This is a genomic window from Duganella sp. BJB1802 (assembly GCF_013369445.1).
GTDB lineage: Bacteria > Pseudomonadota > Gammaproteobacteria > Burkholderiales > Burkholderiaceae_D > Rugamonas > Rugamonas vulcania_A.
Genome location: NZ_JABWEF010000013.1, coordinates 168,034 through 223,977, shown reverse-complemented (window position 1 = coordinate 223,977; position 55,944 = coordinate 168,034). Strand labels below are relative to the sequence as shown.

51 protein-coding genes are annotated in these 55,944 nt (G+C 65.0%); 27 read left to right on the top strand and 24 right to left on the bottom strand.

Annotation, left to right across the window (positions count from 1 at the left end; all coding sequences use genetic code 11):
• Positions 1–141: 141 nt before the first annotated feature.
• From HUX88_RS20915 to HUX88_RS20900, 4 genes are all read right to left on the bottom strand, one after another.
• The gene (locus tag HUX88_RS20915) at positions 142–549 is read right to left on the bottom strand and encodes a DoxX family protein (RefSeq protein ID WP_117011557.1); all 408 of its coding nucleotides are present in this window, start codon (positions 547–549) and stop codon (positions 142–144) included.
• Positions 550–620: 71 nt separating this feature from the next.
• Positions 621–1,595: a sensor domain-containing diguanylate cyclase gene (locus tag HUX88_RS20910; protein WP_176363003.1), complete on the bottom strand. Its 975-nt coding sequence runs from the start codon at positions 1,593–1,595 to the stop codon at positions 621–623.
• Entirely contained in the window at positions 1,592–2,221 is a 630-nt protein-coding gene (locus HUX88_RS20905) for a chemotaxis protein CheX (RefSeq protein ID WP_117011555.1), read from the bottom strand. The genes HUX88_RS20910 and HUX88_RS20905 overlap by 4 nt, the downstream gene beginning before the upstream one ends.
• Before the next feature lie 2 nt (positions 2,222–2,223).
• Positions 2,224–2,595 carry a response regulator gene (locus HUX88_RS20900; protein ID WP_117011554.1) on the bottom strand — a complete coding sequence of 124 codons (372 nt, stop codon included), beginning with the start codon at positions 2,593–2,595 and terminating at the stop codon, positions 2,224–2,226.
• 224 nt (positions 2,596–2,819) lie between these two features.
• On the opposite strand from HUX88_RS20900, the gene rpiA reads away from it, so the two are divergent.
• A complete protein-coding gene (gene rpiA / locus HUX88_RS20895) occupies positions 2,820–3,497 on the top strand; it encodes a ribose-5-phosphate isomerase RpiA (RefSeq protein ID WP_176363002.1) in 678 nt (225 codons plus the stop codon).
• Positions 3,497–3,874, top strand: coding sequence for a hypothetical protein (locus tag HUX88_RS20890; RefSeq protein WP_229219439.1), 378 nt, complete (start codon positions 3,497–3,499; stop codon positions 3,872–3,874). Before rpiA ends, HUX88_RS20890 begins: the two co-directional genes overlap by 1 nt.
• 37 nt (positions 3,875–3,911) lie before the next feature.
• On the opposite strand, the gene HUX88_RS20885 is transcribed toward HUX88_RS20890, so the two are convergent.
• Both HUX88_RS20885 and argA read right to left on the bottom strand, forming a co-directional pair.
• Positions 3,912–4,184 carry an oxidative damage protection protein gene (locus tag HUX88_RS20885; RefSeq protein WP_117011551.1) on the bottom strand — a complete coding sequence of 91 codons (273 nt, stop codon included), beginning with the start codon at positions 4,182–4,184 and terminating at the stop codon, positions 3,912–3,914.
• A gap of 34 nt (positions 4,185–4,218) precedes the next feature.
• Complete coding sequence (gene argA / locus HUX88_RS20880) at positions 4,219–5,529, bottom strand: amino-acid N-acetyltransferase (protein ID WP_117011549.1); 1,311 nt, start codon at positions 5,527–5,529, stop codon at positions 4,219–4,221.
• Between the two features lie 55 nt (positions 5,530–5,584).
• Between argA and hrpA the strand changes: the two genes are divergently transcribed.
• Together hrpA and HUX88_RS20870 are read left to right on the top strand one after the other, a co-directional pair.
• Positions 5,585–10,000: an ATP-dependent RNA helicase HrpA gene (gene hrpA, locus HUX88_RS20875; protein ID WP_176363001.1), complete on the top strand. Its 4,416-nt coding sequence runs from the start codon at positions 5,585–5,587 to the stop codon at positions 9,998–10,000.
• A gap of 77 nt (positions 10,001–10,077) precedes the next feature.
• A complete protein-coding gene (locus HUX88_RS20870) occupies positions 10,078–11,286 on the top strand; it encodes a PHB depolymerase family esterase (protein ID WP_176363000.1) in 1,209 nt (402 codons plus the stop codon).
• A gap of 3 nt (positions 11,287–11,289) precedes the next feature.
• On the opposite strand, the gene HUX88_RS20865 is transcribed toward HUX88_RS20870, so the two are convergent.
• Entirely contained in the window at positions 11,290–12,543 is a 1,254-nt protein-coding gene (locus HUX88_RS20865; protein ID WP_176362999.1) for a putative Na+/H+ antiporter, read from the bottom strand.
• A gap of 138 nt (positions 12,544–12,681) precedes the next feature.
• Here HUX88_RS20865 and imuA point away from each other — a divergent pair, with 138 nt between their 5' ends.
• From imuA to HUX88_RS20850, 3 genes are read left to right on the top strand one after another with little or no spacing between them, the layout of a single operon-like run.
• Positions 12,682–13,401, top strand: coding sequence for a translesion DNA synthesis-associated protein ImuA (imuA, locus tag HUX88_RS20860; RefSeq protein ID WP_176362998.1), 720 nt, complete (start codon positions 12,682–12,684; stop codon positions 13,399–13,401).
• Complete coding sequence (locus tag HUX88_RS20855; protein ID WP_176362997.1) at positions 13,331–14,809, top strand: DNA polymerase Y family protein; 1,479 nt, start codon at positions 13,331–13,333, stop codon at positions 14,807–14,809. Before imuA ends, HUX88_RS20855 begins: the two co-directional genes overlap by 71 nt.
• 31 nt (positions 14,810–14,840) lie before the next feature.
• Positions 14,841–15,596, top strand: a complete 756-nt coding sequence (locus tag HUX88_RS20850) for a S9 family peptidase (RefSeq protein WP_176362996.1) — start codon at positions 14,841–14,843, stop codon at positions 15,594–15,596.
• A gap of 12 nt (positions 15,597–15,608) precedes the next feature.
• On the opposite strand, the gene HUX88_RS20845 is transcribed toward HUX88_RS20850, so the two are convergent.
• From HUX88_RS20845 to HUX88_RS20835, 3 genes are all read right to left on the bottom strand, one after another.
• Entirely contained in the window at positions 15,609–15,956 is a 348-nt protein-coding gene (locus tag HUX88_RS20845; RefSeq protein ID WP_161089992.1) for a hypothetical protein, read from the bottom strand.
• A 43-nt stretch (positions 15,957–15,999) separates the two neighbouring features.
• Positions 16,000–16,926: a sensor domain-containing diguanylate cyclase gene (locus HUX88_RS20840; protein WP_176362995.1), complete on the bottom strand. Its 927-nt coding sequence runs from the start codon at positions 16,924–16,926 to the stop codon at positions 16,000–16,002.
• A 63-nt stretch (positions 16,927–16,989) separates the two neighbouring features.
• The gene (locus HUX88_RS20835; RefSeq protein ID WP_176362994.1) at positions 16,990–18,870 is read right to left on the bottom strand and encodes a M61 family metallopeptidase; all 1,881 of its coding nucleotides are present in this window, start codon (positions 18,868–18,870) and stop codon (positions 16,990–16,992) included.
• A 69-nt stretch (positions 18,871–18,939) separates the two neighbouring features.
• Here HUX88_RS20835 and HUX88_RS31880 point away from each other — a divergent pair, with 69 nt between their 5' ends.
• The 7 genes from HUX88_RS31880 (at position 18,940) to HUX88_RS20805 (ending at position 26,340) form a co-directional block, all read left to right on the top strand.
• A complete protein-coding gene (locus HUX88_RS31880; protein ID WP_217916386.1) occupies positions 18,940–19,107 on the top strand; it encodes a hypothetical protein in 168 nt (55 codons plus the stop codon).
• A 14-nt stretch (positions 19,108–19,121) separates the two neighbouring features.
• Positions 19,122–19,580 carry an Hsp20 family protein gene (locus HUX88_RS20830; protein ID WP_117011535.1) on the top strand — a complete coding sequence of 153 codons (459 nt, stop codon included), beginning with the start codon at positions 19,122–19,124 and terminating at the stop codon, positions 19,578–19,580.
• A 167-nt stretch (positions 19,581–19,747) separates the two neighbouring features.
• Complete coding sequence (locus HUX88_RS20825; protein ID WP_176362993.1) at positions 19,748–21,253, top strand: DegQ family serine endoprotease; 1,506 nt, start codon at positions 19,748–19,750, stop codon at positions 21,251–21,253.
• 51 nt (positions 21,254–21,304) lie between these two features.
• Positions 21,305–21,964 (top strand): response regulator transcription factor, encoded by a 660-nt coding sequence (locus HUX88_RS20820; RefSeq protein ID WP_117011532.1) that lies wholly within the window; start codon positions 21,305–21,307, stop codon positions 21,962–21,964.
• Positions 21,965–21,969: 5 nt separating this feature from the next.
• Positions 21,970–23,361 carry an ATP-binding protein gene (locus HUX88_RS20815; RefSeq protein ID WP_176363011.1) on the top strand — a complete coding sequence of 464 codons (1,392 nt, stop codon included), beginning with the start codon at positions 21,970–21,972 and terminating at the stop codon, positions 23,359–23,361.
• A gap of 14 nt (positions 23,362–23,375) precedes the next feature.
• Positions 23,376–24,542: a pantetheine-phosphate adenylyltransferase gene (gene coaD, locus HUX88_RS20810; protein ID WP_308937136.1), complete on the top strand. Its 1,167-nt coding sequence runs from the start codon at positions 23,376–23,378 to the stop codon at positions 24,540–24,542.
• Positions 24,543–24,675: 133 nt separating this feature from the next.
• A complete protein-coding gene (locus tag HUX88_RS20805) occupies positions 24,676–26,340 on the top strand; it encodes a phospholipase D-like domain-containing protein (protein ID WP_176362991.1) in 1,665 nt (554 codons plus the stop codon).
• Positions 26,341–26,344: 4 nt separating this feature from the next.
• Here the strand turns inward: HUX88_RS20805 and HUX88_RS20800 are convergent, their stop codons facing one another.
• From HUX88_RS20800 to HUX88_RS20740, 13 genes are all read right to left on the bottom strand, one after another.
• Positions 26,345–26,851 (bottom strand): hemerythrin domain-containing protein, encoded by a 507-nt coding sequence (locus HUX88_RS20800; RefSeq protein WP_176362990.1) that lies wholly within the window; start codon positions 26,849–26,851, stop codon positions 26,345–26,347.
• 79 nt (positions 26,852–26,930) lie between these two features.
• Positions 26,931–27,233 carry a CopG family transcriptional regulator gene (locus tag HUX88_RS20795; protein ID WP_176362989.1) on the bottom strand — a complete coding sequence of 101 codons (303 nt, stop codon included), beginning with the start codon at positions 27,231–27,233 and terminating at the stop codon, positions 26,931–26,933.
• Between the two features lie 73 nt (positions 27,234–27,306).
• Positions 27,307–28,050, bottom strand: coding sequence for a tetratricopeptide repeat protein (locus tag HUX88_RS20790; RefSeq protein ID WP_176362988.1), 744 nt, complete (start codon positions 28,048–28,050; stop codon positions 27,307–27,309).
• 52 nt (positions 28,051–28,102) lie between these two features.
• A complete protein-coding gene (locus HUX88_RS20785) occupies positions 28,103–30,199 on the bottom strand; it encodes a bifunctional 2',3'-cyclic-nucleotide 2'-phosphodiesterase/3'-nucleotidase (protein ID WP_176362987.1) in 2,097 nt (698 codons plus the stop codon).
• A 77-nt stretch (positions 30,200–30,276) separates the two neighbouring features.
• Positions 30,277–31,941 carry a DUF3443 domain-containing protein gene (locus HUX88_RS20780; RefSeq protein WP_176362986.1) on the bottom strand — a complete coding sequence of 555 codons (1,665 nt, stop codon included), beginning with the start codon at positions 31,939–31,941 and terminating at the stop codon, positions 30,277–30,279.
• 122 nt (positions 31,942–32,063) lie between these two features.
• Positions 32,064–32,504, bottom strand: coding sequence for a DUF2844 domain-containing protein (locus HUX88_RS20775; protein WP_229219437.1), 441 nt, complete (start codon positions 32,502–32,504; stop codon positions 32,064–32,066).
• A 130-nt stretch (positions 32,505–32,634) separates the two neighbouring features.
• Complete coding sequence (gene gudD / locus HUX88_RS20770; protein WP_161095404.1) at positions 32,635–33,975, bottom strand: glucarate dehydratase; 1,341 nt, start codon at positions 33,973–33,975, stop codon at positions 32,635–32,637.
• 9 nt (positions 33,976–33,984) lie between these two features.
• Entirely contained in the window at positions 33,985–35,283 is a 1,299-nt protein-coding gene (locus tag HUX88_RS20765) for an MFS transporter (protein WP_176363010.1), read from the bottom strand.
• An 84-nt stretch (positions 35,284–35,367) separates the two neighbouring features.
• A complete protein-coding gene (locus tag HUX88_RS20760; protein ID WP_176362984.1) occupies positions 35,368–36,441 on the bottom strand; it encodes a porin in 1,074 nt (357 codons plus the stop codon).
• 121 nt (positions 36,442–36,562) lie between these two features.
• Positions 36,563–37,447: a LysR substrate-binding domain-containing protein gene (locus HUX88_RS20755; RefSeq protein WP_117011519.1), complete on the bottom strand. Its 885-nt coding sequence runs from the start codon at positions 37,445–37,447 to the stop codon at positions 36,563–36,565.
• A 95-nt stretch (positions 37,448–37,542) separates the two neighbouring features.
• Positions 37,543–39,945 (bottom strand): TonB-dependent siderophore receptor, encoded by a 2,403-nt coding sequence (locus HUX88_RS20750; RefSeq protein WP_176362983.1) that lies wholly within the window; start codon positions 39,943–39,945, stop codon positions 37,543–37,545.
• 154 nt (positions 39,946–40,099) lie between these two features.
• Positions 40,100–40,645 carry an RES family NAD+ phosphorylase gene (locus tag HUX88_RS20745; protein ID WP_176362982.1) on the bottom strand — a complete coding sequence of 182 codons (546 nt, stop codon included), beginning with the start codon at positions 40,643–40,645 and terminating at the stop codon, positions 40,100–40,102.
• A 69-nt stretch (positions 40,646–40,714) separates the two neighbouring features.
• Complete coding sequence (locus HUX88_RS20740) at positions 40,715–41,410, bottom strand: hypothetical protein (RefSeq protein ID WP_147330509.1); 696 nt, start codon at positions 41,408–41,410, stop codon at positions 40,715–40,717.
• Between the two features lie 131 nt (positions 41,411–41,541).
• Between HUX88_RS20740 and HUX88_RS20735 the strand changes: the two genes are divergently transcribed.
• Complete coding sequence (locus HUX88_RS20735; protein ID WP_176362981.1) at positions 41,542–44,694, top strand: error-prone DNA polymerase; 3,153 nt, start codon at positions 41,542–41,544, stop codon at positions 44,692–44,694.
• Here HUX88_RS20735 and HUX88_RS20730 read toward each other — a convergent pair whose 3' ends face one another.
• Positions 44,695–45,117 (bottom strand): PRC-barrel domain-containing protein, encoded by a 423-nt coding sequence (locus HUX88_RS20730; RefSeq protein ID WP_176362980.1) that lies wholly within the window; start codon positions 45,115–45,117, stop codon positions 44,695–44,697.
• 203 nt (positions 45,118–45,320) lie between these two features.
• On the opposite strand from HUX88_RS20730, the gene HUX88_RS20725 reads away from it, so the two are divergent.
• The 12 genes from HUX88_RS20725 (at position 45,321) to HUX88_RS20665 (ending at position 55,473) form a co-directional block, all read left to right on the top strand.
• Entirely contained in the window at positions 45,321–47,009 is a 1,689-nt protein-coding gene (locus HUX88_RS20725) for a CTP synthase (protein ID WP_176362979.1), read from the top strand.
• Positions 47,006–47,860 carry a 3-deoxy-8-phosphooctulonate synthase gene (gene kdsA / locus HUX88_RS20720; RefSeq protein WP_176362978.1) on the top strand — a complete coding sequence of 285 codons (855 nt, stop codon included), beginning with the start codon at positions 47,006–47,008 and terminating at the stop codon, positions 47,858–47,860. Before HUX88_RS20725 ends, kdsA begins: the two co-directional genes overlap by 4 nt.
• Before the next feature lie 129 nt (positions 47,861–47,989).
• The gene (gene eno, locus HUX88_RS20715) at positions 47,990–49,273 is read left to right on the top strand and encodes a phosphopyruvate hydratase (RefSeq protein ID WP_008451142.1); all 1,284 of its coding nucleotides are present in this window, start codon (positions 47,990–47,992) and stop codon (positions 49,271–49,273) included.
• Positions 49,274–49,316: 43 nt separating this feature from the next.
• Positions 49,317–49,637 (top strand): cell division protein FtsB, encoded by a 321-nt coding sequence (gene ftsB / locus HUX88_RS20710; protein WP_117014784.1) that lies wholly within the window; start codon positions 49,317–49,319, stop codon positions 49,635–49,637.
• A 6-nt stretch (positions 49,638–49,643) separates the two neighbouring features.
• A complete protein-coding gene (locus HUX88_RS20705) occupies positions 49,644–50,444 on the top strand; it encodes an ABC transporter substrate-binding protein (protein ID WP_176362977.1) in 801 nt (266 codons plus the stop codon).
• The gene (locus HUX88_RS20700) at positions 50,441–50,836 is read left to right on the top strand and encodes a VOC family protein (protein ID WP_176362976.1); all 396 of its coding nucleotides are present in this window, start codon (positions 50,441–50,443) and stop codon (positions 50,834–50,836) included. The genes HUX88_RS20705 and HUX88_RS20700 overlap by 4 nt, the downstream gene beginning before the upstream one ends.
• 1 nt (position 50,837) lies before the next feature.
• A complete protein-coding gene (locus HUX88_RS20695) occupies positions 50,838–51,218 on the top strand; it encodes a VOC family protein (protein ID WP_176362975.1) in 381 nt (126 codons plus the stop codon).
• The gene (locus HUX88_RS20690; protein WP_176362974.1) at positions 51,215–51,736 is read left to right on the top strand and encodes a hypothetical protein; all 522 of its coding nucleotides are present in this window, start codon (positions 51,215–51,217) and stop codon (positions 51,734–51,736) included. Before HUX88_RS20695 ends, HUX88_RS20690 begins: the two co-directional genes overlap by 4 nt.
• Before the next feature lie 64 nt (positions 51,737–51,800).
• Positions 51,801–52,715, top strand: coding sequence for a L,D-transpeptidase (locus HUX88_RS20685; RefSeq protein WP_176362973.1), 915 nt, complete (start codon positions 51,801–51,803; stop codon positions 52,713–52,715).
• A 77-nt stretch (positions 52,716–52,792) separates the two neighbouring features.
• Positions 52,793–53,104, top strand: a complete 312-nt coding sequence (locus HUX88_RS20680) for a DUF4124 domain-containing protein (RefSeq protein WP_161095417.1) — start codon at positions 52,793–52,795, stop codon at positions 53,102–53,104.
• 590 nt (positions 53,105–53,694) lie between these two features.
• Entirely contained in the window at positions 53,695–54,000 is a 306-nt protein-coding gene (locus HUX88_RS20670) for a hypothetical protein (RefSeq protein ID WP_176362971.1), read from the top strand.
• 441 nt (positions 54,001–54,441) lie between these two features.
• Positions 54,442–55,473 (top strand): IS110 family transposase, encoded by a 1,032-nt coding sequence (locus tag HUX88_RS20665; RefSeq protein ID WP_117015635.1) that lies wholly within the window; start codon positions 54,442–54,444, stop codon positions 55,471–55,473.
• Positions 55,474–55,944: the final 471 nt, after the last annotated feature.

Here is a 55,944-nt window from a genome sequence, read left to right as displayed (position 1 = left end):
GCCGTTCGCTGAAGCCGAACGCCTCGCACAGCCATTGCGCCGCCACCGCCACATCCTGGTAGTGCAGCACGGGGATCACCATCACATCCTGGATCGAACGGTTCGGGGCCAACTGCGTCATGGTGCGCCTCCAGCGGATGGTTAGCGTGCGGGGATCTTCTGCTTGAGCTCTTCCCAGGCGGTCACCAGCAGGCAGGTGATCAGCAGCACGCTGTACTCCCAGCCGCCGGTGCCCGGCCCGACCACGAAAAAGCCGTTGTGGCGGTGGAACAGGATGATGCCGGTGGTGTAGATGATGGTCAGCGCCGCGCACACCGGCAAGGTCAGCCAGCGCAGGGCCAGCAGCATGGTGCCCACCGTCTCGGTCAGGTTGACGGCGTACGCCAGCCAGGTGCCGCTGCCGTGCGGGAAGCCTTGCTCCTCCAGGATCTGGCCGAGGATGGGACTGCTTCCCTCGTAGAAGCGGTAGGCCCCGTGGGTGAACAGGATGGCGCATAAGACCAGCCGCAGCAGGTCGGTGCCGGCGCTGGCGCGTGCAAAGATTTTCATGACTCTCCCGAAACATGGTTATTTTGGCATGACTACCCCGGCACTCTAGCACAGGCGCGCCGCGCCGGACCTCAGGCCGGCAGCAGGGCCTCGGTGCGGTCGCGGCCGTTGCGCTTGGCCAGGTAGAGCGCGCGGTCTGCCGCGCCGATCAGGGCCTCGATCTCGACCGGCGCCTCGACCCGCTGCGTGGCGATGCCGATGCTGACCGTGACGCGCTGGGCGGCGTCGTTGTTGCGCTCGTGCGGGATGGACAGCTCCTGGGTGCGCGCGCGGATCGCCTCGGCCATCAGGGTGGCCTGCTCGACGTCGGTCTCGGGCAGGATCATGGCGAACTCCTCGCCGCCGTAGCGCGCCATCAGGTCGCACGGCCGCTTGAGCATGGCCGCCAGCGCGGCCGCCACCTGGATCAGGCACTGGTCGCCCTTCTGGTGGCCGTAGTGGTCGTTGTAGGCCTTGAAGTGGTCGATGTCGATCATCAGCAGCGACAGCGGCGTGCCGCCGCGCTTGGCGCGCCGGTGTTCCTTTTCGATGGCGACGTCGAAGTGGCGGCGGTTGGCGATGCCGGTCAGGCCGTCGGCGAAGGTCTGGGTGCGCAGCACCATGGCCTGCTCGCGCAGCAGCTTCTCGCGCCCGACCGCGATGCTGACGTCATTGATCTGGATCAGGCAGTGGCGCGCCGCGCCCTCGACCGCGATCGGCGTCACCTCCACCGCCTGCTGGATGCGCTCGTTGCGGGCGGCCGCCACCGGGCTGGCGTACAGCGCGAACGGCGCCTTGTTGAGCGTCTGCGACAGCAGCGACGGGAAGTTGTTGTACAGCGCCTGCTGGATCGCCGACTCGACCCGGCCGCCGCGCAGGCCCGGGCAGACGGCGAAGAAGTCGGCGCCGATCACCTTGTCGTGGCCCAGGCCGGAATGCTTGATCATCCACGCGTTCCACAGCACCACGCGGCGGTCGCCGTCGAGCACGATGGCGCCCAGGTTCACCGCGCACAGCACGCTGTGCAGCAGGTGCAGGCGGTGCGCGTCGGTGAGCTTGCTCATCATGCCTGGCCCATCGCGCGGGCGATGTAGAGGTTGATCTGTTCCTTGAGGTCGTGCAGCGCCGAGATGTCGAGCACGAAGGCGACGTAGCCGTGGATCTGGTGCTTCTCCAGCAGGAAGTCGATGTGCAGCATCAGCACCACGGTGTCGGGCTGGCTGCCGGAGGCGATCAGGATCTCGTCGCTGGTGCCGACGTGGTACTGCGGCAGCGAGCCCTGCAGCTCGCGCTGGAAGATGTTGGCCAGCGTGCCCACGCAGGAGTTGAGGATGATGTTGCCGATCTCGCACATGGCCTCCTGCTCCATCTCGGTGAGCTCCTTCTGCGACACCGCCTCGCCCACCATCAGGCGCACGATCTCCAGGCTCTTATCCTCGGGGAACATGAGGATGGCCTCGGTCGAGAACGCGCCCTCGTAGTGCTGGCTGACGCCGCAGATGGCGCCGGCGGGCTCGGCCGATTTGCCGTCGAGCAGGCGCGCGGCCTCGGCGCGGTTGATGAAGCTCACCGACGGCACCGACATGTGCACCGCCTCGTTGACGATGGCGCTCATCGACGCCGCCGCCTGGCCGACGCCGATGTTGAAGATCTCGATCAGCGCGTCGTTCTCCAGCTCGGACAGGGAGAACATGATCAGGCCGCTTCCAGCGTGGACAGCAGTTGCGCGATGCGGGCCTCGGTGATCGGCTTTTCCATGAAGCCGATGCCCAGCAGGGTGGCGCGCTCGCGCGTGGCGGCCTGGACATTGGCGGTCAGCAGCGAGATCGGGATGGCGGGCAGTTCCTGGCGCAGTTGCTCGGCGGCGGCGATGCCGCCCATGCCGGGCATGTTGACGTCCATCAGGACCAGGTCCGGCCCGACGGCGCGCGCCTTGACCAGCGCCTCCTCGCCGGTGGCCGCCTCCTCGACGATCCAGTCGGCGTGCAGGGCGCCGATGTACTGGCGCGCCATCAGGCGCGACACGCGGCTGTCGTCGACAATCAAGACTGTTTTCGTAGGCGTCATGTCTCATCCCCCGCGATCATTGTTGGGCGCTGCGTTGTGATCATTCTCGCATATCCGGCCCCGTCGCTGGCAACCAACGTTGCGAGTCCGCTGCGCTTGTGCCAGTCTGCGACACCGGCGCCCGCCGTGTGTTGTCCATGCGCAATTTTTGGCGGAAAAGCGGGGCGGTCGGGGGCGATCCGTTAAAATAGCGGGATTGAATTCCCCTCTCTTATAGAAACATCATGACCCAAGACGAACTGAAACAAGCCGTAGCCCGCGCCGCCATCGATTATGTGGTGGACAACGAGATCATCGGCGTCGGCACCGGCTCCACCGCCAACTTCTTCATCGACGAGCTGGCCAAGATCAAGCACCGCATCAAGGGCACGGTGGCCTCGTCCGAGGCGACCGCGGCGCGCCTGCGCGGCCACGGCATCGAGGTGTTCGACCTGAACGACGTCGCCGAAATCGCCGTCTACATCGACGGCGCCGACGAGATCACCAAGGCCGGCGCCATGATCAAGGGCGGCGGCGCGGCGCTCACGCGCGAGAAGATCGTGGCCTCGGTGTCGAAGCAGTTCGTCTGCATCGCCGACGGCTCCAAGCTGGTCGACGTGATGGGCAAGTTCCCGCTGCCGGTGGAAGTGCTGCCGATGGCGCGCGCCTCGGTCACCCGCGCGCTGGCCAAGCTGGGCGGCACGCCCAAGCTGCGCCTCAAGCCGGGCACCGACGAGGCTTTCATCACCGACAACGGCGGCGTGATCGTCGACGTGGCCGGCCTGTCCATCACCGATCCGGTGGCGCTGGAACAGCAGATCAACCAGATCGTCGGCGTGATCGCGGTCGGCCTGTTCGCCGCGCGCGGCGCCGACGTCTGCCTGCTGGGCACGGCGGACGGCGTCAAGACGCTGACCTTCTGATGAACCGCCGCCGGCCGGTGCTGTGGATGGGTGGCGCGCTGCTGGGCGCCATGCTGCTCAGTTCCTGCGCGTGGGTGCCGTCGCTGGGCAAGCCCCGCGACGAAGCGCCCGCGCCGCGCCAGCCGGCGCCGCGCACCACGGCCGACGACGGCACGCCGCTGGCCTATGTGGACGGCGTGGAAATCCAGAAAGTGCCATTCCGCGCCGGCGTCTCGTCGGCGACGGTGGAGAAGCTGGGCAAGCAGCAGGGCTGCACGGGCGGCTGGGGCGCGGGATTGGTGAGCGAACCGGGACCTGTCGAGGTGTACCGCATGACTTGCGAAAACGGCAAAGTTTTCATGGCAAGATGCGAACTGAAGCAGTGTAAAGCGATGTGAATCCATGCCGGCGGCGGGCGCCGCCGGCGTTCCAACCTTATTCGGCCGGCGGCACGTAGCCTTGGGCCGCGTCGGCGCCGTCGCCGAAGAAGTGTTTCTCCATCTGCGTGGCCAGGTATTTGCGGGCGCGCTGGTCGGCCAGATTCAGGCGGTTCTCGTTGACCAGCATGGTCTGGTGCTTCAGCCAGGCCGCCCAGGCTTCCTTGGAAACCGATTCATAGATCTTCTTACCCAGTTCACCCGGATACGGTGGAAAGTCCAAACCCTCGGCTTCCTTGTTGAGTTTGATGCATTGAACGGTGCGGGCCATCTGTGTTGCTCCTAAAGCGGTAGGTAAAACGTGATTATAAGGTTTTAATCAAAACCTGGGATTTGCGCTGCCAGTTATACATGCGCTGGCGGTCCTTCGGCAGGGCGTCCACCGTGGCCGGCACGAAGCCGCGCTTCTGGAACCAGTGCGAGGTGCGGGTGGTCAGCACGAACAGCTTCTGGATGCCGATGGCGCGCGCGCGGTTCTCCATGTGCTTGAGGATGCGCTCGCCGTCGCCCTGGGCCTGCACCTCGGGGTTGACGGTCAGGCAGGCCATTTCCGCCATTTTTTGTTCCGGGAACGGGTACAGCGCGGCGCAGCCGAAGATCACTCCGTCGTGGTCGATGACGGAGAAGTAGTCGATCTCGCGCTCGATCAGCTCGCGGCCGCGCTTGACCAGCGTGCCGTCCGCCTCCAGCGGCTCGATCAGCTTGATGATGCCGCCGACGTCCTCGATGGTGGCCTGGCGCAGCGACTCCAGGTTCTCGTGCGAGATCATGGTGCCCACGCCGTCGTGGGTGAACAGCTCCAGCAGCGCCGAGCCGTCCATGTCGAACGAGACGATGTGCGAGCGCTCGACGCCGTTGTTGCAGGCCTTGACGCAGTGCTTCAGGTAGAAGGCGGTGGAATCCGGCAGGAAGCCGGCCTGCAGCACGGCCTCGGCCTGGTGCGAGGACAGCTCGCGGATCTCGGCGCCGCCGGCGTCGGTCATCATGCCGGTCTCGGTGATGAAGATCAGCTTGTCGGCGTGCAGGGCGATGGCGGTGCTGCAGGCCACGTCCTCCATGGTCAGGTTGAAGGCCTCGCCGGTGGGCGAGAAGCCCAGCGGCGATAGCAGCACCAGGCCGTCCGAGCCGAGGATGGAGTGGATGGTCTCGGCGTCGACCTTGCGGGTGATGCCGGTCAGCTCCAGGTCGACGCCGTCGATCACGCCCAGCGGACGGGCGGTGATGAAGTTGCCGGAAATGATGCGGATCGCCGCGTGCGACATCGGCGTGTTGGGCAGGCCCTGGCTGAAGGCGGCCTCGATGTCCAGGCGCAGCTCGCCGGCGGCCTCCTTGGCGCACTCCATGGCGGCGGTGTCGGTGATGCGCAGGCCGTTGTGGAAGCGGCCCTCGACGTTGCGCAGGGCCAGCTGCTCGGCCACCTGCGGGCGCGAGCCGTAGACCACGGTGACGTTGATGTCGAGCGCGTGCAGCAGCGACAAATCGTGCGCCAGCACCTGCAGCGCGCCGGCGCTGACGAGTTCACCAGGGAAGGCGACCACGAAGGTCTTGCCACGGAAGGCGTGGATGTACGGCGCGACTGAGCGCAGCCATTGGACGAATTGGGTAGGGTTTTCCATTAGGCGCATTATAATTCGGTGCGCGACTTCCGCGCCAAAACCTTTGTAAAAAACAATGTCAGAAGCCAGCAACAAGTCCAAAGGCGCGTCCGGCGCGCCCGCCAGCACGCAGAACGCCCCCTCCCGCGCACCACAAGCGCCCAACGCCCGCCCGGGGCAGGGCCAGCCACGCCCGCAAGGGGAGGGGCGCCCGCGCAGCAGCGAACCGCGTGCGGCCGGTGCGCCGGCGCAGCCAGGCCGTGGCCCGCGCCCGGCCGGCGAGTCGTCGCGTGCTCCGCGCGCCGATGGGCAGCCGTCGCAGCCAGGCCGTGGTCCGCGTCCCGCTGGCGAACAGCCACGCCAGGCCCGCGCCGACGGCCAGCCGCATCAGCCGCGCCCACCGCGTGCCGACGGTGCGCCGTCGCAGCCGGGCCGTGGTCCGCGCCCCGCTGGCGAACAACCACGCCAGGCCCGCGCGCCGCTGCCCGATGGCGAGGGCGGACTGATTGCGCCGCCGCGCCGCGAGCCCCGGCCGCGCCTGACGCCCGAGGAGCAGGCCGCCCGCGACGCCGAACGCGCCTTCCGCAACCCGCTGCCGCCGATCACCTATCCTGAAGACCTGCCGGTCTCCGGCCGCCGCCACGAGATCGCCGAAGCGCTGCAAGGCCACCAGGTCATCATCGTCTCCGGCGAGACCGGCTCCGGCAAGACCACCCAGTTGCCGAAGATCTGCCTGGAACTGGGCCGAGGCCAGAAAGGCCTGATCGGCCACACGCAACCGCGCCGCATCGCCGCCTCGTCCACCGCCAAGCGCATCGCGCAGGAGCTGGGCACGCCGCTGGGCGTCACGGTCGGCTTCAAGGTCCGCTTCGCCGACACCCTGACCAAGGGCGCCTCGGTCAAGCTGATGACCGACGGTATCCTGCTGGCCGAAACGCAAACCGACCCGCTGCTGAAGAACTACGACACCATCATCATCGATGAAGCGCACGAGCGCAGCCTGAACATCGACTTCCTGCTCGGCTACCTGAAGCAGCTGCTGCCGCGCCGCCCGGACCTGAAGGTGATCATCACCTCCGCGACCATCGACGCCGAGCGTTTCTCGCGCCACTTCGGCACGCCGGAGAAGCCGGCGCCGGTGATCGAAGTGTCGGGCCGCCTGTACAAGGTGGAAGTGCGTTACCGCCCGATCGAAAGCGATGTGCAGAATCCGGCAGTGGCCAACGCCGAAGGCAAGGGCCAGCGCACCGCCGCCGCCCGCGAAAAGCGCGACCTGATGGATGCCGTGGTCGACGGCGTCGACGAGCTGTCGCGCCTCGGCTCGGGCGACGTGCTGGTGTTCCTGCCCGGCGAGCGCGAAATCCGCGACGCCGCCGAAGCTCTGCGCAAGCACCATCCGCCGCACGTGGAGATCCTGCCGCTGTTCGCCCGCCTGTCGGCCGAGGAGCAGGAACGCGTGTTCAAGCTGACCAACGCGCGCCGCATCGTCCTGGCCACCAACGTCGCCGAAACCTCGCTGACCGTGCCGGGCATCCGCTACGTGGTGGACGCCGGTCTGGCGCGCGTGAAGCGCTACAGCTACCGCAACAAGGTCGAGCAGCTGCAGATCGAACCGATCGCGCAATCGGCCGCCAACCAGCGCGCCGGCCGATGCGGCCGCGTGGCCGACGGCGTCTGCATCCGCCTGTACGAAGAGCAGGATTTCCTGCAACGGCCCAAGTTCACCGAGCCGGAAATCCTGCGCTCGTCGCTGGCGTCGGTCATCCTGCGCATGAAGTCCCTGCACCTGACGGACGTGGAGACCTTCCCGTTTATCGAACCGCCGCTGGCGCGCGCCATCGCCGACGGCTACCAGCTGCTGCAAGAACTGGGCGCGGTCGACGAATACAATCAGCTTACGCCGCTGGGCAAGAAGCTCGCCAAGCTGCCGCTGGACCCGCGCGTGGGCCGCATGATTTTGGCCGCACTGGACAACGTCTGCCTGGACGAGATGCTGATCATCGCCTCCGCGCTGTCGGTGCAGGACCCGCGCGACCGGCCGATGGAGCACCAGCAGGCCGCCGACGAAGCGCACAAGAAGTTCGCCGACGAGAAGTCGGAGTTCCTCAGTTATATCAAGATCTGGAAGTGGTTCGAAAACGCGATTGAGCACAAGAAGACCAATCGCCAGCTGATGGACAACTGCCGCACCAACTTCCTGTCGCAACTGCGGCTGCGCGAGTGGCGCGACGTGCACTCGCAGCTGCTGACCATCGTCAAGGAGCAGGGCTGGCGCATCAACGACACGCCGGCCACGTATGAGAATCTGCACCTGGCGCTGCTCACCGGCCTGCTGGGCAACATCGGCTTCAAGAGCGAGGACGAACCGGGCGCCGGCTACCTGGGCGCGCGCGGCATCAAGTTCAACATCTGGCCGGGTTCCTCGCTGCTGAAGAAACCGGGCAAGTGGATCATGGCGGCGGAACTGGTCGACACCACGCGTCTGTACGCGCGCTGCGTGGCGCAGATCCAGCCGGAGTGGCTGGAGAAGGTCGGCGGCCACCTGCTGAAGAAATCGTGGGGCGAACCGCGCTGGGAAAAGAAATCGGCGCAGGTGACCGCGTCCGAACGCGCCACCTTGTATGGACTGGTGGTGTACAGCCAGCGCCGCATCAACTACGGCTTGTTCAACCCGGTGGAGGCGCGCGAGATCTTCATCCGCGACGCGCTAGTCGGCGGCGACTACGAAACGCGCGCGCCGTTCTTCGCGCACAACCATAAGCTGATCAAGGAAATCGAAAACCTTGAGCACAAGTCTCGCCGCCTCGACGTGCTGGTGGACGATGAACTGATCGCCGCCTTCTACGACAAGCTGATACCGGCCGACGTGGTCAACGGCGCCGGCTTCGAGAAGTGGCACAAGGATGCGACGGCCGCCGAGCCCAAGCTGCTGTACCTGAACCGCGACGAATTGATGCGCCACGAAGCGGCCGGCGTGACCACGGACCTGTTCCCGAAGATGATGTCGGTGACGGGGCTGGAGATGCAGCTGACCTATCACTTCGAACCTGGCAGCGTGCGCGATGGCGTGACCATGGCCGTGCCGCTGTACGCCCTGAACCAGCTGCCGCGCGAGCGTTGCGAGTGGCTTGTGCCGGGCATGTTGAAGGAGAAGGTGCACCTGCTGCTCAAATCCCTGCCGCAGAAGCTGCGCCGCCATTGCGTGCCACTGCCGGACTACGCCGCCAAGTTCTGCGAGCGTGTGCACGAAGCGGGCGTGTTCGGGCGGGGCGATTTGATCGACGCGATCATCGCCGACATCCGCGCGCAGATCACGATCTCGGTGCTGACCAGCGACTTCAAGCCGGAGACGCTGCCGGCCCACCACTTCATGAACTTCAAGGTGATCGACGAGCACGGACGCCAGTTGGAGATGGGCCGCAACCTGGCCACATTGCAGGCGGAATTCGGCACGCAGGCGCGCGAGAGCTTCCAGAAGATGGCCGAGTCGTCGGGCGGGCAGGGCGTGAGCATGCGCGCGCTGGGAACGAGCGGCAGCGCGGTGCCGTCCGCGTCGGCGAAAGCCGGTGCGCCAACTGCGGCGCAAGGCAAGGGCGCGCCAGCGGCAGCTGCCGCAACGCCGACGGCCACCAGCGGCATCACGCTGACCGGCCTGACCTCGTGGACCTTCGGCGAGTTGCCGGAGCTGCTGGAAATCGCGCAAGGCAAGCTGACGCTGATCGGCTTCCCGGCGTTGGTGGACAAAGGCACGCACTGCGACCTGGAAGTGTTCGACGATCCGACCGTGGCGGCGCGCACGCACCGCATCGGCCTGCGCCGCCTGTTCGCGTTGCAGATGAAGGACCAGATCAAGTTCATCGAAAAGAGCATCCCCGGCCTGCAGCAGATGGGCATGCAGTTCATGAGCATGGGCACGCAGGAAGAGCTGCGCGAACAGATCATCAACAAGGCCCTGGACATCGCCTGCCTGCAGGATCCGTTGCCGATCGACGCGGCCAGTTTCGCCAAGCGCAAGGACGAAGGCAAATCGCGCCTGGTGCTGCTGGTGAACGAGATCGCGCGCCTGCTGTCGCAAGTGCTGACCGAGTTCCACGGCCTGCCCAAGCGCCTGCAAGGGCTGCCCGCGCAGGCGGCGGCCGACATGCAATCGCAGTTGCAGGGATTGGTCAACAAGCGCTTCCTGTCGGAGAACGAGTACAGCCAGCTGTCGCACTTCCCGCGCTACCTGAAGGCGATGAATGTGCGTATTGAGAAGTTGCGCGGCGACCCGGCGCGCGACGCCAAGCTGATGGCCGAATGGCAGCAGGCCGCGATGCTGTACCAGCGCGCCAACAAGGATAAATCGGCCGGCAAGAACACCGATCCGAAGATGGTGGAATTCCGCTGGATGCTGGAGGAATTGCGCGTGTCCCTGTTCGCGCAGGAGCTTCGCACGCCGATGCCGGTATCGGCTAAGCGGCTGCAAAAAGTGTGGGAGTCGATGCAGCGCTAAGCGTCTGCTATGCGCGCTGGCGCACGCAGGCTGGAACGGGTTTCAAGTAGACTTTATCGCAACAGGAGAACACCGCGATGAAGAGATCCGCCAGCAGTTTGTTGCGCGGCCTGGTCCGCTCTGGGACGCGTCAAAGCCGCTCCGTCAGCAAGATCGTGACGGCGCTGTTCGCCGCCCCCGCAGCCGCCAAGCCCAAACGAAAACGCAAGCCCGCCGCCAAGGTGGCCAAACCCGCCAAGCCGGCGGCCAAGCCGGCCGCGCCGCGCGTGCGCGCCGCCACGTCCGCTGCACCGGGCGCCACGGGCCGCCGCAGCACCGTTTCGCCCGCCGCGTCCGGCCCGGCGCTCCGCCGCAGCACCGTTCCACCCGCCGCCGCGCACGTCCCGCCGTCGCCGGGCAAGTGGCTGGCATCGCACTACGCCACGCCGACGCGCCGCATGAGCTATTGGCTCTACCTGCCAAACAATCCGCCTGAAGACACGCAACGCAAAGGCCTGCCCCTGCTGGTGATGCTGCACGGCTGCCACCAGACCGCGACCCAATTCGCACAAGGCACGCGCATGAACCAGTGGGCCGAGCAGATGGGCTACGCCGTGCTCTATCCGCAGCAGCTGGTCAGCGTGCAGGCGCAGCGCTGCTGGAAGTGGTACGACCGCGCCACGCAGGAGGGCGGCGGCGACGTCCCCACCATCGTAGGCATGATCGGCAAGGTGATGACGCAATACGCCATCGACCGCTCGCGCGTTTACATCGCCGGCATCTCGGCCGGTGCCGGCATGGCCAACATCGTCGCGCTGAACCACCCGCAACTGTTCGCCGCCGTTGGGCTGCATTCGGGGCCGGTCTTTGGCGCGGGGCACAACACCATCGGCGCGCTGGGCGTGATGCAGCACGGCGCCGCCACGCGGATGGACAGCGCCGCGCACGAAGTGCTGATGCGCCATCCCCAATTCCCCGGCATGCCTGCGATCCTGATCCAGGGCGAGGGCGACCAGGTGGTACGTCCGATCAACCAGCTCCAGCTGACGCGCCAAAGCCGGCTGCTGAACCGCCTGTCCGAGGCGCCGAAGATCACCCACAAGCCACAAGGGCGCGGCGGCCGCCACAATGCCCACCAGCTGCACGATTTCTACGAAGGGAGAAAACTGCTGCTGCGCGTCGCCCGGATCGCCGACCTGGAGCACGCCTGGAGCGGCGGCGACCCGGCACTCGCCTTCAACGCCAAGGCCGGCCCGGACGCCAGCAAAATGATGCTGGAATTTTTCTCACGCCACCGGCGCGTGTAGGCGCTACAGCAGAAACGCCAGCGCAGCCACAGTCGTCGGCGCCAGCGCGCCGGCCAGCAGGCCGATAGCGCCTATCGATTCATCCTGGAAGCCGCGCCGCAGCAGCGACACGCCGGCCGGATTGGGCGCGTTGGCGATCACCGTCAGCCCGCCGCCGGCCACCGCGCCGGCCACCAGCATGTATTGCGATTGCGCCGAAATTCCCTGGATCAGCGAACCGAGATAGGTCAGCGCCGCGTTGTCGGTGATCGCCGTCAGGCCGAGCGCGCTGAAGAACAGCGCCACCGGCGGCAGGCTCTCGACGATGGGCTGTAACCACCATTGCTGCATGCCGCCCAACACCACCAGCCCGGCCAGGAAGAAGCCCACCAGCAAGCCCTCCTTGATGATCAGCGGATTCTGGTAGCGCTGGTAAGCCTGCGTGAAGCCCAGGAACAGCATGAAGATGCCGAGGAACAGCACCGGATGATGGCCCAGCAGCACCACCGCCGCCAGGAAGGCCAGGTGGATGGCGGTGACCGCCAGCGGCACCGCCGGCGCCGCAGCGACTTCGGCCGACGGCGCGGCCGGCGCCCGCAGATGCTTGCGCAGGATGAACGTGATCGCGGTCGCGTTGATCATCACCGCGATGGCCGCCTTCCAGCCGAAATGCGTGGCCATGAAGGCGCTGTCCCATTGCCAGGTGCCAGCCACCATCAACACCGGCGGCGCGGCGTAGGCGGTCAGCGTGCCGCCGATCGAGACGTTGACGAACAACACGCCCAGCGCGCCGTACTTCAGCCATTCTGGCATGCCGTCGCGGAACACCAGCGGCGCCAGCATCAGCGCGGCCAGCGTCATCGCGGCCGGCTCCGTGATCAGCGAGCCGGTCAGCGGCACCAGCGCCAGTCCGAACCACACCAGCGCCAGTTCGACGCGCATCGGCAGCAGCTTGGCCAGCACCAGCAGCAGGCGCTCCATGATGTCCAGCACCGGCCGCGACGCGGCCACCACCATTACGGTGAACACGAACAGTGGCTCGGTGTACTGGCGCGACTCGGCGTAATGGATGGCCGACTCGCCGCCGCTCAGCAGCGCGATGGCGGCGATCAGGATGAAGGCCCAGAAGCCGAACACCACCTCCACCTCGCCCAGCAGGTGGAACAGGCCCGCGTGGCGCGGGTGGCGGTGCGACAGGATTTCAAAGGATTTGGCCGCGAAGGTGTGCAGCAGCGCCAGTCCGAACAGGATGGCGCCGACCAGTTGAATGGTTTGCAAAGGATGTCCTTATTGTTAGGTTGCCTGAACCACATGGTACAGCATGGGGCGCACGATACAGAGATCGGCCTTGCCAAAAACGGCCGCAAATAGTACTGTGTATTTGTACAGTATTTGCGGTAGAATCCCATCCACACCATGAGCCGATCCGCCACCTCTTCCGCCACACTGGCGCCCGAAGCCGTCCACCCATCGTTATGGCTGGCGTCGCAACTGGCGCACAGCGCCACCCGCTGCGCCGACACCGGCTTTGCCGCCTTGTCGGCCCAGCTGCCGGGCGGCGGCTGGCCGCTGGGCGTGCTGGTCGACCTGCTGGTGCAGCAGCACGGCATCGGCGAGCTGCGGCTGCTGCGGCCGGCGTTGCTGGGACTGGGCAAGCGGCCCATCGTGCTGCTGCAGCCGCCGCACGCGCCGCAGGCGCTGGCGCTGGCCGCGCTGGGGCTGGAGCCGTCGCAACTGGTGTGGATACGCAGCGGCGCCAAGAGCGGCGACGCTTTATGGGCGGCCGAACAAGTGCTGCGCAGCGGCTGCTGCGGCGCGCTGCTGCTGTGGCAAAACCACGCGCGCGGCGAAACGCTGCGCCGCCTGCACCTGGCGGCGCAAAGCGGGGACACGCTGTTCTGCATGCTGCGCCCGCTGGCCGCCGCGCAGGATGCCTCGCCGGCGCCGCTGCGGCTGTCGTTGCACACGGCGCCGGGCGGCGTCAACATCGGCTTCGTCAAGCGACGAGGACCGCAGCGCGACACGCCCTTGTTCTTGCCCTTAACCCCATCGCTCTTACAACGTCATGCGCCTCTGGATCGGACTACACCTGCCACGGCTCCCGCTCGAAGTATTCTGCCCGCGCTGGTCGGCTGACCGCTGCACCGTGGTGCTGGAGCAGGAGCGGGTGGTGGCCATGTCGGCGCTGGCGCGGCAGGCCGGCGTCGAGGCCGGCATGCGGCGCGGCGGCGCGCTGATGCTGGCGCCGCAATCGCAGTTCCAGCAGCGCGCGCCGCAGCTGGAGGCGGACGCGCAACACGCGGTGGCGATGGCGCTGCTGCAGTTCACGCCGCAGCTGGCGCAGGCGGAGGAGGGCACGCTGCTGCTCGACATCGGCGCCAGCCTGCGCCTGTTCGGCGGCATCCGCGCGCTGTGCCGGCTGGTGGCCGCCAGCATGGAGGCGCTTGGTTTCACGGCCTGGCTCAGCTGCGCGCCCACCGCGCGCGGCGCCTGGCTGCTGGCCCGCAGCAACGCCGGGCGGGCCTTGACGATGGACGCGTTAGTGCGGCGCATGGACCGCTTGCCCGGCAGCCTGCTGCCTCCGGCTCGGCCCTACTTGAGCTGGTTGGAAGGCATCGGGTGCTTGACGCTGGGCGAGATGCGCCGCCTACCGCGTCCCGGCTTGCAGCGCCGCTGCGGCCGGGCTTTGATCGACATGCTGGACGACGCCCACGGCGAGCGCGCCGAGATGCACCAATGGCTGGAGGCGCCGGCCAGCTTCCGCGCCAAGCTCGAATTATTCGACCGCGTGGAAAACGCCGAGGCGCTGCTGTTCGGCGCGCGCCGCCTGTTGCAACAGCTGACCGGCTGGCTCAGCGCGCGCCAGTTCGCGGTCGAGCGCATCCGCCTGCTGCTGGAGCATGAGCGCGGCAAGGTGGCCGGCCCGCCGACCGTGATCGACATCGTGCTGGCCGAGCCGACCTGGCGCGACGAGCACCTGGTGCGGCTGCTCAAGGAACGCCTGGCCAAGCAGGTGCTGGACGCTCCGGTGATCGGCCTGTGCCTGGAGGCGCCGCAGGTGCGGCCGATGGCGCCGCCGAGCGACTCGCTGTTCCCCGAGCCGGGCGGCAGCAAGGAGGACTGGCAGCGCCTGCTGGAACTGCTGACCGCGCGGCTGGGGCCGGAGAACGTGCTGCAGGCGGCCCCGCGCGCCGACTACCGCCCCGAGCAGGCCAATGCCTGGGTCAGCGTGCAGGAAAAAATCCGTCCCGCCGACGCCCGCGCCCAGCTGCCACCGGACATGCCCAGCCTGCCGCGTCCCGCGTGGCTGCTGGCCAAGCCCATCCCTTTGCTGATGCGCGACCACCGGCCCTACTACGGCTCGCCGCTGAAGATCATGTCGACCGGCGAGCGCATCGAGGCCGGCTGGTGGGGCGCGATGCAAACCCGCGACTACTTCATGGCCGAGGGCGAGGACCACGCCCACTACTGGCTGTACCGCGAGCGCACCGGCCACGAGGGCGGGCAGTCGGCGCGCTGGTATCTGCACGGTTTGTTTGGTTAAATAGCGTCTGCCATCAACCACGGGACAGCGCATGCGATCACATCGACAGGAATTCCACGGCGCCGACGGCCAGAAGCTGGCCGCGCGGCTGGACGCGCCGGACGGCGCCATCCGCGCATACGCCTTGTTCGCCCACTGCTTCACCTGCGGCAAGGACGCGATTGCCGCCAGCCGCATCGCGCAGGCGCTCACCGAGCATGGCTTCGCCGTGCTGCGCTTCGACTTCACCGGCCTGGGCGCCAGCGAGGGCGAGTTCGCCAACACCAATTTTTCCTCGAATCTGGCGGACCTGCTGGCCGCCGCCGCCTACCTGCGCGCCAGCCACAAGGCGCCCAGCCTGCTGATCGGCCACAGCCTGGGCGGGTCGGCGGTGCTGGCGGTGGCCGGGGATGTGCCGGAGGCCAAGGCGGTGGTGACGCTGGCCGCGCCCAGCCATCCGGTGCGCGTGACGGGTTTGTTCAGCCAGCACCTCGATCAGATCGCCGCCGAGGGCGAGGCGCAGGTGCAACTGGCGGGCAGGCCTTTCCGCATCCGGCAACAGTTTGTCGAGGATGCGGGCGGGCATAATTTGAAGGTGAAGATCGCGGCCCTGAAGCGGGCCTTGCTGGTGATGCACGCGCCGGGCGACGATACGGTCGACATCGGCAACGCGATGGAGATTTTCACCGCCGCCAAGCATCCGAAAAGCTTCATCTCGCTCGACAGCGCGGACCACCTGCTGACCGACCGCGACGACGCCGTCTACGTGGCCAACCTGATCGCGGCCTGGAGCGACCGCTACATCTGACGCCGGCGGCGTTTATTCGTCGCCGAATTCCTCGGCCAGGTCTTTCCAGCCCTTGCCGGCGGCGAAGGTGTTGAATTCGTCCGGCGCTTCCAGCACCAGCAGCTTGCTTTCCTGGAGCACGGAATCGCCGGCGGTCAGGGCCGGGCCCTTGTAGCCGACGGTGCGTAGTTGCGCGACCACGGCGTCGATCAGCGATTTGTCCTTGTGCAGGCCGCTGATCGAACCGGAAAAGTCCACATACACGTCGATCGCGCCGTAACCTTCGTCGAAGATACGGATCGCCTTGGCGTCGTGGGCACGGCCGGAGCCGTCGGAGGCCTTGAAGGGGCCGCTGAGTTGGATGTCGGTGTCTTTGTTCATGCCATCAGGATACACCAAAATCGGCAAACGCCAAGGCGCCAGACTAGCGCGAGACGGTGTCGCGCCCCAGATGTTTGGCCCGGTACAGGGCCTGGTCGGCCTGTTCGTAGACCTCGTCCTGGCTCGGCGCCGCGTCCGGCACGACGAAGGCCAGGCCCAGCGACAAGGTCACATGGCCGCTCGGCGCGTTGCCCTGGTGCGGAATGCGGCGCGCCGCCACGTCGGCGCGGATGCGCTCGGCCAGCGCCACGCTGTCGTCGGCGCTGTTGCTGGCGAACAGACAGGCGAACTCGTCGCCGCCGATGCGGAAGCACAAATCGCCCGGACGGTTGAGCGCGCGGCGCATGGCGTCGGCCACCGCCTTCAACACCTGGTCGCCCTGCGGGTGGCCGTAGCTGTCGTTGTATTCCTTGAAGCGGTCGACATCGATCAGCAACAGCGTCAGCAGGCGCTGGTCGCGGCGGGCGCGCTTCTGCTCCTCGCCGAAGCGGATGTTGAGGTAGCGGCGGTTCTTCAGCCCGGTCAACTCGTCGGTCACGCTGTCGATCTGCGCGGCCTTGGTGTCCGTGATGTCGGTGGAGACGGCGCAGGTGGCGTAGACCCGGCCGTCGTCGTCGAGCAGCGGGAACTTCACGGTCATGTAGGTGTGCAGCGTCTTGTCGCGGTGGTAGACCGTTTCCTCCTCCTGGACCGCGCGCTGTTCCAGCGCCGCCGTGCGGTCGTTGCGCCACAGCTGCTCGGCGATCTCGCGCGGGAACAGCTCGAACACGTTGGCGCCGACAAAGTTGGCGGGGTCGTAGCCGTCGAGGATGTCGAAATGGCGGTTGGCCATCGTGATATTGCCCTGCAAATCCTTGGTCGATATCAGGATGGGGGCGTTGTCGAGCAGGGCGTGGAAAATGCGGTCGGACACGCGCAGCTGGTCTAGCTCGGTGCGCGGTGGAGGGCGGGGATCGGTCCGGTCTGGCATGGGACCAGTATAACCCGGCGGGGCGCCGCCACAAGCGGCCGGCGCCCCGTCGAAACGACAATCTTACTTCAGCGGTTGCAGAATTGCATCAAGGCGGTCCGGCGTGCCCTCGATGCGTTCCAGGCGCGGATACTTCAGGCCTTCGTGGTAGTCGAGCGCATAGGTCTGGTACAAGCTGCCCTTCTTGACCAGCAGGGTGATCGGCTCCTTGCCGGTCTTGGCGGCCGTGACGGCGGCGCGCAGCACCTCGGCCTTGTAGGCGCGGCCGTTGACGGCCAGCAGCGTGCTGCCGCCCGACAGGCCGGCCTTGAAGCCCACGCCTTCCCACACGAAGCCTTCCAGCTTGCCATCCGATCCCACCGAGAAGCCCAGCGAGTACTGGAAGTTGGCCGACTTGCTTTGGTCTTCCCTGGCTTTCAGGAAGTCGGTCGGCTTGTCGGTGTAGACCAGCTTCCAGCCGGCGCGCGCCAGGCCGTCCAGCGGCGCGCCGGGGCCGTGGCCGTCCAGGCGGGTGCGCAGGAAGCCGGCCCAGTCGTACGGCTGCACCGCGTTGAGCGCCTTGACCACGTCGTCGAAGGTGTAGTGCCTGGCCACGTTGACGCCGTCGTCGACGCCGAAGAAGCTGCGGGCGAAGTCGTTGAGCGAACGCTTGTCGCCGGATTTCTCGCGGATCAGCGTGTCGGCGTCCAGCCAGATCAACTCGCCTTCCGAGTAGTAGTCCTCGGCGCGCTGCCAGTTGTTCCAGCCTTGCGGGCGGCGGGCGTTGACGATCGGGTCGTTGGTGGTGTCCTGCACCGCGCGCCATTCGCGGCCGCGGGTGTTGTCGTAGCGGGCGGCGGTGGCGGCCAGCAGGTCGCGCGTGTGCTCGGGCTTGATCAGGCCCGAGCGCGCCGCGATCACCGCGCCCCAGTACTGGGTCTGGCCCTCGTACACCCACAGCAGCGAGTTCTGCAGCGGCGTGTTGAAGTTGGGGACGTTCTGGTCGGCCGGGCGGCGGAACTTGCCGTTCCACGAGTGCGTGAATTCATGCGGCAGCAGTTCGCGTCCGGCCTCGTTCTTGGTCCAGTCGGTGAAGTAGCCCGTCTTGACGCCGTTCTCGCTCGACTGGTGATGCTCGCGGCCGATGCCGCCGAACTCGTCGCTGATGGCGAACAGGAAGTCGTAGTGCTGGTAGTGCTGCGAGTTGAACAGCTTGTAGGCCTGCTGCACCATGGCGCGGTGCGGAGCGATCTGCTCCGGCGTCGCTTCCAGCTGTTCGGGCGTGTCGGCCACCACGTTCAGGTGCACCGGCACCTTGGCGCCCGGATCGAGGTCGATGCGGCGGAAGTAACGGCCGGCGAACAGCGGCGAATCCATCATCGCCTCCAGGTCCAGCGGCTTGAAGGCGATCTCGTCGCCGGTGCGCGAGGCCGTCTCCAGCGCGGTGCCGTATTGCCAGCCCGCCGGCAGCGTCAGGTTGGGCTGCATGGCGATGCGGCGGCTGTTGTAGCCGGCCGGGTACAGCGTCACCGATTGCCACTGCACGCCGAGGATGTCGTTGGTCATCGTGTTGCGGCCCTGGTTGGCCTCGGTCGGCGACAGGTACTGGAATTCCACGTCCACCGACGACGCGTCCCTGGGCACCTCGATGTGGAAGGCGTAGACGTTGACCGTGTCGCGCTTCCACTCCAGCGGCTTGCCGTTGGCGCTGACCTTGAGGCCGGCGAACTGGCTGATCGCGCCGCTGGGACCGTGGTTGCCGACCACCCACTGCGGATACAGCAGGGTCAGCTTGCCGGGCTTGGCGGGGATGGTTTCGCGCACGCGGAAGATTTGCTGCGCCGTGTTGGTGGCGTCCACTTTCAAGACGATGGTGCCTGGGTAAGGCTGTTCGGAGATGGCTTCTGCCTGGGCGCTGAAGGCGGTGGCCAACAGGACGGTGAGGGCGGCACGGGACATGGACATGTGGTCGATAACGAGGTTGGACAAGAAGGCGAGTGTAGCATGCAGGCAACTTGCAAATCTTGCAAAAGCATGGCGCGCCGCAGCGAAAATATTTTTAAAATTTTTGCGGCGCTGGGGATCTTGAGGCCGTTTTTCAAGGCCTTGAAAGGCCCGAAAACCATCCTTATATCGGACTCAGTGGTTGCCCAGATGGGGACCACCGAGGGGAATCTTCCCCGCCCATATCGCTTAACTTGAAAAGGATATTCACCATGCGTACTTTTGACCTGACCCCACTGTATCGTTCCGCCATCGGCTTCGACCGCCTGGCCCAAATGCTCAACGACGCCCAGCGCGGCGATTCGACCCCGAGCTACCCACCGTACAACATCGAACTCGTTTCGGAAGACAAGTACCGCATCGTCATGGCGCTGGCCGGCTTCGACCGCTCGGAAATCGACATCACCTTCGAGCGCGATTCGCTGCACGTCGTCGGCCGCAAGCAGAAGGACACCACCGAGCGCACCTATCTGCACCGCGGCATCGCGGCGCGCGATTTCGAGCAGCGCTTCCAGCTGGCCAACCACGTCAAGGTGACCGGCGCCACGTTCGACAACGGCATGCTCAACATCGAGCTGGTGCGTGAAGTGCCCGAGGCGCTCAAGCCACGCAAGATCGTCATCGACGGCAGCGACAACGTCACCGCCCTGGAGCAGCGCCAGGCCGCCTGATCTTCCGTAGTTGAGTAGTCCCGACTGGCCGGTATATCCGGCCAGTTTTGCGTAAACTTTTACGGAAACTCGGGTGCTTGTAAGCAATTGTATTGTTAAGACGGGTCTAAGTTTTTACCTTCATATTGGATACATCTACAAACCCTATTCAATTCAGGAGTGCAGCTATGTCCGAATCTACTCTCAAACGTGCAGCCCTCGCCGTGGCAGTGCTGGGCGTGATAGGCGTGGGTGGCGCCGCCGTTGTCAAACAAGGGAATGCCGTCGCCGCCGCCCCCGTCGTGGTGCAAGCCGCCGCGCCGGTGCAGGCCGCCGCGCCAGTCGCCGTGCCTGCGCCGCCCATCGCGCTGCCCGACTTCAGCGTCATCGTGGCCCACAACGGTCCGGCCGTGGTCAACATCAGCGTCACCGGCAGCACCAAGACCGCCTACGACGGCGGCGAGCAGGCCGGCCGCGGCGACCCGTTCGCCGACGACCCGTTCTACGAATTCTTCCGCCGCTTCCAGGGCCCGCAGCAGCGCGGCGGACAGCGCAGCATGCCGACCCACGGCCTGGGCTCGGGTTTCATCATCAGCGCCGACGGCATCATCCTGACCAACGCCCACGTGGTGCGCGACGCCAGCGAGGTGGTGGTCAAGCTGACCGACCGCCGCGAGTTCCGCGCCAAGGTGCTGGGTTCCGATCCTAAGAGCGACGTGGCCGTGCTGAAGATCGACGCCAAGAACCTGCCGGTGGTCCCGCTGGCCAAGGGCAACGACCTGAAGGTGGGCGAGTGGGTGCTGGCGATCGGCTCGCCGTACGGCCTCGACAACACCGTCACCGCCGGCGTGGTCAGCGCCAAGGGCCGCTCGCTGCCCGACGGTAACGTGCCCTTCATCCAGACCGACGTCGCCGTCAACCCCGGCAACTCGGGCGGCCCGCTGTTCAACACGCGCGGCGAGGTGGTCGGCATCAACTCGCAGATCTACAGCCAGACCGGCGGCTACCAGGGCTTGTCGTTCGCCATCCCGATCGAGGTGGCCGGCAAGATCAAGGACCAGATCGTTTCGACCGGCAAGGTCACCCACGCCAGGCTGGGCGTGACGGTGCAGGAGGTCAACCAGGGCTTCGCCGATTCCTTCAACCTGGCCACGCCGGAAGGCGCGCTGGTGGCCAACGTCGAGAAGGGCAGCCCCGGCGACAAGGCCGGCCTGAAGGCGGGCGATGTGATCCGCACCATCAACGGCACCAAGATTGTCAGCTCGGGCGATTTGCCGGCCATTGTCGGCCTGGCCTCGCCGGGTGATAAAGTGACGCTGGATGTCTGGCGCCAGGGTAAGCCGGTACAATTGAGCGCCACGCTGGGCAACGCCAACGACAAGGTCGCGGCCGCCGACGGCGACGAGCGCATCGGCCAGGCCAGCGCCAAGCTGAAGCTGGGCTTGTCGCTGCGCCCGCTGGAGAACATCGAGAAGCGCCAGTCCGGCATTCCGAACGGCCTGCTGATCGAGGATGCGCGCGGCGCGGCGGCCAACGCCGGCGTGCAGCCGGGCGACGTGCTGCTGTCGGTGAACGGCCGGCTGGTCAACTCCATCGAGCAGGTGCGCGAGGTGGTCGACAAGTCCGGCAAGTCGGTGGCGTTGCTGATCCAGCGCGGCGACGATAAAATCTTCATTCCGGTGCGACTGGGCTAAACCCTGGTCGCGGGCCGGCGGAACGCAACACAAAAACAGAAAGGGAACAATATGCGACTTCTGCTGGTGGAAGACGATACGATGATCGGCGAAGTGGTGCTCGACCTGCTCAGGGCCGAGCACTACGCGGTCGACTGGGTCAAGGACGGCGCGATGGCCGACACCGCGCTGCAGACCCAGACCTACGACCTGGTGCTGCTGGACCTGGGCCTGCCGCGCAAGGACGGCCTGGAAGTGCTGCGCTCGATGCGCGCGCGCAAGGAACTGACGCCGGTGCTGATCGCCACCGCGCGCGACGCCAAGGAACAGCGCATCGCCGGCCTGGACGCCGGCGCCGACGACTACGTGCTCAAACCCTACGACCTCGACGAACTGCTGGCGCGCATCCGCGCCTTGCTGCGCCGCTCGGCCGGGCGCGCCGAGCCGGTGTTCGAACACGGCGGCGTCAGCGTCAATCCGCAAACCCGCGAAGTGATCGCCGACGGCAAGCAGGTCAACCTGTCGGCACGCGAATGGGCGGTGCTGGAGGCGCTGATCGCGCGGCCGGGCATCGTGCTGTCGCGCCACCAGCTGGAGGAAAAGCTGTACAGCTGGAAGGATGAAGTCAACAGCAACGCGGTCGAAGTCTATATCCACGGCCTGCGCAAGAAGCTCGGCGCGGAGCTGATCCAAAACGTGCGCGGCCTGGGATACATGGTACCGAAGCTATGAAGGCGATGAAGGTCAAGCTGCCGTCGCTGCCACGGGTGCCCGTGGTGACGCACTCGCTGCGCGGACGCCTGCTGTGGTTCCTGCTGGCGGCGATCACCATGGCGGCCCTCGCGCAGGCCATGATCGCCTACCGCAGCGCGCTCAGCGACGCCGACCAGATCTTCGACTATCACATGCAGCAGATGGCGATGTCGCTGCGCTCCAGCGCCACGCTGACCAACAAGGCGGCCGACACGGCAGCCGATCCCGAGAACGACGACCTGGTGGTGCAGGTGTGGACGCCGGACGGCGCGCAGGTGTTCCGCTCGCTGTCGCGCGCGGCGCTGCCGCAGCGCGCCGTGCTGGGCTTCTCCAACGTCAAGGCCAACAACACCACCTACCGCATCTTCTCCGTGCAGACCAGCAACCAGACGGTGCAGGTGGCGCAGGACATGGCGGTGCGACAGCGCATGGCTGGCACGCTGGCGCTGCGCACGGTCGGCCCGATCGCCGTCATGGCGCCGGTGCTGATGCTGGTGGTGTGGTGGGTGGTCAGCGGCTCGCTGGCGCCGGTGTCGCGCGTCAAGCGGCAGGTGGCGGCGCGCCAGGCGGACGACCTGTCGCCCGTCTCCGAAAACGATTTGCCCGACGAGGTGCTGCCGCTGGTGCACGAGCTCAACCTGCTGTTCGGCCGCGTGCGCACCGCCTTCGACGCCCAGCAGCACTTCGTGGCCGACGCCGCGCACGAGCTGCGCTCGCCGCTGGCCGCGCTCAAGCTGCAGGTGCTGAGCCTGGAGCGCGCGCAGGACGACGCCGCGCGCAGCGTGGCCATCGGCCGCGTCACGGCCGGCATCGAGCGCGCCACGCGGCTGGTGGAACAGCTGCTGGTGCTGGCGCGCCAGGAAGGCTCGGCCAACGACGTCAAGCTGGAGCCGGTCAACCTGAGCGAGCTGGTCAAGCGCACGCTGGGCGACATGGCCGGGCTGGCGCAGGCGCGCCAGATCGACCTGGGCCTGCACCACGCCGACGACAACGCGTCGGTGGGCGGCCAGCCGGACGCGCTGATCATCCTGCTGCGCAACCTGGTCGACAACGCCATCAAGTACACGCCGGCCGGCGGCACCGTCGATATCGACCTGCGCCGTAGCGCCGGCGCCACAAAGGCGGCGACCGGCCGCGTGGTGCTCAGCGTCGAGGATTCCGGCCCCGGCATCCCGCCCGAGGAGCGCGAACGGGTGTTCAGCCGCTTCTACCGCGTGCCGGGAAGCCAGGCCGGCGGCAGCGGGCTGGGGCTGGCGATCATCAAATCCATCGCCGAGCGCCACGGCGCCGTGCTGACCCTGGGCCAGTCCGAGCGCTTGGGCGGCTTGCTGGTCAAGGTCGATTTTCCTGAGACTGCAAGGGTCACTCCAGTCTAAAATGCCAGTTTGACATGGCGTTGGAGCGGCGTATGAGGAAAATCGGCTTTTCGGGCACACTGGACCCTATCACCAACGGACACATGTGGGTGATGAACGAAGCCCGTTCGCTGGCGGACGAGGTGGTGGTCTTCCTGTCCGAGAACCCGGCCAAGAAGCCCAAGTTCACGGCCGAGGAGCGCAAGAGCATCATCGCCCTCAGCTGCGCGGAACAGGGCTGGGACAATGTGCAGGTGGTCATCGTCAAGGGCGACTACACGGCGCGCGCGGCCAAGAAGCAGGGCGTGCACTGCCTGATCCGCGGCATCCGCACCACCGCCGATTTCGACTACGAGAACCTGATCCAGCAAACCAACGTCGACGTGCTGCAGGGCGCCAAGACCATCTTCGTCATGCCGCCGCGCGACCTGGGTTCGGTGAGCTCCAGCTTCGTCAAGGCGCTGGAGGGCCCGATCGGCTGGAACTGGATCATGAAGAAGTTCGTGCCCGGCCCGGCCTACCACGCCTGGGTGCTGAGCTGGCTGCGCAAGGAGTGGGAAGCCCTGTGGGACTACGAGCACCGCGACGCCACCGCCATCGCCCACGCCGACCAGTGGTTCGTGCAGCTGACCGGCGCCACGGCCTACGGCGGCCCGGCGCGCCACTATCACAACCTCGACCACCTGGTGCACGGTCTGTGCGAGATCCGCGTGTGGGCCGCCAACACGCGGCCCGATCCGGTGGACGTGGACATCGTCAAGCAGGCGTTCTGGTTCCATGACGCCGAATACGGCCACAGCGGCGAACCGGGCGCGCTGACCAACGAGGAAGCCAGCGCCCAGCTGTGGCTGGGCAGCCACCTGGGCCAGGAGATGGCCGACGCCGCCGAACTGATACGCGCCACCGACCATTTCCAGGAAGCCTCGATCAGCCACCGCCTGAAGGACACCATGCTCAGCGTGGACCTAGCCATCCTGGGGCAGGACGACGAGGTCTACCAGAACTATGCGCGCGCCATCCGCCAGGAATACATCCACCTGCCGGACGCCAAGTACCGCGAGCAGCGCGGCGGCGCGCTGGCCCACCTGTGCCGCAAGGCCGAGGCCGGCCTGTTGTTTGGCAACGACTACTTCGCCGACCAGTACAACGAGCGCGCCATCGACAACATGCAGCGCGAGATGGAGCGCCTGGCCGTATCGTGAAATAATTTCATGTTGCCAGCCGTCATAGCGGGGGGACGCCCGGCGGCCGCCTCCGGTGAGAAAGTGCGTAGATTTTGATGCACATTGCGAACTATAGTGCATTGACTTTCCGCAAACTTTCTCAGGGGGCACTATGGCTGCAAATCTGCAAGTGGTGACGAATTCCGACGACGCGTTGCTGGCATGGACGCCCGATCCCTGGAGCGACGACCTGGTCGGCTTCCGGCTGGAACGCAAGGATTTGAAGACCGGCAACGTCACGGTCCTCAACAACCGCATCCCGGCGGGGGCCGACGGCACGCAGGTGCCGGTGGGCGGCGTGGCCTCGACCGCGTCGCCGATCCGCCGCTGCATGTGGGTGGACCACGACGTCGAACAGGCCGGCCAGGCCGCCTACCGGGTCACGCCGATGGCGGCCGGCGCCGGCGGCTTCGTGGTGCGCGAGGCCGAGGCCTCTCCCTGGGTGTCGGCCGAGGCGCCGGATAGCGTCGACGAGGGCGCGGCCGTGTACTTCAATCGCGGCACGATCATGTCGCAGGTGGTGTCGCGGCTCGCCGGCGGCGAGGTCAACGTCAAGTCGCTCAAGGCCCTGAAGGCGCATCTGGCCGAGCCCGGCTATCCGGGCCGGCGCTATCTGGCCGGGCAGGCGCGCCACGCGCTGCTGGACTTCATGGCCAACGCCGACCGGCGCGGCAACCACATCTACGCGGCGCTGTATGAGCTCAACGATCCCGAACTGATCGCCGGCCTGAAGGCGTTCGGCGCGCGCTGCCATCTGCTGCTGGGCAACGGCAGCTCCACCTTCGACGACACCGCGCACGAGCTGGAGTCGGCCGACGTCATCGTCAAGCACCGCGACCTGTCGCACACGGGCGCGTCCAGTCCCAGCGTGCACAACAAGTTCGTGGTGGAGGTCGACACCGCCAGCGGCCAGGCGCTGCGCATGCTGACCGGCAGCACCAACTGGACCACCACCGGCCTGTGCACGCAGCTCAACAACGTGCTGGTGCTGGAGCGTCCGGGCACGGCCAACCGTTTCTACCAGCAGTGGCGCAAGCTGGCCGAAGTGGGCGACGACATGCCCGAGCAGCTGCGCATCGACAACGGCAAGGCTTCGATCGACGGCAACATCACGACCTTGTTTGCCGCGACCAAGGACCAGGCGGAATTCGCGCCGGTGCTCGACGCCATCGCCAAGGCCAAGCACGGCGTGCTGTTCCTGATGTTCATGCCGGGCCAGTCGCCCTTGCTGGAGGCGCTGCTGGCGCGCGTGGCCGAGGCCGACGCGCCCTACATCCGTGGCGTGGTGTCGGCGGTGACGCAGAGCGAGAAGGGCGTGGTCACCGAGCACAACGCGCAGGTGATCGCCAACGGCGTCGATCCCGAACGCTTCCACAACGAGGTGCTCAAGCCGGACGGCCTGCCGCCGGCCAACCTGCCCAAGTGGGCGCTGGAGGAATTCCAGCGCGGCATGTACCTGAGCGCCGGGCTGAACGCGATCATCCATTCGAAGACGCTGGTGATCGATCCGTTCTCGGACGACTGCGTGGTGGTGACGGGTTCGCACAACTTCTCACCGGCGGCGTCCAGCAGGAACGACGAGAACCTGGTGATCATCCGCGGCGACAAGGCGCTGGCGCAGGCGTACGCGGTGCACATCGAGGGTGTGTACGACCACTTCGCCTGGCGCGCCTTCCTGTCGAACGGTGGCGATCCGGCGACCATCTATCAGCCGCTGACCGGCTGGCAGGGCGGCAACCGCGCCAAGGAACTGGCGTTCTGGATGAACCGGGCCTAGCTGCTTAGTGCGGCGGCAGTTCGATTTGCTCCTTGCGCGCGGCGATCTGGGCGCCGAGCGCATCGAGGTCCAGCTTGGTGTTGCGGGCTTTGGGGAACATCTCGCCTTCCTCTTCCTGGACATGGTGCTCGATCAGGTCCGACAGCACCTTGACCTTGGCGTCGTACAGATCGTCGGTGGCCTCCATCGCAATGATCTGTGCGATCAAGTCCTTGTCGGAGGCGTGCTCGACCAGGGCTTCGTCCATCAGGTCGTCCGCCTTGGTCGCGGCGCGCACGGCGGGGTAGAAGATTTCCTCTTCCGCCGTGGCGTGCTTGGTCAACTCGGTGCAGATCTGCAAGGCCAGCTTCTGCTTGCTGACATGGGCGCGATCGCCCAGTTCCTCGTATTGCTCGAACAGCGACTTGACGTGTTCATGGTCTTCCGTCAGCAGCGTGATGGCGTCCTGCGGCTCGGTCTCGGTGGGGAGGGGCTTGGGCATTTTGTCTTGCGGGCGGGAGGTGGTTCTCATATCGGCTCCTTGCGTGGCGAATGAAAGGGATACTGCGAACCCAGTCTAGGAGCGCGATCAACGACGGTCTGTGCGTTGTTCAACCTTGCCGCTGGCTGCGAATGGAAAGAACCTTGGTTTTCCTGAAGGCGGGTTTTTTCGCTGTCTTGCCGGCGATGCGGCTCTCGAAATATTCGCGTACTTCGACCAATGGGACGGATTCGCCTGACCGCAAATATTCGGCGTAGCTGGCGCTTGTTTGAGCGTCCAGAGCGTCCGGTCGTTCCAATTTCTCGGCGACGGCCAGCAGAATGAAATCCTCAGCTGTCAGCTTATTGACTTCGACGGCGCAGGCCAGGCGCTCGTTGAGTTCCTCTGAAACATGAATGGTTATCGTAGGCATGGCAACCTCCAGGCGCGAGACTCGATTTTAGCATCGCGCGCCTGGCCGGACTCGGTGTACATCAAGCCTGTCGTCAGAAGCGATTCCAGTTGTTGTGGCGGTGCTCGGCGGCTTCCTTGAGCAGGTAGCCGGCGCGGCGTTCGTCCTTCGGGCTGAGGGCATCGCCCAGCTGCACGGTCATCGCCAGCTCCTGGATCGCCGGCGGATATTCGTGCTCGGCCGCTTCCTCCAGCAGATGGCGCGCCTGGGCGTGGTCCTGCGCCACGCCGCGGCCGTCGCGGTAGATGTAGGACAGCAGGAACATCGCGTGCGGATTGCCCAGGTCGCTCGCCACCTTCAGCCACTGCGCCGCCTGCGCATCGTCGCGCGCGACGCCGTCGCCGTTCTTGTAGAGCATGCCCAGCATCAGCGCCGCCCGCGCGTGATGCTGCCTGGCCGCCATCTCATACCACGTCGCCGCAGCGGCCGGCGCCGCCGCCACGCCGGCCACGCCCACGCGCAGCATCTCGCCCAACTGATAGGCCGCATCCACATCGCCGCCGCGCGCCGCCTGCTCGAACAGCGTCAGCGACTGCGCCCGCTGCTCGGGACGGGTCTGGTACAACAGCGCCAGTTCGCGCTGCGCCACCGGCATGTTCTGCGCCGACCACGACATCAGCTTGCGCTCGGCGCTGGCATCGGCCTGCTGCATGGCCTTCATGCCGATCGTCTCGATTTGCGCCGAAGTCGGCTTCTCCTGCTGCAGCTGGCAGCCGAACAGGAACACGCCGGCCAGCAGGCCGATCAACGCAACGCCGGGATAATTTTTCACTTGCATGATAGTGACCTCACGATAAACGGAGCCGGCAGCGCCGGCCCCGTGCACCCACTTACTTGCTCAGATCGATGGCGTACTTGGCGAAGCCGCTGGCATCCAGCGCGCCCTCGGCCGTGACGGCGGTGATGCCGCTGCTCTTGGCCAGCGCCAGGTGGCCCGGCGCCGAGCGCAGGATCACCGGACCGGCGGTCGCCACCTTGACGAAGCTCCAGCTGCGCGCGCTGCCGTTGCCCGCCAGCGTGACCTTGCCGCTGGCCGCGCCCTGCGCCGTCAGGTAGTTGCTGACCACGGTCTGGTTGGCGTCCGGCGACTTGATGATGGTCTTGCTGCCGTCGATGCCGGGCACGGCGCCGCCGCCGCCCGCGCGGTAGTCGTTGGTGGCGACGATGAAGTCGTCACCATCGGCCACGGCCTTGCCCAGGTAAGTCAGGTTGACGATGCGGCTGCCGACCGGCTTGGTCACGTCGATCTGATAAGTCAGCGCATTGTTCTCGGCGTAGAACACGTCGTAGTTGTAGATCGTGCCGTACGACGGCACCAGGTCCTGCTCGGTGGTCTTGGCCGGATCGATCTGGCCGAACTGCTTGGCCGCCGTTTCCAGCCAGGCCTTCAGGTCCGAACCCTTGATCTTCACCGCCTGCAGGTTGTTGTTGCTGTACAGGTAGAGGTCGCCCGGATTGCGCACCTGCAGGCCGACCGGCGCGGCGGCGCTGGCGCCCGGCGCGACGTCGGTGAAGTCGGAAGGACCGTTGCGGCCCGCCTTGAACGGCGCGCTGCACGAGATCACCGGAATGTTCTTGTAGCTGGCGATGGTGGCGTCGGTGCTGGCGGCGATGAATTTCTTCACGTAGTCGAGCTGCGCCTGGTTGACCAGCTGGATCGCGCTGACGTCGCCGACCAGCGAGAAGTAGGCCGACATTTCGAAGTCGGTGCTCACGCCCAGCGGCTGCTTGGCGTAGGCGATGGTGGCCGCGTGCTCGGTGGCGACGATGGGCGCGATGGCCGGGTCGGCCTTGACGATGGTGGCGCCGTCGGCGTACTTGAAGCCGCGCGATTCCACGGTGGTCTTATCCTGCTGCACCACCCACTTGCCGCCGGTGTAGACCAGGGCCATCTTGATGATGCCCAGACGGCGGCCCCAGCTTTGCGCCATCACGGTCGGCACGCCGTTGACGAAGCCGTTGACGGCGTCGATCTTGGCGCTGGCCGGGAAGGCCGCGAACGATGGATCCAGCGCCGGCGCGCCGGTCTCTTTACCCTTCGGGAAGATCAGGTGCGAGTGGCCGATCAGCAGCGCGTCGATGCCGGTGCTGGTCAGGTGATAGCTGCCGTTCTCCATTTTCGGGCTGTAGGCGCTCGGGTCCAGGCCACCGTGCGACAGCGCCACCACCAGGTCGGCGCCCTTGGTGCGCATCTCCGGCACGTACTGCTTGGCCGCTTCCTGCACGCCGGTCACGGCGACCTTGCCGGCCAGGTTTTTCTGGTCCCAGTCCAGGATCTGCGGCGGCACGAAGCTCATGATGCCGATGTTCAGCTTGACGTCGACCTTGCTGCCGTCCGGCTTGGTGGCGCTGAAGGTGCGCGGCAGCAGCGTGTACGGCTGCACGATGGGCTTGTTGCTGGCCACGCCGGTGACGTTGGTCAGCACCAGCGGGAAGGCCGGCGCGCCGCAGGTGCCGCTCGGCTTGGCCACGCCGGGGATGCCGAAGTCGGTGTTGGTGATCTGGCTCAGCAGCGGCAGGCCGTAGTTGAACTCGTGGTTGCCGAAGCCGCCGCCGTCGTACTTCATGGCGTTCATGACCTTGTGCACGGCCATGGTGTCGGCGCAGGCGATCGGCTTGGTGACGGCCTGCATGTCGCCCAACAGCGTGCCCTGGATCACGTCGCCGTCGTCCAGCAGCACGTTGTTCGGGTTTTCCGCGCGCGCGGCAGTGACCAGGGTCGAGGTGCGCTCCAGGCCCAGGCTGGTGTCTTCCGCCAGCGAGTAGTAGTTGTAGCTCATCACGTTGGCGTGGATGTCGGTGGTCTCCATCAGCGCCAGCGTGACGGTCGTGCCTTCCGCGATGGCCGGCGGCGGCGTGTAATCGCCGCCGCAACCGACCAGACCCGCTGCCGTCATCGCAGCCAACATCACCAGATTTAGTTTCATCGCACCCTCAAAGTAAGAAAATTCAAGGGGGCGACTTTACCCAATCGACATGACAGGGCGATGACAAAAAGCAAAATCTAGTACGCCCAGAGCGGACCCGTCTTGCCGTTGACGCTGGCGCCCTCCATCACCACGAACACGCGGCGGCCGTAGAAGAAGGGCAGGCCCCAGTCGAAGTAGTTGCCGGTCCCGGCGGTGCCGCCGACCTGCGCCGCCGAGATGGTGGACGCCAGCTGCACCAGGTTGGCCACGTTGAAGTTCACCACGCCGCTGGCGCTGCCGTCGGCGGCGGCGTTGGTCGCGCTGAGCGACAGCGTGCTGGCCGGGCAGTAGAAATCGCCGCCCGAGCAGGTGCGTAGCGTGCTGTCGTTGAAGAAGTAGCCGTTCGAGCCGCTGTCGATGAAGCTGGCGCCGTAGGTCTTGCCCTTGTAGGTGGTGCTGAAGTCGCCGCCGCTGTTGGTGGTGAACAGCGTCTCGCCGGCGATGGTGTTGTTGGCCTGCGTGTTGACGCCGAAGATCAACGTGCCGCTGACCGACGTCAGGCCGGACGCGCCCACGCCGGGCAGCACCAGCAGCACGCCGTTGTTGTTCACCGCGAACGAGGCCACCGGGTTGCTGACCTGCGACGCCAAGGCCATGCTGCTGGCGGTGCAGCCGTTGCTGGTGCAGGCGTAGTAGGCGCCGCCGACCGCCGAGCGGGCGCAGCTGTCGCCGCAGTCCTGCTTGAACAGGCCGACGCCGAGCACGCCCTTGGCGCCCAGCGCCGCCAGCGTGCCGAGGTTGTTGCCGGCGCTGCTGCAGCTGGACGGCGTGGCGGCGTAGTTGGCGCCGCTGTCGCCGATCACCTGGATCGAGATGCCGGCGGCGGTCTCGTCCGCCATCTTGACGTCGGCCCGGCGCACCGCGCCCCAGGTGTAGCCGCTGATGAACTTGCCGCAGGTGCCGGCGTCGGCGCCGGATGGCGTCTGCACCGCCGGCAGGTTCAGCGCCGCGTCGAGCGGCGCCAGCAGGCGCAGGCCGTAGGAGCCGGTGTCGAGCAGCACGTGGTCGATGGTCTGGCAGGTGGTGGTGCCGGGCCGGCACACCGTCACGCTGACGTACGGGATGTTGATGGCGCCGTTGACGCCGGTCGGGCCGCTGTCGACCACGATGGCGGTGCTGTTGCTGAGCGGCGCGGTCACGCTGAGCGCGGCGCTGGCGTTGACGGTGCCGCCGTCGCCGGCGCAGGACAGCGTGTAGACGTAATTGCCCGCCACGCTGGACGCGATGCTGACCGAGCCGGAGCTGGCCTTGGCGCCGCTCCACGCGCCGCTCGCCGTGCAGGCGCTGGCGTTGGCCGACGACCAGCTCAGCACCGAGGTTTGTGCGGTGGTGATGCTGGCCGGCGCCAGCGTCAGGTTGACGGTGGGCGAGGGCGGCGGCGAACTGACGACCACGCTGGTGGTCTTGCTGACGCCACCGCAAGTGACGGTGTAGTAGGCGGTGCCGGCCGCGCCGGCCGTGACGGTGCGCGAGCCGCTGTTGTCCAGCGCGCCGCTCCAGGCGCCGGACGCGGTGCAGCCGGTCGTGCTTGGATTGCTGACGCTCCAGCTCAGTGTGACGACCTGGCCGACGGTGGTGGCGGTCGGCGTGGCGCTGATGCTGACCACCGGCGTGCCGGTGCCGGCCTGGCTGGTGGATTGCGTGGGCTGCGCGGCGGACGTCGCGGCGCCGCTGCCTCCGCCACCGCAGGCGCTGAGCATCAGCGCGAGCGTGAAGCTGGCCAGGAAGATGAACCAGGTCGAACCGGACGCGGCCAGTAGGCCGCGCTGACGGCGCGCCGCCGCAGCCGGCCGATGGTGAGGAACGGTGCATGCGCCTCTCCCTATTCGATGACGGACGTGTCGAAGCCGGCCGGCAGCGCGGCCGGGATCCACGCATGGCCGGCGAAGGCGCGCATGTGCCCGCCCGAGACGATCACCACATCCTGCTGCGCCAGCGCCAATTGAGAGTGCCCCGCCTTGGGACGCTTGGCGGCGGCGTTGGTCAGCACGGCGAACTTGTCTCCCAGCAGGGTGCGCAGGTCGGGCAGGGTTGGGCCGTTCCAGCTGACGGCGAACACCTTGCCGTCGGCATCGACGTATTCGCGCACCACGGTGCCGCTGTCGAGCGTGCTCTGGCTGACGGTGTAGACGGCCGTGCTGTCGCTGCCGGTGGCCGCCAGGCTGCGCGCGGCCTGCCTGACGGGCGTGGCGCCGAAATTGGAGGGAGAGCTGCCCAGCGCCGCATAGGCGAGCGCGCCTTGCAGCAGGGAGAGCAACAACATGAGTAGGAATGCCCGGCGCATCAATCGCTCCTGTGCCTAAGATGCAGGCAGTGTAAAGCGGCGCCGGGTTGGATGGCGTTAGCGATGTGTAAGCAAACGTTACACATCGATGGCTGGCTAAGATCGCGCCTCAGCGCACCAGGCAAGGGCGTTTGTTGTCGAACTTCCAGCCAGGCACCAGGAATTGCATCGCCACGGCATCGTCGCGCGCTCCGAGGCCCATGTTCTTGTAGGCTTGATGGGCCTTCTCCAGCTCGACCGGATCGAGCTCGATACCCAGGCCGGGCTTGGCCGGCACGTGTATCATCCCGCCCTTGATTTTCAGTGGCTCTTTGGTCAGGCGCTGGCCGTCCTGCCAGATCCAGTGGGTATCGATCGCGGTCACCTTGCCCGGAGCGGCCGCGCCGACGTGGGTGAACATCGCCAGCGAAATGTCGAAGTGGTTGTTCGAGTGCGAACCCCAGGTCAGGCCAAACATCTGGCACAGCTGGGCGACGCGCACCGAACCCTGCATGGTCCAGAAGTGCGGGTCGGCCAGCGGGATGTCGACCGATTGCAGCTGGATCGAATGCGCCATCTGGCGCCAGTCCGTCGCGATCATGTTGGTGGCGGTCGGCAGGCCCGTCGCGCGGCGGAACTCGGCCATCACTTCGCGGCCCGAGTAGCCGTTCTCCGCGCCGCACGGGTCTTCCGCGTACGCCAGGATGCCGTGCTTGTCGCGGCAGACGCGGATCGCATCCTTGAGCAGCCAGCCGCCGTTCGGGTCCAGCGTCACGCGGGCCTCGGGGAAGCGTTCGTGCAGCGCGACGATCGCCTCCATCTCCTCGTCGGCGGACAGCACGCCACCCTTCAGTTTGAAATCGTTGAAGCCGTAGCGTTCGTGCGTCGCTTCGGCCAGGCGCACGATGGCTTCCGGCGTCAGCGCTTCCTCGTTGCGCAGCCTGAACCACGCGTCATCGGCGCCTGGCTCGCTGCGATAGGCCATCGGCGTCTTGTTGCGGTCGCCGACGTAGAACAGGTAGCCCAGCATCTCGACCGCGTTGCGCTGCAAGCCTTCCCCCAGCAGCGCCGCGACCGGCACGTTCATGAACTGCCCCAGCAGGTCGAGCAGCGCCGACTCCATCGCCGTCACCGCGTGGATGGTGGTGCGCAGGTCGAAGGTCTGCAGGCCCCGGCCACCGGCGTCGCGGTCGGCGAAGGCGGCACGCATCGTGTTGAGCACGGCGTTGTAGTCGCCCAGCGTTTTGCCGATGACAAACGGTCGTGCGTCTTCGAGGGTCTGGCGGATTTTCTCGCCGCCGGGCACCTCGCCCAGGCCGGTGTTGCCGGCGCTGTCGGTCAGGATCAGGATGTTGCGGGTAAACCATGGGCCATGGGCGCCGCTGAGATTGAGCAGCATGCTGTCCTGGCCGGCGACGGGAACGACGCGCATGTCGGTCACGACCGGGGCGTTGGTGACGATGTGATTCATAAATTAACTCTAGCGTGGTTGGGATATTGGGTTCAACGAAGTCGTCAGCGAAACGCGTTTGATATCGCCGACAATGAACAGGTAACTGAAGATGGCCATCGCGGCATTGGCGCCGACAAACACCAGCGCGCCAGAGAACGAACCTGTATTTTGCACGATGTAGCCGATCACGATGGGAGTGGTGATGCCGGCGGTATTGCCGAAGGTGTTGAACAAGGCACCGCTCAGGCCGCCTGCTTCCTTGGGCGAGGTGTCCGACACCACCGCCCAGCCCAGCGCCCCGATGCCCTTGCCGAAGAAGGCCAGCGACATGATGGCGACCACCAGCATGTCGGTCTCGATGTAGTTACAGGCGATCATGCTCATCGACAGCAGCATGCCGATCACGATGGGCAGCTTGCGCGACACCGACAGGGAATAGCCCGCCTTGTTCAAGCGGTCCGACAGCCAACCGCCGCTGACGCCGCCCAGGAAGCCGGCAATGGCGGGCAGCGAGGCGACAAAGCCGGCCTTCAGGATCGTCATGTGGCGCTCCTGCACCAGGTACACGGGGAACCAGGTGAGGAAGAAATAGGTGAGCGTGGTGATGCAGTACTGGCCGATGTACACGCCCAGCAGCATCCGGCTGCAGAGCAGCTCCTTAATGCAGGCCATGGTATTGACCTGCGCAGGCTGGGCGGCGTGCGCTCCGCTTTCCAGGTCGACCAGCGCGCCGCCCTGCTGAAGGTACTGCAATTCGCTGGCGCTGATGCCGGGGTGGTCCTTCGGGCCGTAGATCGTCTTCAGCCAGATGAAGGCCATGAAGATGCCCAGCGCGCCCATGACGAAGAAGACACTCTGCCAACCAAACGAATGCACCAACCAGCCCATGATGGGCGCGAACAGCACCGTGGCGAAGTATTGCGCCGAGTTGAACACGGCGGCGGCGAGGCCGCGCTCGTGGGTGGGGAACCACGACGAGGCGATCCGGCTGTTGCCCGGGAACGATGGAGCCTCGGCGGCGCCGACCAGCAGGCGCAGCACGAACAGCAGCACCACCGCCGCGCCGCCGGTCACGAATCCCGCCGCGCCGGTGAACAGCGTGAAGGTGGACCACAGGAAGATGCTGAAGAAGTAGGTGATCTTCGAGCCGAAGCGGTCCAGCAGCCAGCCGCCCGGAAGCTGGGCCAGCACGTAGGACCAGGCAAAGGCCGAGAAGACAAAGCCCATCTGGATCGCGTCCAGGCCGAGCGCCTTTTTGATGTCCGGCCCGGCGATCGAGATCGTCGCGCGGTCCGCGTAGTTGATGGTGGTGATCGCAAACAGCATGGCCAGGATGACCCAGCGCTTGCGCGTTTGCGGCTTGATGAATTGAGCTTGTTCCACGGTATGCCCTGTCTCTGTTCTGCCGGTTTAGAAGGTGTGGCGCATGCCGAGGTTGTAGCCGGTGTTGCCGGTGCCGCTTTCCGTGTTGTTGGCGACCGTGTAGCCGGCGCCGTTTTTGTTCTTGATGTGGGCGTACGCCGCGTACAGCGACGTGCGTTTCGACAGGGGATGCAGATAGCCGATGCCCCAGGCATTGGCATCCTGGTTGAAGCTGGTGCGGTCATCCTTGTGCATTACCGAGCCCAATACCGTGCCCATCCCGGCCGGCATGCTGAAGCCCAGCAGGTAGTCGCGGCCATCGGTCGAAGCGGTCGGCTTGACGCCGCCATAAGGATTATTCGGATTGCCCAACGGCGCGGCGTTAAAGCCCTTGTCGATGCCGTAGCCGACATTGAGCTTGATCCAGCCGAAGTTGTAGTTCACGCCCAGCAGCGTGTTGCGGCCCAGGGTGCGGTCCACCGCCGGCGTGCCGCCGCTGGCCGCCACGTCGGAATTCTTGCTGTTGTAGGCCAGGCGCACGCTCAACTCACCCGTGGCATAGCCGATCGCTCCGCCGAACTGGCGGCCGGCGCGGATATTGGTCTGCTCGCCGGCGCTGTAGGACAGTTCGCCATCGATGCCATTCACGCGCGGCGAGGCATAGCTGATCGTATTGCTGGTGCGGACGTTCGTGCCGGAGTCCGGGAACAGGTTCTTGGAGGTGCCCGCGTAACCCGTGCTGAACGGGTCGACGATATTGACCAGCGTGGTGTGGTAGGGAGTGTACTGGCGGCCGAGGGCGACCGAGCCGAGATCGGTCTTCAGTCCGACGAAGGCCTGGCGGTTGAATATGGTGCCGGCCGCGTCGATCTCGCCGGTATCGATTTTAACGCCGGCCTCCAGCGTGAAGAAGGCCGACATGCCGCCGCCCAGGTCCTCGCTGCCACGGAAGCCGAGGCGCGAGGCGGAGCCGGCGCCGCTGGTGACCTTGGTGAGGTTGCCGGCGCTGCCGCCGCGTTCGCCAACGATGGCGGCATCGACGATGCCGTAGATCGCGACGTTGGACTGGGCGTGTGCCGTGGCTGCGCCCAGGGCGAGGGCAATAGCTGCCGCTGGTTTCATGCTGTCTCCTTGATTTGTGTATTTTTATGATTGGCTTGCAAATCAATCATAGGCTGGCATCTATGCATCACCAAACCAAAGAGTGTCGCCAGCAATTCAAATAATGAATCGCCGAGCGGGATCAGTCAGCGTGGAAAGTCGGCAGCACCTCGCGTTTAAAGACGCGTAAAACGGGGTTTTCGTTGTCGCGCCGGTGTACGCAGACCATGTGCACCGGTTCGGTCGCCATCTTCCTCATCACCAGACCGTTGAAGCCGAGCCGCACCGCGCCCTCGGCAATCAGCGCCACGCCCAGGCGGGCGCGCACCAGGGCCAGCATGGTATGCACCTGGCCGACGTGTTCGATAATGTCCGGCTCCACGCCGGCCTTGGCGAACCGCTCGCTGAGCATGTGATGGAACGGCCGCGCGTCGAACGGCGAGTACATCACGAAAGGCTTGCCGTGCAAGCTCTGCAGCGTAGGCTCCAGCGGCCAGTCGCCGGCATCGTCCTCGTGGATGGCCAGCATGAGCGCCTCGGTCACCAGCGGGATCGTTTCGAGTTCGGCGTTGAGCGTGTGGGGGCGCATCAGGCCCAGGTCCAGCTCGCCGGAATTGAGCGCCTCGACCTGCGCCGTGCTGACCAGCTCCTTCAACGTCAGGGAGACGCCGGGGCAATGTTCGCGCAGCCGCCGCACCACCTCGGGGAGCAGGCTGTAGCCCGACGCGGAGGTGAAGCCGATGGCGAGATGTCCCTGCTCGCCCTTGGCCGCGCGGCGCGCCGTGAGTGCCGCCTCATGCGCCAGCCGAAGGATGCGAACGGCCTCGGGCAGGAAAGCCTTGCCGGCGGCGGTCAGCCGGACCATGCGGCTGTTGCGCTCGATGAGCTCGGCGCCGACGCTGTGTTCCAGCAGGCGGATCTGGCGGCTCAATGGCGGCTGCGTCATATTCAGCCGCTCGGCCGCGCGGCTGAAGTGCAGCTCCTCGGCCACGGCGACAAAACAGCGCAGCTGGCTGATCTCAAACATTTTCCACCTTTCGTGAGGACATGAAAAAACCCCGAAAGTTGCAGGCAACTTTCGGGGCTTAGTCTACATGCGCGGAAGATTCCGCGCGCTGAAGCTTAGAACTTCACGTACAGGCGGCCGAAGTACGACGCGCCGTTCAGGCCGAACTGCACGCTCTCATACTTGAAACCGTTGTCGGTCTGGTCGGCGTTCTGCGACGTCGGCTTGACGTTGAAGATGTTGTTGCCGCCGAAGGTGAACTTCATGTTTTTGTTGATGGTGTAGGTGAAGCTCAGGTCGGCCGAGGTCTTCGATTCGTAGTGCTGGTTGGGCACACCGGCCGCCGTGCCGTCGAAGGTGCCCAGGGTCTGCGGGCCGAAGTGGATGATCTTCAGGTCGCTTTCCCACGGACCGGTCACGTAGTCGAAGCCCAAGGTGGCCTTCGAGCGCGGCGCGCCTTGCTCAATGTACAGGCGCTCCTTCTCCGACAGCAGCACGTCCTCGAAGCCCTTCAGCGAAGCCGGCGCGTGGATGCCGGTCACTTCCGTCTTGCTGACGTTGAGCGCCAGGAAGGTGGTCAGCTTGTTGGAGCCGAAGTTGGTCTTGTGCGACGCGGTCAGGTCCAGGCCCTGGGTCTTGGTGTCGACCGAGTTGACGAAGAACTGCGCTTCGCCCACGCCCAGCTTGGCCAGGCGCTCGGCCAGGTCGGGGTAGGTGTCGGCGTTGAAGCGGCCCGACAGCACGATGCGGTCCTTGATCTTGATGTCGTACAGGTCGGCCGTCACGGACAGCGCGGCGTTCGGCGTCCAGGTCGTGCCCAGCGTGAAGCTGGTCGACTTTTCTTCCTTCAGCTTGGGAATGCCGGCCGCGTTGGCGACGGTGCCGCCGTTCGGCGCCAGCACCACGTCGGTCGGTACGCCGCCGATGAAGTCGGTGAAGGTCGACGAGAAATAAACTTGTTGCAGCGACGGCGCGCGGAAGCCGGTGCTGGCCGAGCCGCGCAGCAGCACGCTGTCGGCCACGCGCACGCTGCCGGCCAGCTTGCCGGTGACGGTGGAGCCGAAGTCGCTGAACTTCTCGTAGCGCACCGCGCCCTGCAGCTTGACCGTCTTGTTCAGGTCAGCTTCCAGGTCGAGGTAGGCGGCGGTGCTGTGGCGCTTGGCGTTGACCTGGTCGGCAGGCTGGAAGCCGGGGAAGCCCTGGCTGCCGGCGTTGCCGCCGAAGCCGACGCCGTCGACGTCGTTGTACGAGCCCGGTTCGCCGGCGAAGATCTTGTAGTTCTCGCTGCGGTATTCGCCGCCGAAGGCCACGTTCAGGCCGTCGCCGACCAGGCCGTCGTAGTAGTGGTTCAGGTCGAGGTTGGTGGTCAGCTGCTGGAACGAGAAGCCGCCCGCGTCGAAATGGTCCGGGCTGATGCCCTTGCCGCCGGCCAGCAGGTCCTTGTTGGCGATCGAGGCGTTGATCGTATGGCTGATGTTGTACTTCATCTTGTTGTAGCCATAGGTCTGCGACACGTCCAGGTTCCAGTCGCCCACCATGCTGCGGTGGCCGAGGATGGCGTAGCGGTCGTCGATGTCGGCGTTGATGAACGGGACGAAGCCGTTCGGGTACATCGCGGCCGAGTTGCGGCTCGGGATGTCGTCGGAACCGACGCCGCCGCGCGCGAAGGCGGCGCTGGAGGCGTCGCGGGTCTGGCCGCCGGCGGTGAAGTACAGCTTGCCGGTGCCGACGGTCGGCAGTTCGCCGTTCAGGTAGATGGTCTGGTTCTTGGTCTTGCTGTCGCCGATGATGCGCGGATTGTCGGCGTCGGCGCGGTTGGAGCGGCCACGGTCGAGGTATTCGCCGGTGATGCCAAGCGTGCCGCCGTTGCCGATCTCGAAGCCGCAGTAGGCAGAGGTCAGGTAGTTCTTGCCGTCGCGCTTGGAGTATTCGCTGAAGCCGGCGACCGCTTCGCAGCCCTTGCTTTTCTTCAGGCCGATGTCCATCACGCCGGCGATGGCGTCCGAGCCGTACTGGGCGGCGGCGCCGTCGCGCAGCACCTGCACGTCCTTGATCGCCAGCAGCGGGATGGTGTTCATGTCGGTGCCGGTGTTGCCGCGGTTGCGCGCGCCGAACAGGTTGACCAGCGCGGTGGTGTGGCGGCGCTTGCCGTTGACCAGCACCAGGGTCTGGTCCGAACCGAGGCCGCGCAGCGCGGCCGAATCGACCAGGTCGGCGCCGTCGGAGCCGCTCTGGCGGGTCGAATTGAACGATGGCGAGATATAAGTCAGCGTTTGCGCCAGGTCGAACTGGCCGCCTTGTTCTGTGGACTTGCTCATCGGAATGATATCGACCGGCACCACGGTGTCGGTGGAGGAACTGGTCGCGCGGCGCGAGCCGACGATGCTGACCGACTGGATGGGGGTATCTGGCTTGGCTTCCGGCGCGGACTGCGCGAAGGCGGAGGGTGCGAGGCTCAGGGCGGCTGCGCCGTACAGGCTGAGCAGTACGGCATTACGAAGTGGCGTGGTGGCGAACAAGTTTTCTCTCCCGTGAAAAATTTGATTTTAGTCAAATCGCTCTGACGGAGTGGGGATTCTGACAATTTTGCGGGCAAACTTTATTTATTGTTGTTTTGCCGCGCCATAGTTGCTAGGCGGATGCGTAGTTTTACTTAGGTGCATAGGCGTAGCGTTAGATTGACTTGATATGAAAAGTTGCCATTGTGGCAGGCATCTCGGGGGCGTTCGGCAGTTCGATTGCTTTACCTTGTGCGGCAAGTTTCGATTTTGCGCGATCGAACAGCACTATGGCCTGCTGTGTCGGCAGATGGCGGGACATATACAGGAAGCCATCGACGTGTCGTGGATTGTTGAAGACTGCCAGCGCCCATTTCTGAGTTATTTTGTAGTCGCCCGATCCGGTCAGTCCTGCGTGGCCACCCATTCGCTTGAGTAGCGGACCGGTGAGGTCCATCAGGTCGAGTGTGCCCTTGAAGCGGTGCACCCAGCGTCGGTCTATCTCAGATTGGACGACGGGAAATTCACCGCGAACCGGAACCGCATCGTGCAGTAGCGACTCTGCAAGCGCAACGTCGAAAGAGAGGCTGAGGTAACAGCACTTGTATTCTGGTGAACCTGTACGACAGCCTGGTGCGTCGAAGCGGTTGCCGCCGCTGGCGCCGAAAAAGGGTTCGCCTGTCTGATGCCCTGAGATCCTGACGAGATCGGGAATCGTCATTCGGACAACGGGTAGAGTAGTGTCCGTCGCCAAGGCGCGGTCTGGCAAGGACAGTCGTTTCGCTGCCAATCAAGCCTCTTTGAATGCTTTGGCGGCGGCCAGGACATCCGCAAACTTCCCTTTTCGCAAAGCATCGAGTGGATTCTTTTTACTCAGCGAAAGACGTGGTGTTGTGAAGAATTGCCACTTGCTCGTACCCGGCAGGTGATTGAGTTCCTTGCAAACGGTTTCCAACTGGTCGCGTTCCAGTCCGTGGTCGGCAAAGAAGGCTGGGTACAGCTTGTTACGGCCGCCGGCGTCCAATGAAAACATCCGCAGGTCCCCGACGGCTTTATAGACGGCTTGAGGGGTCACACCCAGGAGTCCCGCGAGCTCCCGGGAATTAACCAGATCCCCGGTTTCGGCCAGGCGCTTGATGGAGGCTTTTTCATTTCTCGCGAGCTGGGTCAAGAACGCAGTATTTGCTTCAGGAGTGACGTTGCGAGCGGGCTGCGCACCAGAGGGCATGAACATACTGAAGATATGTTCGATTTCTTCCTTGGGAACTGGCTTGATGCCAGGTAGCTTTTGAGGTTGCATTGGTACCAGTGGCTGCTTGCGTTCCGCCGGGGCTGTAGTGTTGTGTTTAATCTCGATCAAATAAAAACCATTGCCGATATCGACACCGCGATTGGCGATTGTGTTCAAGGCTTTGACCACCGAGTTGTTGTCCTTTGTGCCCGCTGCCCCCTTCTTTGCTACCTTGCCGATTGCAGCCTTGCTCATGATTGCCTCCATTTTCAAGTCTCATTCTACGTCAAACAACTAAAACAACTAAAACAATCAAATGAGTACGTGCATTGCGACGGAGGGCTGCGCAGGGTGTATGATACTGTATAAAAACACAGTATATCACCATGAATACCATCTTGCCGGCCTACGCAGAGCTGTTCTGCATGACCAATTTCTCCTTTTTGCAAGGCGCGTCCAGCGCCGAGGAATTGGTCGCGCGCGCCGCGCAGCTGGACTATGCCGGCCTGGCCATCACCGACGAATGCTCGCTGGCAGGCGTAGTGCGCGCTCACGCGCAGGCCAGGGACGCCAACCTGCCGCTGCTGATCGGCAGTCATTTCCATCTGAAGAATCCCGACGGCAGCCCGGCGCTGTCGCTGCTGGCGCTGGCGCAGAACCGCGAGGGTTACGGCAATCTTTGCGAGCTCATCACGATAGGGCGCAACCGCGTGGCCAAGGGCAGCTACCTGCTCACGCCGGCCGACCTGGCGGCGCCTCCTCCGGCCTACGCCCACCTGAAGGGCCTGCCCGGGTGCCTGATGATCCTGCTGCCGCATTACCCGGCGTTTCAGCCGGACGATGTCGACCGCCTGCACGCGCAGGCGGCGTGGATGGAGGTCACGTTTCCGGGCCGTAGCTGGATGGGGCTGAACCTGCTGCAGCGCGCGCTGGACGAGGCGCACCGTCTCAGCATCGACGAGGTGGCGCTGCAACACGGCATGCCGGTGGTGGCGCTGGGCCATGTCTGCATGCACGTGCGCTCGCGCAAGCCGCTGCTCGACACCCTGTGTGCGGTGCGGGTCGGCAAGCCGGTGGCCGAGTGCGGCTACGCGCTGGCGCAGAACGCCGAGCAGCACCTGCGCTCGCGGCTGCGGTTGGCCAACCTGTATCCGCCGCAGGCGCTGGCCGAAACGCTCAACATTCTCCAGCAATGCAAGTTCAGCCTGAGCGAGCTGCGCTATGAATACCCGCACGAGCTGGTGCCGCCGGGCCACACGCCGGGCAGCTATCTGCGGCAGGAGGTGTATGCCGGCGCGCAGCGGCGCTTCCCTGCCGGCGTGTCCGCCAAGGTGCGCGGGCAGATCGAGAAGGAGCTGGAGCTGATCGCGGAACTGGAATACGAGCCGTACTTCCTGACGGTCTACGATATCGTCCGCTACGCCCGCTCGCAGGACATCCTGTGCCAGGGCAGGGGATCGGCGGCCAACTCGGTGGTTTGCTACTGCCTCGGCGTGACCGAGGTCGATCCCGAGCGCAGCAACATGCTGACCGGACGTTTCATTTCCCGGGAGCGCAACGAACCGCCCGACATCGACGTCGACTTCGAGCACCAGCGGCGCGAGGAGGTGATCCAGTACATCTACAAAAAATACGGCGCCGACCGCGCCGCGCTGGCGGCCGTGGTCATCAGCTACCGGCCCAAGAGCGCGCTGCGCGACAGCGGCAAGGCGCTGGGCGTGGACCTGGCCATCGTCGAGAAGGTGACCAAGGCCCACCACTGGTTCGACAGCCGCAACGACCTGCTGGGCCGGCTGGCCGAGTGCGGGCTGGATCCGGAATCGCAGCTGGCGCAGCAGTGGGCCGCGCTGGCGATCGCCTTGCTGGGCTTCCCGCGCCACCTGTCGCAGCATCCGGGCGGCTTCGTCATCTCGCACGAAAAATTGTCGCGCCTGGTGCCGATCGAGGCCGCCACGATGGAAGGGCGCTGCGTGATCCAGTGGGACAAGGACGATCTTGAAGAGCTGGGCCTGATGAAGGTGGACGTGCTGGCGCTGGGCATGTTGTCGGCATTGCGGCGCGCGCTGGCGCTGGTGGGCGCGCAGCGCGGCGCGCCGTTCCGGATGCAGGACATCCCCAAGGAGGACAAGGCCACCTACGCCATGATGTGCGAAGCCGACACCATCGGCGTGTTCCAGATCGAGTCGCGCGCGCAGATGAGCATGCTGCCGCGCCTGCGGCCCAAGGAGTTCTACGACCTGGTGATCGAGGTCGCGCTGGTGCGGCCGGGGCCGATCCAGGGCGGCATGGTGCATCCGTATCTGCAGCGGCGCATGAACGCCAAGCTGATCGATTCCCCGCCGGGACTGGATGAAGCGCTCAAGCGCACGCTGGGCGTGCCGATTTTCCAGGAGCAGGTGATGCAGATCGCCGTCATCGCCGCCGGCTTCAGCGAGGGCGAGGCCGACCAGCTGCGGCGCGCGATGGCCGCGTGGAAGCGCAAGGGCGGGGTCGACAAATACCAGCAGCGCATCATGGACGGCATGCGCGAGCGCGGCTACGACGAAGCCTTCGCCGCCGCCATCTGCGAGCAGATCAAGGGCTTCGGCGAATACGGCTTCCCCGAATCGCACGCCGCCAGCTTCGCGCTGCTGACTTATGCCAGTTCCTGGCTCAAGTGCCACGAGCCGGCCGCCTTCCTGTGCGCGCTGCTCAACAGCCAGCCGATGGGTTTCTACAGCCCGTCGCAGCTGGTGCAGGACGCCAAACGCCACGGCGTGCAGGTGCGCGAGATCGACGTCACCGTCAGCGGGTGGGACAGCTCGCTGGAGGAGCGGGTGGGCCAGCGCAACCAACCGGCCGTGCGGCTGGGCTTGTCGCTGATGAAGGGCATGCGGGAGGAGGCGGCCCGGCGCATCGAGCGCGAGCGCGCGCTGCACCCGTTCGCCGGCGTGGCCGACCTGGCGCGGCGCGCCGACCTCGACCGTCACGACCTGCAGGTGCTGGCCGCCGGCAACGCGCTGCAAGCGCTGGCCGGCAACCGGCGGCAAGCGCTGTGGCAGGCGGTCGGCGCCATGCCGGACAAGGATTTGCTGCGCCCCACCACGCCGGTCGAGGACCTGCCCGCGCTCAGGCCGCCGACCGAGGGCGAGGACATCCTGGGCGACTACCGCTCGCACGGGCTGACGCTGGGCCGCCATCCGCTGGCGCTGCTGCGGCCCAAGCTGCTGGAGCACCGCTTCATGCCGGCCGCCACGCTCAACACCTACACCAACGGCATGCTGGCGCGCGCCTGCGGCATGGTCACGGTGCGCCAGCGTCCGGGCACGGCCAAGGGCGTGCTGTTCATCACCATTGAGGATGAGACCGGCAGCGTCAACGTCATCGTCTGGCCGGCGCTGGTCGAGCAACAGCGGCGCGAAGTGCTGGGCGCGCCGCTGCTGGGGGTGTATGGCGTCTGGCAGCAGGAGGGCATCGTGCGCCACCTGGTCGCCAAGCGGCTGGTCGACATGTCCCACCTGCTGGGACGGCTGCCGACCGTCAGCCGCGATTTCTGCTGATCAGCGCCGCAGGCCGGCGCTGCGGTCGGCGTTGGTGCCGTAGTAGGTGTGGATCTGGCTGGCCCAGGTCTGGTTGGCCATGTCGGGCCAGTGGTCGGAATCGAAGCCGGGGGCGCTGTCGATGCGTTCCTTGTCCAGGTTGAGCGTGAAGCGTTTGTTGACCGTGTCCAGCGCCAGCGCCTCCCACGGCACGGCGAACAGTTTCTCGCCCAGCGTGAACACGCCGCCGTGCGACATCACCGCATAGGCGATGCCGCCGGTGCGCATGTCGAGCATGATTTCCTTGATCTCGCCGAGGTGCTCGTTCTTCAGGTTGTGGACGTGGTTGCCGATCAGCGTGTCGGCGCCCATCAGTTCCGGGCCGGGGCCCTTGTGGCCATGGTCGACGTACATGCCCAAGGCATCGAGTTCTTCGTAGTTCATTTTGACCTCCTGGATTATCAATGAGTCATCATTTTTGACCGATCGGACAGGGCGGTCTGTACGGTGCAGCACAGTGACGGTGGATGGGCGCGGCGAGGGGCGGGCACGCCCGGGCGCGGATTTTTCCGGGCAGGAAGGTGAAGAATCGCATCTTTTAGGGTATAATTTCAATTTCCCGCACGTGCCGTTCGGCACCATCTGCAATGACCAAATTTGTCTTCGTCACTGGCGGCGTCGTGTCTTCCCTTGGTAAAGGGATTGCCGCCGCCTCTCTCGCCGCGATCCTCGAATCGCGCGGCCTCAAAGTCACCATGCTCAAGCTCGACCCGTACATCAACGTCGATCCTGGCACGATGAGCCCTATGCAACACGGTGAAGTCTTCGTCACCGACGACGGGGCCGAAACCGACCTCGACCTCGGCCACTACGAGCGCTTCATTTCCACCCGGATGAAAAAGGTGAACAACTTCACCACCGGCCAGATCTACGAATCGGTGATCCGCAAGGAACGCCGCGGCGAGTACCTGGGCAAGACGGTGCAGGTGATCCCGCACATCACCAACGAAATCCAGGACTACATCCGTCGCGGCGCCGAAGGCTACGACGTGGCGCTGTGCGAAATCGGCGGCACCGTGGGCGACATCGAATCGCTGCCGTTCCTGGAGGCCGCGCGTCAGCTGAGCCTGCGCGCCGGCCGCAAGAACACCGCCTTCGTCCACCTGACGCTGGTGCCGTTCATCGCCTCCGCCGGTGAGCTGAAAACCAAGCCGACCCAGCACTCGGTGCAGAAGCTGCGCGAAATCGGCATCTCGCCGAACGCGCTGCTGTGCCGCGCCGACCGCGCCATCCCGGAAGACGAGCGCGCCAAGATCTCGCTGTTCTCGAACATCGAAGAGCAGGCCGTGATCTCCGTGTGGGACGTCGACACCATCTACAAAGTGCCGCAGATGCTGCACGACCAGGGCCTGGACGCGATCATCTGCGAGGCGCTGGACCTGAACCCGGCCCCGGCCGACCTGTCGGTCTGGAGCCGCCTGATCTACACGCTGGAACATCCGAAGACCGAAGTGTCGATCGGCATGGTCGGCAAGTACGTGGAACTGACCGAATCGTACAAGTCGCTGACCGAGGCGCTGCGCCACGCCGGCATCCACAACGAATCCAAGGTCAACATCGAGTACATCGACTCGGAAGAGATCGAAACCACCGGCTGCGCCGCGCTGGGCAAGTACGACGCCATCCTGGTACCGGGCGGCTTCGGCAAGCGCGGCGTGGAAGGCAAGATCATGGCCGCGCAATTCGCCCGCGAGAACAAGATCCCTTACCTGGGCATCTGCCTCGGCATGCAGGTGGCGCTGATCGAATACGCCCGCCACAAGGCCGGCCTGACGCACGCCAACTCCACCGAGTTCGACCTGGAAACCTCGCAGCCCGTGGTCGCCCTGATCGACGAATGGCAAGGCCAGGACGGCAAGGTCGAGAAGCGCGACGAGAACTCCGACATGGGCGGCACCATGCGCCTGGGCGCGCAGACCTGCGCCATCAAGCCGGGCACGCTGGCGTCGGAAATCTACGGCGCCGTGGTCACCGAGCGTCACCGCCATCGCTACGAGGCCAACAACCACTACCTGCCGCGCGTGGAAGCGGCCGGCCTGGTGGTCGCGGCCCGCACCCCGACCGAAGACCTGTGCGAAATCATGGAACTGCCGCGCACCGGCGAGAACGCGCACCCTTGGTACATGGGCGTGCAGTACCACCCTGAATTCAAATCGACCCCGCGTGACGGCCATCCGCTGTTCACGTCCTACATCAAGGCAGCACTGGCCCACAAGGCCGCCGGCGGCAACCGCCTGCACGCTGTCACCGATGCCCTGCAAGGAGATGCAGCATGAAACTGTGCGGATTTGACGTTGGCCTCGACCAGCCGTTCTTCCTGATCGCCGGCACCTGCGTGATCGAATCGCGCCAGATGGCGTTCGACACCGCCGGCGCGCTCAAGGAAATGACGGCCGCGCTGGGCATCCCGTTCATCTACAAGTCCTCGTTCGACAAGGCCAATCGTTCCTCCGGTACCTCGTACCGCGGTCCCGGCCGCGACAAGGGCCTGGAGATCCTGGGCGACGTCAAGCGCGAGCTGGGCGTGCCGGTGCTGACCGACGTGCACTCGATCGACGAAATCGCCGAAGTCTCGGCGGTGGTCGACGTGCTGCAGACCCCGGCCTTCCTGTGCCGCCAGACCGACTTCATCGTCGCCTGCGCGGAATCGGGCCTGCCGGTCAACATCAAGAAGGGCCAGTTCCTCGCCCCGCACGACATGAAGAACGTCATCGACAAAGCCCGCCTGGCCGCCAAGGCCAAGGGCCTGAACGAAGACAACTTCATGGCCTGCGAGCGCGGCGCCTCCTTCGGCTACAACAACCTGGTCTCGGACATGCGTTCGCTGGCCATCATGCGCGAATCGAACTGCCCGGTGGTGTTCGACGCCACCCACTCGGTGCAACTGCCAGGCGGTAACGGCACCTCGTCCGGTGGCATGCGCGAGATGGTGCCCGTGCTGTCGCGCGCGGCCGTGGCCGTGGGCGTGGCCGGCGTCTTCATGGAAACCCATCCCAACCCTGCAGAAGCCCTGTCGGACGGCCCGAACGCCGTGCCGCTGGGTCGCATGAAGGAGTTGCTGTCCACGCTGATCGAGCTGGACCGCATCACCAAGAAAGCCGGCTTCCTCGAAAGCAGCTTCAACTAATGCAGCATACCTGGCGTACGGGTTTCCGTATGAGTGGCGCTCGCGCGCCGGGTACAATCCCCGTTATTTCGTCCGCAACGCGCATCAGAACGCGTAGCGACTTCGCATCGCCTAACTTTGGAGAATGACATGAGTGCTATTGTTGACATCATCGGACGTGAAATCATTGACTCGCGCGGCAATCCTACCGTCGAATGCGACGTGCTGCTGGAATCGGGCGTGATGGGCCGCGCCGCCGTGCCGTCGGGCGCGTCGACCGGTTCGCGCGAAGCGATCGAGCTGCGCGACGGCGATCCGAAGCGTTACTTCGGCAAGGGCGTGCTGCAAGCCTGCGAGAACATCAACACCGAAATCTCGGAAGCCATCATGGGCCTGGACGCCAATGAGCAAGCCTTCCTGGACCGCACCCTGATCGACCTGGACGGCACCGAGAACAAGGCCCGCCTGGGCGCCAACGCCATGCTGGCCGTGTCGATGGCCGTGGCCAAGGCCGCCGCCGAGGAAGCCGGCCTGCCGCTGTACCGCTACTTCGGCGGTTCGGGCGCGATGCAGCTGCCGGTGCCGATGATGAACGTGATCAACGGCGGCGCGCACGCCGACAACAACCTGGACATCCAGGAATTCATGATCATTCCAGTGGGCGCGCCGTCGTTCAAGGAAGCGGTGCGCTACGGCGCCGAAGTGTTCCACACGCTGAAGAAGATCCTGCACAAGAAGGGCCTGAGCACCGCCGTGGGCGACGAGGGCGGTTTCGCGCCATCGCTGGCCAACCATGAGGAAGCGATCAAGCTGATCATCCAGGCGATCGAAGAAGCAGGCTACGAGCCGGGCACCCAGATCGCCATCGGCCTGGACTGCGCCGCCTCCGAGTTCTACAAGGACGGCAAGTACGAGCTGGAAGGCGAGGGCCTGAGCCTGACCGCCACCGAGTTCACCAACCTGCTGGCGACCTGGTGCGACAAGTACCCGATCATCTCGATCGAGGACGCGATGCACGAGGGCGACTGGGACGGCTGGGCGATCCTGACCAAGGAACTGGGCAAGAAGATCCAACTGGTGGGCGACGACCTGTACGTCACCAACACCAAGATCCTGAAGGAAGGCATCTCGAAAGGCATCGCCAACTCCATCCTGATCAAGATCAACCAGATCGGCACCCTGACCGAAACCTTCGCCGCCATCGAAATGGCCAAGCGCGCCGGCTACACCGCCGTGATCTCGCACCGTTCGGGCGAGACCGAGGATTCGACCATCGCCGATATCGCCGTTGGCCTGAACGCCCTGCAGATCAAGACCGGCTCGATGTCGCGTTCGGACCGCATGGCCAAGTACAACCAGCTGCTGCGCATCGAAGAAGACCTGGGCGACATCGCTTCCTACCCTGGCCGCGACGCGTTCTATAATCTGAAGTAATTTAGCAAGCGCGGCCGGACCCGTTCCGGCCGCTGTCGACTCCATGCGTCTGATCACCCTCGCACTGGCAGCCCTGCTGCTGTTGATCCAGTACCCGCTCTGGTTGGGGAAGGGGGGATGGCTGCGCGTGAAGGACTTCGAAGGGCAGGTCGACATCGCCCACAAGAAAAACGCGGAACTGATCGCCCGCAACGCCAAGCTCGACTCCGAAGTGCGCGACCTCAAGGACGGCACCGGCGCGGTGGAGGAGCGTGCTCGCTACGAGCTCAGCATGATCAAGCAAAACGAAATCTTCATCCAGATCGTCGGCAAGGGCCAGGCCGCAGCGCCGCCGCCGCTTGCCCCTAAACCTCCCGAAAACTGATCACCCATGGCGATCCGCGCTGGCATACTGCTGATGTTGGCCACGCTTGCCCCCGTCGCGCACGGCGCCGGCGCCTGCACGCCGTTGCGGGTCGGCTATATGGACCAGAACCGTCCGCCGTACTGGATCGGCGAGGGCGAGCAGGTGCCCGAGCCGCCCGGCGCGGCGGTCGACCTGATCCGCAGCGCCGTCATGGAATCCGGCTTCAACTGTCCGCCCACGCTGGTGCGCCTGCCGGTGGCGCGGCTGCGCGTGGCGCTGGAGGCCGGCGACATCGACATGACGCCGCTGGGCGAGCAGCCCAGCTATGCGCCGTCGATCGCGCTGCCGCGCGACAAGGACGGCAACGTCGACCTCAACCGAGCGCTGCACAACACGCTGGTGGTGCTGGTGCGCGCCAGGGACAAGCTGCCGGCCGGCACCAATCCCGGCGAGTATTTCCGCGGCAAGGTGCTGGGCGCGACGCAGGGCAGCAGTGCCAACGCCCGCCTGCGCGAATCCGGCCTGACCGTGGACGACGGCGCCCGCGACCTGGAGCGCAACATCGAGAAGCTCAAGCTGGGGCGGGTGGACGGCGTAGTGGTCAGCCTGGTCAAGCCGGAGCACCTGGCCGCCACCTTGAAGCGCTATCGCGGCGCGGTGGTGCAGCTGCCGCAGCCGCTGATCAACACGCGGTTGTGGCTGGCCTTCAACGCCAGCTACTACCGCGTCCATCCCGCGCAGGTCGAAGCGCTGTGGAGCTGGCTGGACGCGCACCGGGGCCACCTCGGCACCTTCGTGCAACGATACCGGAAAATAGAGCCATGACAAACCATCTGAACCATGTAAGCGCCATCAGCCTGTTCGTCGAGGACGTGGCGGCGACGAAGGCGTTCTACATCGACGTGTTCGGCGCGCCGGTCGTGTATGAGGACGCGGTATCGGCCGCGCTCAAGTTCGACACGCTGATCGTCAACCTGCTGCACACGGGCAGCGCGCCGGAGATCATTGCACCGGGCGTGGTGGCGCCGCGCGAGGCCGGCTCGCGCTTCCAGCTCAGCATCTGGGTGGCGGACGTGGACGCGGTCTGCGCGCATCTGCAACAGCGCGGCGTGACCCTGCTCGCGGGCCCCGTCAACCGCCCGTGGGGCATGCGCACCGCAAACTTCGTCGACCCTGCCGGCCACAGCTGGGAAGTCGCTCAACAACTGGACTCCTAATATGCTGCATCACATCTCATTCGGCGTGCGCGACCTCGCGCTTGCCGGGGCCTTCTACGACGCCGCGCTGGGCGCGCTCGGCTTCCGCCGTGTGTTCGAGGACGACGAGGCCATCGGCTACGGCCTGGAAGACGACAAGGACCTGCTGTGCCTGAAGCTGCGTCCCGACGCCACGCCGCCTGGCGCCGGCTTCCACATGGCCTTCGCCGCGCCGAGCCGCGCCGCCGTCGACGCCTTCCATGCCGACGCGCTGCGCGTCGGCGGCCGCGACAACGGCGCCCCCGGCCTGCGGCCCGACTACGGCGACCATTACTACGCCGCCTTCCTGGTCGACCCGGACGGCCACCGCATCGAAGCGGTCATCAACGGGAGTCCGCGATGACGGTCAAGCGGATAGCGCTCGCGCTATGGATTTTTTGCTGCGCACACGTGGCGCTTGCCGACGAATTGAGGATCCCCGTTCCTGGTGAAGGATGGACGTTGAAGCTGGATGCGCCTGCCATGAGCGAAGTCCCCGCCGCGCGCGAAGGCCATGTCTATAGCGGTAACGCAGGTAAGCTGAATTTATCTCTGCATGTCAGCAAACCCTTGTGCGAAGGCGGCGACAGCGATGACAACCGCTACAAATGCTTCGTCAAGAAGATGCAGAGCTTTCCTTACATCGTCAGTAACTCGGTCAGGGCTAACACGGTAGCTGGCGGCGTGCAGGTGACCTACTTGATAGAAGTGCCGGTAGGCGAGCGCAAGGTGCGCGCATTTAATCTGTACTACCTGTTTGTCAAGAACGGCAAATGGGCCGACCTGCACGTTTCGCTGGTGCAGCCGTCCAAGGATGAACTGGAATCGGTCTTCAAGCTGATCGAGACGGTCACTGTCATCGACGAGAATCCTTCCTTATGAACCAGCGCCGCGGCGAGCAGGCTTGAGCTAGAATAGGCGCCCACATCGTCAGTCGAGTTTTGGTTTGAGAGTCTTGTTTTTTGCAATAGCGCTGGCGACGGCCGGCATCGCCCACGCCGCCACCGTCGGCCCGCACGCCAAGGGCGATCAGGTTGTACGGGCACAAGTGCTGCTCGACCGCGCGCACTTCTCGTCCGGCGAAATGGACGGCGCCTACGGCAGCAATATGCGCAAGGCCGTCATCGGCTTCCAGAAGCTACACCAGCTGCCGCTGACCGGCGTGGTCGATGCCGCCACCTGGACCGAGCTGGAGCGCGACCAGGCGCCCGTGCTCGACACCTACACCATCACCGCGCAGGACGTCGCCGGCCCGTACACGCCGGTCCCGGCCGGCATGATGGCCAAGGCCAAGCTGCCAGCGCTGGGCTACGCCAGCCTGGCCGAGGCGCTGGGCGAACGCTTTCATTGCAGCCCCGAGCTGCTGCGCCGCCTCAATCCCGGCAAATCGCTGGCGCGTGCCGGCACCCAGCTGACCGTGCCCAACGTGGCCGCCGCCAAGCCGCTGCCGAAGGCCAGCTCCCTCCTGGTCGACGCCCACGATGGCACGTTGACCCTGCTCGACGCGGGCGGCACGCCGTTCGCGCAATTCCCCGCCAGCACCGGCAGCAAGCACGACCCGCTGCCCGAAGGCCGCTGGCAGGTGCGCGGCGTGGCCACCAATCCCGAATACCGCTACAACCCCAAGCTGTTCTGGGACGCCAAGGCCGGCGACGCCAAGGCCCGCATCGCGGCCGGGCCCAACAATCCGGTCGGCGTCGCGTGGATCGAGCTGAGCAAGGAACACTACGGCATCCACGGCACGCCCGAGCCGGGCAAGATCGGCAAGACCCAGTCGCACGGCTGCATCCGCCTCACCAACTGGGACGTGATGGCCGTGGTGCACTCGATCGCGCGCGGCGCCGTGGTGCTGCTGCAATAGTGGTGACATTTCAATAGATTTCTTGCTAGAACTTTTTCGTACAATCGGCGGGTCGATTCTCCATGAGAACACCCATCATGTCGCGGACCCTGCTCACCATCGCCTTGCTGTGCGCCTGCGCCAGCGGCCACGCCCAGATCTACAAATGGGCCGACGCCCAAGGCCGCATCCACTACACCGACAACAAGGACGACGCCGGCGACGCCCCGGTGGCCGAGTTGAAGATGAACGGCGAACCGACCGTGCTGCCGGCCCCGCCCGCAAACGGCCCGACTTGGCAGCAGCGCGCGGCCGAGTTCAAACACCGCCAGCAATACAAGCTGCTGGCCCCCGGCTATCGTCCCCGCAAACAGATCGAGCCGGAGAGGGTGGTTGAACGTCAGTCCTGACAGCATTGGCGCCCGTTGTCGCTTACGTGTTTAAATAGTTGCCCAGATTGGCAAGCGCTGTCTGAGCGGATAGGAAGGGGTCTGGTCCTGTATCGGCCAAGAGTGGCCGCCCATGCTAAAAATAGGGGTTTAAAATAGGTGAAAGTTTGAACGACGCTTTATCGTATTGGTCGCCCATATGTGAATTGGTTTCAAATCTACGTTGTTGGGTTCGCGTCTGCGCAAAGGTTGGCAGTGACTCACAAGAGGGACATTGGGGACAGCTACTCACGATTCCGAGTAGAGGCTATCTTGAGGGGCCAGGAGGCCTCTTTCCGTTCCGCGATATTGAATGGGTTGAGATATCAATGAGTCGGGTCAAAGGCGGCATCGCGGGTCATCCACTGAAATTCATAGACGCAAGGGCCGAAATTCTTGCCCATTTGCGCACGACACAGGTCAGCTGGGAGCTCTGCGACAGCACATGGTCGAACGCAGGAACTTTTGAAGATGAATCTGTTGAAGTGGTCCGGATCGCAGGTTTAATTGGGCATATGCAGGGACCGTAATCGGCCACAAGCGGACCGCCAACAATTTGACTTTGAATTTTTATGCATGACATCGTTGCGGACATTACCTTTCTTGATGATGTACCCGAACCTGTAGTCAACGGGGTAAGGGGCGGGTACGCCCCACATCACAAATTTTCGGAATTGGATTGGCTCGCCAGTGGATTCCACCAGTACCAGGATGAGACTCTTCATTTTCCTGGGGAAACCATCGAAGTGAAAATTCGCTTTGTAAGCTGGGAATACTTACGCGACATCGTCCGGCCAGGTGTGCATTTTGAAGTCCGAGAACTGGACAGGGTTATCGGTACTGGGACCGTAAAAGCAGTAAGGGACGGAGGCTTATAGCGGCCAAGAACTGCTCTTCAAAAATGATATGAACATACTTACTTCGACCGGATGGATTCTCGTGGTACTTGCTGTGGTGACGCTTACCCTGGACGCAATCGCCGTTCGAAAGGTATTCGCCTCGCCGTTCGAAAGGTATTCGCCTCGCCGTTCTACGAACCCACGCAGCGGTGGGCACACGCAGCCTTTATCTTGCTTGTGCCAATAATCGGCGCTTACCTAACTTGGTACTTGGCGCGTGAGCACGTTCCACTCTTTCAATCGCCGCCCGTTGACCAAGTGAAGGATATTGACCCTACCTGCGGGGATATTGATTATCATGGATAAAATTGCCGAGACAGCATACGGCCAGTAGCAATGGGATGGACTCCTCCTCACCTGTCGGCGTCTGAGCGCCTAAACTGGAGTTTCGACACAACCAGTTGAGAGAAGGAGTCCACCATGAAGATTATCCGCGTCGGCGTCGATCTGGCCAAGAGTGTCTTTCAAGTGCACGGGGTTGATCGTTGCGAAAAGGTCGTGTGGCGCAAGAAGCTGGGCCGTGCAGAATGGCTCGGGGCGTTGCTGGAAAAAATTGAGCCGGGCTGCGAAATTGGCATGGAAGCCTGTGGTGGCGCATATCACTGGGCCCGGCAATTGCAGAAGCGAGGCTTCACCGTGAAGCTGATCGCACCGCAATTCGTCAAGCCGTACGTGAAGAGCAACAAGAACGACGCGAACGATGCGGAGGCAATTTGCGAAGCAATGAGTCGTCCGAACATGCGCTTCGTCGCGATCAAATCAGTCGAGCAGCAAGACTTGCAAGCGATACATCGGATCAGGGCTGAGTTGTGTAATCAGCGCAGAGCCAAGGGTAACCAGATTCGCGGCCTATGTTCCGAGTATGGCTTGGTAGCTCCAAGGGAAATGATCCAGTTACGAGCAGCCGTGCCTTGCTGGCTAGAGGATATGGAGAATGGTTTGACGCTACGGTTCCGTCGAATGCTGCGCGGCTTGTGGCTTGATCTCATGAACCTGGAACTCAGAGTTAAAGAATTGGATCAGGAAATTGAAATTGCGGCGGCTACCGATCCGGTCGCCGCCAGGTTGCAGCAGTTGCGGGGCGTCGGCCCGATCATCGCTACAGCGATTGTGGCCAACGTCGGCGACGCAAAACAGTTCAGCAGCGGCAGACAGATGGCCGCATCGTTGGGGCTAACGCCACGGCAGAACAGCTCCGGCGGCAAGGAACGATTGCTGGGTATTACGAAACGCGGCGACGCGCAGTTGCGAACGCTGTTGATTCACGGGGCCCGTTCAGTTTTACGAACGGCGGCCAGCAAGAATGATCGGATGAGTCGCTGGGTAACACACATCGCTCAGACGAGGCACCACAACATCGCGGCGGTCGCGCTGGCCAACAAGACGGCGCGTATCGCCTGGGCGATGATGACCAAGGGCACGGACTACCAGCCTGGTCCAGTGGCAGTTTAAGCAGAGAGCAGCTAGTACGTAAAAAGGAGTATCCAACCACGATTGCGAAACAAGCCGTTGATGGCCAACAGGTCGAACCGGCGCCGGCAGAACCCGAGAATGTCTGTGGCCTACGAGCCCGAAGTAGCGATAGGGAGCCGGCGCGCGAATAGCCCATTATGGTCCTTGCCCGACGACGGGCAAAGCAGTTAGAGACCGAATATATGTGAGCAGTCGTACCTACAAAGTCAAAGACGGAATGTTTGCAAACGAGGAGGAGTCCATATACGGCCATTGAATTTTAAATAATAAAATTACGCAATGAAAAATTACTTTTATGTAATAACATTTTTCGGTTGTGTTATTTTTTTGCACTTTTTCAAAAGTTGGCTGCAAGAATATTGCAACGGACCTCGCTGAGTTGGATGCATAGCGTGGTGTTTGGTATTATTATTGCATTCCTGAAATCAACAAATAATTTCGCAGGCGAAT

Coding starts and splice junctions, on each gene's coding strand:
- HUX88_RS20885 (WP_117011551.1), bottom strand. CDS start 4,184: ATGGCCCGCACCGTTCAATGCATCAAACTCAACAAGGAAGCCGAGGGT.
- HUX88_RS31880 (WP_217916386.1), top strand. CDS start 18,940: ATGGCGCGCCGCAGCGAAAATATTTTTAAAATTTTTGCGGCGCTGGGG.
- HUX88_RS20745 (WP_176362982.1), bottom strand. CDS start 40,645: ATGACGATTCCCGATCTCGTCAGGATCTCAGGGCATCAGACAGGCGAA.
- HUX88_RS20690 (WP_176362974.1), top strand. CDS start 51,215: ATGACGGTCAAGCGGATAGCGCTCGCGCTATGGATTTTTTGCTGCGCA.
- HUX88_RS20695 (WP_176362975.1), top strand. CDS start 50,838: ATGCTGCATCACATCTCATTCGGCGTGCGCGACCTCGCGCTTGCCGGG.
- ftsB (WP_117014784.1), top strand. CDS start 49,317: ATGCGTCTGATCACCCTCGCACTGGCAGCCCTGCTGCTGTTGATCCAG.
- HUX88_RS20755 (WP_117011519.1), bottom strand. CDS start 37,447: ATGTTTGAGATCAGCCAGCTGCGCTGTTTTGTCGCCGTGGCCGAGGAG.
- gudD (WP_161095404.1), bottom strand. CDS start 33,975: ATGAATCACATCGTCACCAACGCCCCGGTCGTGACCGACATGCGCGTC.
- HUX88_RS20730 (WP_176362980.1), bottom strand. CDS start 45,117: ATGAACTACGAAGAACTCGATGCCTTGGGCATGTACGTCGACCATGGC.
- HUX88_RS20775 (WP_229219437.1), bottom strand. CDS start 32,504: ATGTTGTTGCTCTCCCTGCTGCAAGGCGCGCTCGCCTATGCGGCGCTG.
- HUX88_RS20805 (WP_176362991.1), top strand. CDS start 24,676: ATGGCTGCAAATCTGCAAGTGGTGACGAATTCCGACGACGCGTTGCTG.
- rpiA (WP_176363002.1), top strand. CDS start 2,820: ATGACCCAAGACGAACTGAAACAAGCCGTAGCCCGCGCCGCCATCGAT.
- HUX88_RS20910 (WP_176363003.1), bottom strand. CDS start 1,595: ATGATGAGCAAGCTCACCGACGCGCACCGCCTGCACCTGCTGCACAGC.
- HUX88_RS20870 (WP_176363000.1), top strand. CDS start 10,078: ATGAAGAGATCCGCCAGCAGTTTGTTGCGCGGCCTGGTCCGCTCTGGG.
- HUX88_RS20800 (WP_176362990.1), bottom strand. CDS start 26,851: ATGAGAACCACCTCCCGCCCGCAAGACAAAATGCCCAAGCCCCTCCCC.
- kdsA (WP_176362978.1), top strand. CDS start 47,006: ATGAAACTGTGCGGATTTGACGTTGGCCTCGACCAGCCGTTCTTCCTG.
- HUX88_RS20890 (WP_229219439.1), top strand. CDS start 3,497: ATGAACCGCCGCCGGCCGGTGCTGTGGATGGGTGGCGCGCTGCTGGGC.
- HUX88_RS20835 (WP_176362994.1), bottom strand. CDS start 18,870: ATGTCCATGTCCCGTGCCGCCCTCACCGTCCTGTTGGCCACCGCCTTC.
- HUX88_RS20855 (WP_176362997.1), top strand. CDS start 13,331: ATGCGCCTCTGGATCGGACTACACCTGCCACGGCTCCCGCTCGAAGTA.
- HUX88_RS20915 (WP_117011557.1), bottom strand. CDS start 549: ATGAAAATCTTTGCACGCGCCAGCGCCGGCACCGACCTGCTGCGGCTG.
- HUX88_RS20680 (WP_161095417.1), top strand. CDS start 52,793: ATGTCGCGGACCCTGCTCACCATCGCCTTGCTGTGCGCCTGCGCCAGC.
- HUX88_RS20820 (WP_117011532.1), top strand. CDS start 21,305: ATGCGACTTCTGCTGGTGGAAGACGATACGATGATCGGCGAAGTGGTG.
- HUX88_RS20850 (WP_176362996.1), top strand. CDS start 14,841: ATGCGATCACATCGACAGGAATTCCACGGCGCCGACGGCCAGAAGCTG.
- HUX88_RS20795 (WP_176362989.1), bottom strand. CDS start 27,233: ATGCCTACGATAACCATTCATGTTTCAGAGGAACTCAACGAGCGCCTG.
- HUX88_RS20705 (WP_176362977.1), top strand. CDS start 49,644: ATGGCGATCCGCGCTGGCATACTGCTGATGTTGGCCACGCTTGCCCCC.
- argA (WP_117011549.1), bottom strand. CDS start 5,529: ATGGAAAACCCTACCCAATTCGTCCAATGGCTGCGCTCAGTCGCGCCG.
- HUX88_RS20905 (WP_117011555.1), bottom strand. CDS start 2,221: ATGTTCTCCCTGTCCGAGCTGGAGAACGACGCGCTGATCGAGATCTTC.
- HUX88_RS20785 (WP_176362987.1), bottom strand. CDS start 30,199: ATGAAACTAAATCTGGTGATGTTGGCTGCGATGACGGCAGCGGGTCTG.
- imuA (WP_176362998.1), top strand. CDS start 12,682: ATGAGCCGATCCGCCACCTCTTCCGCCACACTGGCGCCCGAAGCCGTC.
- HUX88_RS20840 (WP_176362995.1), bottom strand. CDS start 16,926: ATGCCAGACCGGACCGATCCCCGCCCTCCACCGCGCACCGAGCTAGAC.
- HUX88_RS20670 (WP_176362971.1), top strand. CDS start 53,695: ATGCATGACATCGTTGCGGACATTACCTTTCTTGATGATGTACCCGAA.
- HUX88_RS20845 (WP_161089992.1), bottom strand. CDS start 15,956: ATGAACAAAGACACCGACATCCAACTCAGCGGCCCCTTCAAGGCCTCC.
- HUX88_RS20825 (WP_176362993.1), top strand. CDS start 19,748: ATGTCCGAATCTACTCTCAAACGTGCAGCCCTCGCCGTGGCAGTGCTG.
- HUX88_RS20665 (WP_117015635.1), top strand. CDS start 54,442: ATGAAGATTATCCGCGTCGGCGTCGATCTGGCCAAGAGTGTCTTTCAA.
- hrpA (WP_176363001.1), top strand. CDS start 5,585: ATGTCAGAAGCCAGCAACAAGTCCAAAGGCGCGTCCGGCGCGCCCGCC.
- HUX88_RS20790 (WP_176362988.1), bottom strand. CDS start 28,050: ATGCAAGTGAAAAATTATCCCGGCGTTGCGTTGATCGGCCTGCTGGCC.
- HUX88_RS20725 (WP_176362979.1), top strand. CDS start 45,321: ATGACCAAATTTGTCTTCGTCACTGGCGGCGTCGTGTCTTCCCTTGGT.
- HUX88_RS20740 (WP_147330509.1), bottom strand. CDS start 41,410: ATGAGCAAGGCTGCAATCGGCAAGGTAGCAAAGAAGGGGGCAGCGGGC.
- HUX88_RS20760 (WP_176362984.1), bottom strand. CDS start 36,441: ATGAAACCAGCGGCAGCTATTGCCCTCGCCCTGGGCGCAGCCACGGCA.
- HUX88_RS20900 (WP_117011554.1), bottom strand. CDS start 2,595: ATGACGCCTACGAAAACAGTCTTGATTGTCGACGACAGCCGCGTGTCG.
- HUX88_RS20700 (WP_176362976.1), top strand. CDS start 50,441: ATGACAAACCATCTGAACCATGTAAGCGCCATCAGCCTGTTCGTCGAG.
- HUX88_RS20735 (WP_176362981.1), top strand. CDS start 41,542: ATGAATACCATCTTGCCGGCCTACGCAGAGCTGTTCTGCATGACCAAT.
- coaD (WP_308937136.1), top strand. CDS start 23,376: ATGGCGTTGGAGCGGCGTATGAGGAAAATCGGCTTTTCGGGCACACTG.
- eno (WP_008451142.1), top strand. CDS start 47,990: ATGAGTGCTATTGTTGACATCATCGGACGTGAAATCATTGACTCGCGC.
- HUX88_RS20830 (WP_117011535.1), top strand. CDS start 19,122: ATGCGTACTTTTGACCTGACCCCACTGTATCGTTCCGCCATCGGCTTC.
- HUX88_RS20780 (WP_176362986.1), bottom strand. CDS start 31,941: ATGCTCAGCGCCTGCGGTGGCGGAGGCAGCGGCGCCGCGACGTCCGCC.
- HUX88_RS20765 (WP_176363010.1), bottom strand. CDS start 35,283: ATGCTGTTTGCGATCACCACCATCAACTACGCGGACCGCGCGACGATC.
- HUX88_RS20815 (WP_176363011.1), top strand. CDS start 21,970: ATGAAGGTCAAGCTGCCGTCGCTGCCACGGGTGCCCGTGGTGACGCAC.